Consider the following 57,671-nt stretch of genomic DNA (forward strand, 5'->3'; position numbering starts at 1 on the left):
GGCGGCCGCCCGCCGTTGCGGGCCGTTGGACCGGGCGGGGGGGTGGGGGGGGCGGGCCCCCCCCCCGGGGGGGGGGGGGGGGCCCCCCCCCCCCCCCACGGCGCCTGTCGTTCCCTATGCGGTTGTACCTGCCCGAGCCGTCTCCCCGAGTGGACGGCGCCGGGCGGCTCCGTGCGCCCTCGCCCTAGCTTTCCGCCAGGATGTGCGAGAGCTCCTGATCCAGATCGAAGTGGCGGTGCTCCGTGCCCGGGGGCACAGCGGCATCGGTTCGCTTCAGGAACGACTCCAGGGCCCGCGCCGGGGCCTCGAGCAGTGCTTCTCCCTCCGGGGAGCTCAGGGCGATGCAGACGACCCCCTGACCGTGGCTGCGCGACGGCCAGACTCGGACGTCGCCGGTTCCGGTGGGCCGGTGGAGGCCCTCCGCGAGGAGGTCGCGGGCGAAAACCCACTCAACGGTCTCCTCGGCTCCGGTGTGGAAAGTGGCGTGCACGGCGTAGGGGTCGGCCGTGTCGTACCGCAGGCCTGCGGGGACAGGCAGGGAGGACTCGCTCGACACAACGAGGCGCAGGTGCAGCTCGCAGCTGACCGTGGTGTTCATAAGCGCCAGGGCCTTTCGCTCAGTGTGCGCTCGGGGATTCGCACGTCGGCGAAATCGACATGCCACCTACGGTGCCGTTGTAAACCCCTCTGAGTGTTTTGCGTGCCTTTACGTAACTCTTCCGGCCGAGAACCCCTTGCGGAGGTACGACCATTCCGGTGACCGGTTTCTCTCCGGTAGGGTTCGGCTGTATGAATACGGGGAGTGACGAGGCGCGCGAGGTCGCCGTGGCACCTGACGGGCAGATCGGCGAGAAGTCGGACGGGGCGCAGGACGGGCAGGCGCTCGGGTCCAGGGCGCCGGAGTTCATCAAGTCGCGGCGGTTGCTGCACCTGAGCTGGCAGGTCTTGGTCTTCGTGATCGGCCTCGCGGTCGTGGTCGCCGGGATCATCATGCTGCCGCTGCCGGGACCCGGCTGGGTCGTGATCTTCGGCGGTATGGCGATCTGGGCGACCGAGTTCGTCTGGGCACAGCTCGTGCTCCGCTGGACCAAGCGGAAGGTGACCGAGGCGGCCCAGCGTGCCCTCGACCCCAAGGTGCGCCGGCGCAACATCATCCTGACCTCGGTCGGCCTGGTGATCATCGGCGCGATCCTCGGGGTCTACCTGTGGAAGTTCGGCTTCGAGATGCCCTGGAACATCAAGGACCAGTGAGCCCGGGGCAGGGTGCCGAGACTGTCGTCGCCGGGCACAGGCGCGGTGGCGCCCTGCAAGGGGTCCATGACCAAGGCGCCGGAAGCCGCAGGCGGGGTCGTTGCGGCGTCGGGGCAGGTGTCCGGCCCGCCCCGGCGGAGGCCTCGCGGGCGGTCGCATCCCGCGGTGTGACGCAGAGGTTCCGAACGTCCTGAGCTCCCGCTCGACGCCCGGAGTCCTCTCGCGGACATGGCACGGGAACCCCCTGACATGGGGTAATGTTCTTCCTGCGTCCGGGCGATTAGCTCAGTGGGAGAGCGCTTCGTTCACACCGAAGAGGTCACTGGTTCGAACCCAGTATCGCCCACCCGGACCCACGGCCCGTCCGCGATCTCGCGGACGGGCCGTCGGCATGTGTGCGGACCGGAGCGCGCGCCCCGTGCGCCGTCGGTTCCGCTTCGGATGACCTTCCGCGGGATCCCTCGCCGCCGTCCGTCCTTTTCCGGCCGTCCGCAGATCCCGTACGACCGCCGGTGGGACGTTCGATCGGTCGATCACGCGGCTCTCACCTGGGGCGTCGTCAGTTCTCCCGGGATGCGCCCCCGTTGGAGGCGCGCCGGTCTCTCACCACACTCTCGATAAATTCCTGTCCGAATCATTGACGCACCTCCGGGGCCTCCGTAGCTTGTGCCAGCAAGCGCTTACTTGAAACGATTCATGCAGGCGGCGACGCTGCGGGGAGGGGCCCGACTGTGGGAACCAACAGGAATGTCGAGAGGCGAACCATCCTGAAGGCGGCCGGGGCTACAGCGGCGACGCTGGGGCTGGCCGCGACGACCGGGTGTGGTGGTGGCAGCGGGAGTTCCGGAGACGGGACCGTGACACTCCGTTACGCGTGGTGGGGTGGCGAGCCGCGCACCATCGCCATCAAGAAGACGATCGCGCTCTTCGAGAAGAAGTACCCGAAGATCAAGATCAAGCCTGAATTCACCGACTACGAGGCGTTCTGGGAGAAGTTCCAGACCCAGGCCTCCGGTGGTAATCCGCCGGACGTTTTCCAGAATGCGGTCGGTTTCCTGCGCAAGTACGACAAGCGCGGTGTTCTGCTGGATCTCAAGCAGCAGGCGGACGCCGGGAATCTGAGCCTGGACAACTTCCGCAACGGCGTTCTGGCGAACGGTCAGGTCGACGGCAAGCAGATCGCCGTGCCGGTCGGCGCCAACACCATGTCGCTCGTCATCGACCTGAAGGCCTTCAAGAAGGCGGGCGTGGAAGCGAAGTTCGGCTGGACCTGGGACGAGTACTTCGCCGCGCTCCAGACGATCCAGGACAAGCTGAAGATCGCCGGTGACACCGGCTACTTCAGCATCATGTACCTCTACGACCTGTATCTGCGCCAGAACGGCAAGGCGTTCTTCACGGACTCCGATCTCGGCTTCACCGAGGACGATCTGACGCAGTGGTGGACGGACGGCTACAAGCGCGTCAAGTCCGGGCTCGTCGCCGACCCGAAGAAGATCGAGCAGGTCAAGCCCAAGTCCGGTCTCTCGGCGGGCCTCGCCGCCTCCGAGTTCACCTGGGACAACTTCTCCATCCGCTACGAGGGCGAGGGCGAGTCGGACTACGGGCTCGCGCCGATCCCCACCACGGACGCCAAGAACACCGGCCAGTACCTCGGTTCGCTGATGCTGAGCGCCTTCTCCGGGACCAAGCACCCCAAGGAGGCGGCGCAGTTCATCTCCTTCATGGTGCACGACCCCGAGGTCGGCAAGATCATGGGCTACGACCGCGGCATCCTCGCCACGACCGAGCAGTACGACGCGTTCAAGCCCACCGACCCCAACAACAAGGGTGTCGCGGCCTACGAGGACGAGGTCGCCAAGGCCGGGGTGCTCGGGAAGATCACCCCGCACCCGTCCGGCGCCGATGTCATCGAGGCGGCGTTCCTGCGCCTCGGCGGTGAGGTCGCCCAGGGCAAGTCCAAGCCGGCCGATGCCGCCAAGTCGCTGTTCAGCGAGGCCAAGGCCGCGTTCGCGGGCTGAGGGGACGTACCACCATGACGCTCGTCAAGGAAGCGCCCGTGCGCCCGGCCGGGAAGCGGCCCGCCGCTCCCGCCGCCGGGCGGCGCGGGCGGCGCCGCGAGAACCTCGCCGGCTATCTCTTCATGTCGCCGTGGATCGCGGGATTCCTGCTGCTCACGGCGGGGCCGATGATCGCATCGCTGTACTACGCGTTCACCCGGTACAACCTGTTCACCCCGCCCGAGTGGGTGGGCTTCGACAACTTCACGACGATGTTCCAGGACCCGCGCTGGCAGAAGTCGGTGGAGGTCACGCTCAAGTACGTCGTCGTGGCCACCCCCCTGAAGCTGCTGCTCGCGCTCGGGGTCGCCCTGCTGCTCGCGCAGAGCCGCCGCGGCCAGGGCCTGTACCGGGCCGCGTTCTACATGCCCTCGCTCATCGGCGCCAGTGTCTCCGTCGGCTTCGTGTGGCGGGCGCTGTTCTCCGACGACGCGATCGTGGACCGTACCCAGAAGATCTTCGGCGTCGACGTGGGCGGCTGGATCGGCAACCCCGACTACGTGCTCTACTCCCTGGTGGCCCTCAGCATCTGGCAGTTCGGGGCGCCGATGGTCATCTTCCTGGCCGGTCTCAAGCAGGTCCCCCGGGAGCTGTACGAGGCCGCCGAGGTGGACGGGGCAGGTCCCTTCCGCAGGTTCTGGAACATCACGCTGCCGATGATCTCCCCGGTGCTGTTCTTCAACGTGCTGCTGGAGTCCATCCACGCGTTCCAGGTGTTCGGCTCCGCCTACGTCGTCTCCGACACCCGGTGCGGGCCCGCCGACGCCACCCTCGTCTACACCTGTTACCTCTACCAGAAGGGCTTCAAGGAGGCCCAGATGGGCTTCGCGGCCGCGATGGCCTGGTCGCTGGTGGTCGCGGTGGCGCTGGTCACGGCGGTCCTGTTCTGGTCGCAGAAGAAGTGGGTGCACTACGAGGAGGCCGCCAAGTGACCACCGTGACCAGCCCAGTCGCGCGCACCGCGAACGAGCGGCGGCGCTTCGGATCGATCGCCTGGCACCTCGGCGCGCTCGTCATCCTCGCGGTCATCCTGTACCCGGTGATCTGGGTGCTCGGCGCCTCGTTCAAGCCGAGCAAGGACATCATCGCCAGTATCGACCTGCTGCCGGCCAAGCCTGTCTGGGCGAACTTCTCCGGCCTCGCCGACGGCATCTCCGGCATCTCCATCAGCAGCTTCTTCCTGAACTCGCTGACCTACGCGGGTCTCGCCGTGGCCGGCGTCGTGCTCTCCAGCTCCCTGACCGCGTACGCCTTCGCCAAGATCCGCTTCGCCGGGCGGAACCTGCTGTTCACGCTGATGATCGGCACCCTGCTGCTGCCGTACCACGTGCTGCTCATCCCGCAGTACGTGATGTTCCGCAAGCTGGAACTGGTGGACACGCTGGTGCCGCTCGTGGCCGGCAAGTTCCTGGCGACGGAGGCCTTCTTCGTCTTCCTGATGGTGCAGTTCATGCGCGGGCTGCCGCGCGAACTGGACGAGGCCGCCAAGCTCGACGGCTGCGGGCACCTGAGGACCTACTGGTCGATCGTGCTGCCGCTGTGCCGTCCCGCCCTCATCACCAGCGCGATCTTCACCTTCATCAACGCGTGGAACGACTTCATGGGCCCGTTGATCTACCTCAACACCCCCTCCAAGTACACCGTCTCGCTCGGCCTGATGATGTTCCGCGACCAGGAGGGCATCTCCAACTACGGCAGCATGATCGCGATGTCACTGGTGGCGCTGGTGCCCGTCATCGCCTTCTTCATGGCCTTCCAGCGGTATCTGATCGACGGTATGGCGACCTCCGGACTGAAGTGAGGCGGTCAGCGTGGCGCAAGCACGTGTGAAGGCCCGTAAGGCGTCCGTGTTCGGCGGCGAGCGCTTCGCCCTGTTCGCCGAGACCCTGCTGACCGGTGTGTGGATCGCGGTGGGCTGTCTCGGCGTGGTCACCTGCCCCGCGGCCTTCGCCGCCGGCGCCCGGCACGTGCGCCGGCGTATGAGCCACGAGGGCGGCGGTCTGCGGGAGTTCGTGGCGGACTTCCGTACGGCCGTGCGCCGCGGGTGGCTCGTCGGGGTCGCCGGGTGGGCCGCGGCGGCCGTGGTGTGGGTGGACGTCCAGGCCGCGCGGGCCGGGGTCCCCGGCGGTCCGCTGGCCGGGGCCGTCGGACTGTTCGCACTGATCGGTCTCGTGGTGGCCGGGCTGCGGGCGGCGGCGGTCTGGGCACCGGGCGCCTCCTGGCGCGCGCTGCTCGCCGACGCCGTACGCCGGACCCTGCGCGATCCCGCCGGGTCCTTCCTGATCGTCGCGGGCCTGGCCGTCGTCGCCCTGTCCGCGGGGTTCGTCGCGCCGCTGGCGGTCCCGGTCCTCGGGGCCGTCGCGGCGGCGGCGGTGGCCGTGGAGGAACGCCACCGGCGCCGCTGACGAGCGGTGCCCTTGTCATCACGGGGTCGGCGCCTCCGCGTCGCACCTCTCCCTGTCATGCCCCTGACCAGCCTCTTCCACGGAAAGGAATGGCCATGTCCCCCATCCCCCGCAGGTCCATCCTCAAGGCGGCCGCCGTCGCCGGTGCCGCCGCCCAGTTCAGCTGGGCGCTGGGAGCCAAGGACGCGCAGGCCGCGCCCACAGCCGCCGAGGCCGACGACTCGCCCGTGACCCTGGACTGGCTGGAGGACGGCGGTCTCGGTGCCGCACCCGGCTCCACCGTCGGTGTCCCCTGGCCCAAGGGCGTCTACCGGGAGGACCAGAAGTTCGCGGTCACGGACGCCGAGGGCAAGGCCGTGCCCGTCCAGTCCTGGCCGATCGCCTACTGGCCGGACGGCTCACTCAAGTGGACGGCTCACGCGGTCAGTTCGGGCAACGGCAAGCTGTCGCTGACCGCCGGCGAGGCCGCCGTACCCGACAAGAAGGTCACCGTCGACCAGGGAGGCGGCACGATCACCGTCTCCACCGGTGTCATCACCGCGAAGATCGGGAAATCCGGCGCCACCCTCGTCAAGTCGGTCACCCGCGGGTCGACCGAGATCGCAAGGAACGGGCGGCTCGTGCTGATCCGCCAGCCCGAGATCGAGGACGAGGACCAGGGCACGGTCAAGACCGAGCGCTTCGAGGGAGCCGTCTCCACGGTCACCGTCGAGCAGTCCGGCCCGGTCCGTGCGGTCGTCAAGATCGACGGCAAGCACCGCAAGGGCAACCGGAGCTGGCTGCCGTTCTCGATCCGCCTCTACTTCTACGCGGGTGCCGACTCCTTCCGCATGGTGCACACCATCACCTACGACGGCACCCAGGAGCCCGGCAAGGCGAGCGGCGACTTCATCCGCGGCCTCGGCGTCCGCTTCGACGTGCCGATGCGCGACCAGTCCTACGACCGCCACGTCCGCCTCGGCGGCGAGGGCACCGGCCTGCTGCGGGAGGCCGTCAAGGGCATCACCGGACTGCGCCGCGACCCCGGCATCGCCGTGCAGGAGGCCCAGTACGCGGGCCGGAAGCTGCCCGACCCGTCCACCTGGGACCAGCGGGTCACCACCCGGCTCCAGTACATCCCCGAATGGGGCGACTACACGCTCTCCCAGCTCTCCGCGGACGGCTTCACCGTGCGCAAGCGCACCAAGAAGGGGCACGGCTGGATCGGTGCCGGCGGCGGCCGGCGGGCCTCCGGCTTCGGATACGTCGGCGGCGCGAGCGGCGGATTCTCCTTCGGGCTGCGGGACTTCTGGGAGCGCCACCCCTCCCAGCTCGACATCCGCGACGCCCACACCGACGAGGCCGAGGTCACCCTCTGGCTCTGGTCGCCCGAGGCACAGCCCATGGACCTGCGCTTCTACCACGACGGCATGGGCCAGGACACCTTCGCCGAACAGCTCGAAGGTCTCAACATCACCTACGAGGACTACGAGCCGGAGTTCGGCACGCCCTACGGCATCGCCCGTACCTCGGAACTCCTCTTCTGGGCCAACGAGTCGACGCCGTCCCCGGAGACCCTGGCCCGACAGGTCGAGGCCGTGAGAGTGCTGCCGCAGCTCGCCGCCCCGCCCGGGCAGCTCATCAAGGCGAAGGTGTTCGGGCCGGGCCTCTACTCCGAGCCGGACCGCTCCACCCCGGCCAAGGCGAAGATCGAGGACCACCTCGACTTCCTGTTCACCTACTACAAGGACCAGGTGGAGCAGCGCCGTTGGTACGGCTTCTGGGACCACGGCGACATCATGCACACCTACGACACCGTCCGGCACCAGTGGCGGTACGACATCGGCGGCTACGCCTGGGACAACTCCGAGCTCTCACCCGACCTCTGGCTGTGGTTCGCGTACCTCAGGTCGGGGCGCGCGGACATCTTCCGGTTCGCCGAGTCCATGACCCGGCACACCGGCGAGGTCGACGTCTACCATCTCGGCAAGTGGGCCGGACTCGGCACCCGGCACGGTGTCCAGCACTACGCCGACAGCGCCAAGCAGCAGCGCATCGCCAACACGACGTACCGCCGCTACTACTACTTCCTCACCGCGGACGAGCGGGTCGGCGACCTCATGCACGCCAACGTCGACTCCGACGAGACGTTCCTCTTGCTCGATCCGCTGCGCAAGGTACGCACCGACCCGTACACGCCCGACCGGCACGCCCTGTCCGTCGGCTTCGGCACGGACTGGAGCGGGCTGGTCTCGGCCTGGCTGACCGAGTGGGAGCGCAAGGGCCCCAAGTGGGAGAAGGCCAGGGCACGCGTCCTGTCGACCATGGAGGGCATCGCCGCCCAGCCGAACGGGTTCGTGCAGGGCAGTGGGCTGTACGACCTCGACACGGGCAGGTTCGCCGTGGCCGCCGCTCCAGCGGTGTCGGTGTCCCACCTGTCCGCCGTCTTCGGTCTCAACGAGCTGTGCGCCGAGCTCATCGACCTCGTCGACATGCCGAAGTTCAACGAGGCGTACTTCGACTACTGCCGCTACTTCAACGCCACCAAGGCGGAGCAGGCGGCGCGCTACGGGTCCAACTTCGGTTCGCTGCTGCTGTTCCAGGGACACTCGCGGCTCGACGCGTACGCGGCCGTCAAGACCGGGGACGCGAAGCTCGCCGCCCGCGCCTGGGACAAGTTCTACAACTCCGACGGGTACAAGGAGTCGGCGCCCTGGAAGACGGAGGCGTTGAGCGGGCCCGTGGCGTTGGTGGCGGGCAGTGAGGCGGCCTGGGTGTCGACCAACGACACCGCGCTGTACGGGCTTGCCGCCATCGAGAACCTGGCGTTGCTCGGGGACAGGATGCCTTCGTAGGGGTCGAGGTGGTGGGGAACTGCGCGTCCGTCGTGGCCGGCCGCGCAGTTCCCCACGCTCCTGGGTGAGGTCAGTGCAGGCTTCCCAGGAAGTCCCGCATCCTTCGGACATCTCTGATGCGTCGCTCGTACGACGCTCCCAGCGCGAGGAGCAGGAGGCCTGCCAGCGCCAGAGGTACCCAGCGGGGGAGGGCGTCCGCCACCTGGACTATGTACGGGGCCAGTTCGTGGAGGGCGTCCAGGGTCAGGACCGAGCCGCCCAGGACCAAGGGGGCCTGGAGGCTGTGGCCGCCGCCCATCAGGGTGAGGGACAGCGCCGCCAGGCCCAGGAGCAGCGGGCGGGTCCAGTCGGGGTCGTCCCAGGCCATGACCAGGCTCGGCAGGAGAGTGGCGGCCAGACCCGGGCCGTACGCCGTCCAGGACGAGGTCTCCGGGACGCGCCGCCTGCGGAGGTGGCCGACGAGCAGGGCCGGGATCGTGACCGGGACTGTGTACGCCTCGGGGATGTCGATCTCCCAGGCCGCCAGGCGGACCCAGGTCGCCAGGACGAACAGGGCGGTTGCCGCGTAGCCGAGGAGGCGGCGGTCCTTGCGGATCGCCGTGCCCGCGGTGATCACCGCGCACAGGGCCAGGACCAGGGCGAGCGTCGGGAGGTCGGTGACGGTCAGGGCGACCGCCAGGAGCGCGGTCGTGGCTCCGGCCAGCTCGATCGGGAGGCGCGCGGGGGAGTCGGTGAGCCGCCAGGCCAGCAGGGCAGCGGCCGCCGGGACCGTCAGGACGAGCAGAGCCGTGTGCGGGGCCGACCAGTCCGCGGCGGCACCCGTCGCACAGGCGAGGGCGGCGGCGTACCCGAGGGCGGTGGGCGCCGTGACGGGGGCGGCACGCCAGGAGGCCGCGGCGAACAGCACGACCAGGGCGCACAGCACGGTGAGGGTCGCCGGCCTGGTGGCGAGCGAGACGAAGGCGAGGCTCACGGAGGCCACGAGCGCCGGGACGAGAGCGACGGGCCTGGACAGCAGGACGGCCGACGCCAGGACTCCCGCGGTCGCCGCTCCCTGGATCAACAGGCCGAGGAAGTAGGGGAGTTCCAGCACCGCCGGGACGGTGAGGAACGCCGCCCAGGCCAGGCCGAGGGCGGTGGTCAGTGCCCTCGTGCGCCAGGTCGTGTCGCGCACGGCCAGAGCGAGGACGCCCGCCAGGACCACAAGGATCAGCGGGACCGTCTCGGAGTACGGCGGCCAGGTCAGGTGGGACGTGACCGCGGCGCGGGCGTCCGGCGGGGCGCCGGTCCACGCCTGCGAGGCCCAGGAGAGCGGCCCCAGCACGACCACGCCGACGACGGGCAGCGTCCACAGGAGGGACAGCGCCTGCACCGCACCGGACGCCCACAGCAGACCCCGCCGGACCGTCTCCGGCAGCCGGGCCGGCCGCAGCGCCGCCAACAGGGCGATGCCGAGGGCCAGATGGACCGGGACCGTCCACACCCCGGGCAGCGCGGACCGGGCCACCCCGCCGAGGGCGGCCACCGCGAGCAGGCCGGCGGTGAGGGCGAGACCGCGGGACTGCTCCTCGCCGGGCGCGCGGGTCGCCTCACGGCCGCCCCGCCACCCGGCGGTCAGCGCGATCGCGCTCGCCAGGAGAAGGAGCGCCGCCGCACGGGCGGCGGCGCTCGGGCCGGAGGCCGACCAGGTCAGCCAGCCAGCGGCCAGGACGCCCCAGGCACCCGTTCCGTACGCGCCGGTCGCGGCGACCACGCACAGGGACGCGGACGTCATCCGGAGGGCCAGGAGCGTGTCCGCCCCGGCCGTCACCAGAAGCGCGGCCGTGAGCCCGTACGAGCCCGCGTCGGCCGCCACCGCCCAGAAGAACAGCGGGAGTTGGGCCGCGACCAGGGCGGCGGGGCGGGGCAGACGCAGCTCGGCGGTGCGCGGCAGGAGGCCGTACGCCGCCCAGAGCCCCGCCAGCAGGGCCGAGGCGACCGCGGTGTACGGCGCCCCCGGGGACCGCGGGAACACGGCCCCGTGCAGCGCGACCGCGTCCAGGACGGTCAGGGCCAGGCCCAGGCCCGCCACCGACTCGGCCGTCGAGCGCAGCCCGCGCCTCAGCAGCGGGAGCGGCGCGGCGAGCACGGCCGCCGTGACCGCGCCGAGCACCAGGGACCGGCCGACGATCCCCAGGTGGCCCCAGCTGACCAGCGTGAACACCATCGCCGCGACGGTGAGCAGGACACCGCCGAGGACCAGGAGGACGTTCTGCACGCTCGGTGCGCTCGCCTCCGGGCGAGGGGGCGAGGAAGGCTTGGGGCCGGACTGCTGCGGCGCCTGCCACTGCGGCTGGAGAGCGGCGACCAACCAGGCGCGGCGGGCCAGCAACTGGCTGCGGCGGGCGTCGAGTTGCCACAGCTCGGCGTCGATGAGCCGCAGCTCCTCGGCCGGGGGCGGGATGTGCGTCATGCCTGAAGTGTGGGCTGGGTCACGCGGCACGACATGAGTACACGTACTCAGAACCTACTCGGATCCGATGCCAGACTCTCCCCATGGACTGGACCCGATACCGCTTCCGCAGTCTGTGGTCCCTGCCTGCGAAGCCCGCCGTCGTCTACGACGCGCTGGAGCGCGCCGAGGAGTATCCGCGCTGGTGGCCCCAGGTGCGCGAGGTGCGGCGGCTGGACGGCACCAGCGGGGTGATCACGATTCGCGCCGTGCTGCCGTACGACCTGGTCTTCACCGCCCGCGAGGTGCGGCGGGACCCGGCGGCCGGGGTGCTGGAGATCGCGATGGACGGTGATCTCGACGGCTGGGCGCGCTGGACGATCACAGCCGACGGCGACGGCAGCCTCGCCCACTACGAGCAGTTCACCGAGGTGAACAAACCCCTGCTGAGGCGCTTCGCCGTGCCCGGACGGCCGGTCTTCCTCCTCAACCACCGGTGGATGATGCACGCCGGACGGCGCGGGCTGGCCGCCCACCTGGAAGCGGTTTGAAGGAAGGCCGCGGGGACCTGTATTGTTCAGTGCGTTCCCGGGCGATTAGCTCAGTGGGAGAGCGCTTCGTTCACACCGAAGAGGTCACTGGTTCGAACCCAGTATCGCCCACCGGGAAGCCGGTCCGTCTCAGACGGGCCGGCTTTTTTCATGCTCTCCTACGCCGCCGCCGGCAGGTCCGGACGCAGCGGCCACGCCGGGTCCACCGACTCCTCCGAGCCGCTGCGCGCGAACCATGCCTGCAGGCCCCGCGCCTGGGCCGCGTGCCACACCGCCTGGAGGCTGTGCAGCTCCGTCGGCTCCAGCCGCTCCAGCCGGGCGGCGAAACGGCGCCCGATCGCCCGTACGACATCCAGCGCTGCCTGGGCGTCGGCGGCGGCGTCGTGCGCGCCGTCCAGCGTGACGCCGTAGTGCTCGCACAGATCCGTGAGGGTGCGGCGGCCCTTGCGGTAGCGGTCCAGGTGCTTGTCGAGGACCCGCGGATCCAGCACCAGCAGCGGTGACGAGCCCAGCCAGCGGTCCAGCGACGAGGCGCGGTGGCGGCGCAACTCCCGGTCCAGGACGGTCAGATCGAACGGCGCGTTCATCACGACCAGCGGACGGCCCGCGGCCGCCTGCTCCGCCAGCGTCTCGGCTATCTCGAACATCACCGGCGCCGGCCAGCGGCCGTTGCGCTGGAGATGCTCGTCGGTCAGCCCGTGCACCGCGGTCGCCCCCGCGGGCACCGGCACACCCGGGTTGACCAGCCACCGGCTCACCCGTGGCCGGGTGCCCGCCGCGTCCTGCACGACGACAGCGGCCGACACGATCCGGTCGGTCTCGATGTCCACGCCGGTGGTCTCGGTGTCGAAAGCGGCCAGGGGCCCCTCGTACCAGCACGTCATAGCTTCAACCCCTCGTTCACCCACGGCAGTCTGACGCACCGTCTTCTGCCCGTTTGGTGATACCCGGGCTGTTTGCGACGTACGCCGGAAGGACACAACAGGAGTGCGGGTCTTTGCAGTTCAGCGGCCCGGTGTGCGATTCCTGTGGCCCGTGTGCGGGCATGTCACTTGGCTTGGAAGGCTGTTGGTCATGGCGATAGCGCAGCCCGAGCGGGGCGGGCTGCTGCCCGAACGCACGGGCCCCCTTCGCGGCACGCTCGCCACCACCGCCTGCATGGAGACACTGCAGGTGGGTTATCTGCACGCGGTCGCCGCGGCGGCCGGCTGCTCGTTGTCGCAGCCCTTCCCGGACAACGGCATCGACTGGCACGTCAGCCACGGCTCGCCCGGACACACCGTCGACGACGAGGTCACCATCAAGGTGCAGCTCAAGTGCACCTACCAGGTGGCCCCCAACCCGGCCGGGCGCTTCTTCTCCTTCACCCTCGACAACGACCACCTGCGCAAACTCGCCCGCACCCCGGTGTCCGTGCACAAGATCCTGGTGGTCATGCTCGTGCCCAGAAGCCAGGACGACTGGCTGCGCGCCGGCCACGACCGTCTGGACCTCAGACACTGCTGCTACTGGGTCAACCTGGCCGGTCACCCCGTCACCGGCCGGACCCGGACCACCGTGCGGATCCCCACCAACCGCATCTTCGACGACCGGGCCCTGTGCGAGATCATGACGCGGGTCGGGACGGGAGGCAGACCATGACCCACCGCCCGCTGGAGGAGCCGCTGCGCGCCGTGCGCCCCCACCCGGAGGCCCACTGGCACCGCCCGCCGAGCCCCGACCAGGTCGACCCCGCCGTCCTGAGCGCCCTGCTGCACCGGCACGGCTGGCAGCGGCGCGGCGGCGCCCCCGGACGCTACGGCCGCTGGACCCCGCCCGGACCGGGCGGCGGCGGCACCAGCCTGCTCGTGCCCGAGAGCCGCGCCTTCCCCGACAGCGAGGACCTGCTCGGCGACGCCCTCGTCGCCCTCTCCCGCAGCGGCACGCCGTCCGCGCGCGAGGTGCTCGTCGCCCTCGCCGTGCCCAGCGACGAGATCCGCTGGTGGCGGGACGTCCCGGCCGGCCCCGCCGACGCCACGCCGTGGACCGTCGAGGAGCAACTGCGCGCCGCGGCCCGCCACATGCTGCTCGCCGGCGCGCTCGCCACACGCGCCCGTGCCGGCTACTACGGCGCCCGCTACCGCCGTACGGCTGCCGCGTCCCTCGACACCGTCCTGGTCGGCTCCGCCGCCGGTGGCCGCCGGCTCACCGCCTTCGTGCCCGTCGGCACCGCCCGCCCGCTCGCCGTCCGCCTCCACCAGGCGCTCTGCGCCGGCCGCGAGGCCATCGACTACCAGCGGGCCACCGGCGGCATGGACGCCTTCGACGGGGCCGTGGAAGCGGGCGTCAGCCGGGAGCTCACCGAGGCGCTGATCGCCCTGGTACGCGGCACGGAGGGCGCCCGTGTCGCCGTCGAGTGGGCGCCCGCGGCCGGGGTCCCCGAAGGGTGCGCGGCCTCCACCGAGGCCGTCGAGTTCTCGCCCGGCGACCTGCCCGTGCTGCGCGAGGCCGGGGCCCGCTTCCTGCGCCAGGAGCCCTCCGTCGCCGTTCGGATCACCGGCACGGTGGTGCGGATGCGCAGGTCGGGGCCGCGCGGGGACGGGTCGGTCCGGCTGCGGGTGATCGCCGGCGCCGAGGTACCGCACCTGCGGCTCACCCTGGACGAGGAGGCGTACCGCGTCGCCGGCCACGCCCACCTGGTCGGACTGCCGGTGCGGGTGCACGGCAGGCTGGAGAGCCGCGGAGGCTTCCGCAGGCTCACGGGAGCCACGGGCGTCGTGCCCGTGCAGGTCGACGAGGCCGAGCGGGACCGGCTGACGAAGTCCCTCCAGGAGAATCCCGACTTCTTCGAGGAGACCTGCGGAGGGGACGGAGACCGGGACTGATTTCGCGGAGGTGGGGGCCGGGTCGGTACGATCCCCTATTGCGCGCGCTCCCGGTATGGCGCCGCACCCACCTTCAGTCAGGAGAGACCGGTGTCAGACGTCCGTGTGATCATCCAACGCGATTCCGAGCGGGAAGAGCGCGTGGTGACGACGGGCACTACGGCCGCCGAGCTCTTCGCCGGCGAGCGCTCGATCGTCGCCGCGCGCGTGGGAGGCGAGCTCAAGGACCTCGCGTACGTCCTGTCCGAGGGCGACGCGGTCGAGGGCGTCGAGATCTCCTCCGAGGACGGTCTCAACATCCTGCGCCACTCCACCGCGCACGTGATGGCGCAGGCCGTCCAGGAGCTCTTCCCGGAGGCCAAGCTCGGCATCGGCCCGCCGGTCAAGGACGGCTTCTACTACGACTTCGACGTCGAGAAGCCGTTCACGCCCGAGGATCTCAAGGCCATCGAGAAGAAGATGCAGGAGATCCAGAAGCGCGGGCAGAAGTTCTCCCGCCGCGTGGTGACCGACGAGGCGGCCCGTGCGGAGCTCGCCGACGAGCCGTACAAGCTCGAACTGATCGGCCTCAAGGGCTCGGCCTCCTCGGACGACGGCGCGGACGTCGAGGTCGGCTCCGGCGAGCTGACGATCTACGACAACCTCGACGCCAAGACCGGCGACCTGTGCTGGAAGGACCTCTGCCGCGGTCCGCACCTGCCGTCGACCCGCGCGATCCCGGCCTTCAAGCTGATGCGCAACGCCGCCGCCTACTGGCGCGGCAGCGAGAAGAACCCGATGCTCCAGCGCATCTACGGCACCGCCTGGCCGACCAAGGACGAGCTGAAGGCGCACCTCGACTTCCTCGCCGAGGCCGAGAAGCGCGACCACCGCAAGCTCGGCTCCGAGCTCGACCTGTTCTCCATCCCGGAGCAGATCGGCTCCGGCCTCGCCGTCTTCCACCCCAAGGGCGGCATCATCCGCCGCGTGATGGAGGACTACTCGCGCCGCCGTCACGAGGAGGAGGGCTACGAGTTCGTCTACACCCCGCACGCGACCAAGGGGAAGCTCTTCGAGCAGTCCGGGCACCTGGACTGGTACGCCGACGGCATGTACCCGCCCATGCAGCTCGACGAGGGCGTGGACTACTACCTCAAGCCCATGAACTGCCCGATGCACAACCTGATCTTCGACGCGCGCGGCCGCTCCTACCGCGAACTGCCGCTGCGCCTCTTCGAGTTCGGGACCGTGTACCGGTACGAGAAGTCGGGTGTGGTGCACGGCCTCACGCGTGCGCGTGGCTTCACGCAGGACGACGCGCACATCTACTGCACCCGTGAGCAGATGTCGGAGGAGCTCGACAAGACGCTCACCTTCGTCCTCGGCCTGCTGCGCGACTACGGCCTGACCGACTTCTACCTGGAGCTGTCCACCAAGGACCCGGAGAAGTTCGTCGGCTCCGACGAGGTCTGGGAGGAGGCCACCGAGACGCTGCGCCAGGTCGCCGAGAAGCAGGGGCTGCCCCTGGTCCCGGACCCGGGCGGCGCCGCCTTCTACGGCCCGAAGATCTCCGTCCAGACCAAGGACGCGATCGGCCGCACCTGGCAGATGTCGACGATCCAGCTCGACTTCAACCTGCCGGAGCGCTTCGAGTTGGAGTACACCTCGCCCGACGGCTCCAAGCAGCGCCCGGTCATGATCCACCGCGCGCTGTTCGGCTCGATCGAGCGGTTCTTCGCGGTGCTCCTGGAGCACTACGCGGGCGCCTTCCCGGCGTGGCTGGCCCCGGTCCAGGCCGTCGGCATCCCGATCGGCGACGCGCACGTCGAGTACCTGGAGAAGTTCGCGGCCGCGGCAAAGAAGCAGGGGCTGCGGGTCGAGGTGGACTCCTCCTCGGACCGGATGCAGAAGAAGATCCGCAACGCCCAGAAGCAGAAGGTGCCCTTCATGGTCATCGCGGGCGACGAGGACATGGCGGGCGGCTCGGTCTCCTTCCGCTACCGCGACGGCTCGCAGGAGAACGGCATCCCCTTCGACGAGGCCATCGCGAAGATCGTGAAGGTCGTGGAGGAGCGGGCGCAGGTCTGACGCCCGTACGGCGGGGCCTCCGGGAGTTCAGCTTCCCGGGGGCCCTTCGTCGTCCTCCCGGGCGAACACCTGGAGCAGCCAGGAGGCGAAGGTGCCGGTCACCGCGCCGAGCAGGGCCAGCCCGACGACCATCACAGCGACCGCGATCAGACGCCCGAGCGAGGTCACCGGGACGACATCGCCGTAGCCGACCGTGGAGAGCGTGGCGCAGGTCCACCAGACCGCGTCCCCAAAGGTGCGGATGGTCGCACCGGGTACGTCGTGTTCCTGCTGGTAGACGGCGAGGGCACCGGTGAAGCCCAGCAGGAGGGCCGACAGACCGGCGTACACGATCACACGCGCGTGCAGGACGAGCCGGGGACGGCCGTGGCGGCGCTGCACGGCCTCGTACAGCTTCACGACCCTCAGCGGGCGCAGCAGCGGCAGGAGCAGGACCACGGTGTCCAGCACATGCGTCCGTACGAAGCGCAGCCCTTGTCCGCTGAGCCGCCAGCGCACGGCGTAGTCGACGGCGAACAGCGCCCAGGCGGCCAGCGTCACCGCCAGGCAGAGGTCGAGCACGGCGTCCGGGAGCCCGCGGGCCAGGACCCGCACCGCGTAGGCGGCGAGGAAGGCCAGGGAGGCGACGGCGAGGGGGATCTCGGTGCCATGCTCCCAGCGTGCTCGGCGGGGCGGCTGCGGCACGCTGGTGCGGTGACTCCGGCGCCTTCGGTGAGCGGCTGTGCCGTGGGCCCCGGGTTCGTCCGTGCCGCCGCCGTCGTCGTCCGCGTGTCCCGCCGTGCCGTGATCCTCGCTACCCCGCGTGCCGTGATCCTCGTGACCCCCCGTGCCGTGGACCGAGCGGGCGCTGTCGCCGCCTGTTCCGTGCCCGTTGTCGGGGTGGGTGCCTCTGTCGTCGTCCACCCGCCCAGCTTGACCCGGGCCGCTTTTCGTACAACCCCGCCGACACGGCGCGAACGGGCGAAGCCATATGCTGCTTTGCATGACGAGTGAGCCGGAGCAGCAGTTGGGAGTGGGGACGCAGGACGCGTTCCAGCGTCTGTGGACACCCCACCGGATGGCCTACATCCAGGGCGAGAACAAGCCGACCGGCCCGGGTGCCGACGACGGCTGCCCCTTCTGCTCCATTCCGGCCAAGTCCGACGAGGACGGCCTGATCGTCCGGCGCGGCCGGCTGGTGTACGCGGTGCTCAACCTCTACCCGTACACCGGCGGCCACCTGATGGTGGTGCCCTACCGTCACGTGGCCGACTACACCGACCTGACCGAGCCGGAGACCGCGGAGCTCGCGGCGCTGACCAAGCAGGCGATGACGGCCCTGCGGACGGCCTCCGGGGCGCACGGCTTCAACATCGGCATGAACCAGGGGACGGTCGCCGGCGCCGGCATCGCCGCCCACCTGCACCAGCACATCGTCCCGCGCTGGGGCGGCGACACGAACTTCATGCCGGTCGTCGGCCACACGAAGGTGCTGCCGCAGCTCCTCGGCGACACCCGCAAGATGCTGGCGGATGCCTGGCCGACGGATTGATCCCGGCCGGCTCCGGCATATTTCAGCCCGTCCGGCGTTTGAGGACGAGGCCGCCAGGCCGAAGGGGGGTCTGGGGGCGCAGCCCCCAGGGCCGGCACCCAGACCCACCTGACGCGTCAACCCGGCCGAACCGCCGGAGGCCTACGCGTCGTAGACGTCCGCCTTGCGCGGCGACACGTCCTGGACCTGCGTGCTCAGGAAGCCCGCGCGCGTGCCGAACTTCTCGGTGTCCACGCCGTTCTCCTGGAGCACCCGGATCGCCGCGGAGTGCACGACCCGCAGCACCGGGGTCGCGGCGCGCAGCGCGTCGTCGGCCATGAAGCGGTGCCGCCACGGCTTGTCCGCCCAGGCGTGCCGCAGACCGAACGGCTCCGGGAGGGCGAGCGAGCCGCCGAGATAGTTGAGCAGCGGCGGGTACCAGGTCAGGGGCGCCCGGGCGGCGAGGCGGACCACCTCGTCCGCGTCGACCAGCGGGAGCTTGATCTTCTTGGTCTCCCAGAACCTGACCTGCTTGGCGACCTCCTTCTCCTTGGCCGCGGGCTTCGAGGTGAACAGTCCGTGCACCGGTCCGAGCGCGTGCCCGGTGACCTCGATGCGCAGCGTCTCGTGCAGCACGGTCACCGTGATCAGCATGGTGATGACGAGCTGCCCCTCCCACAGCGTCCACTGCACGCCCAGGTAGTGCCGGTCACCGCCGCCGAACTGCTGCTTGTTGCAGATGTCCTGTATCGCGTGCATCTTGACCTGGTACGCGTCCACGTCCGTGCCGCCGGGCCGGGAGACCTCCTTCGCGCCCTCCGCGATCGGGGTGACGACCCAGTGGCGTATGGACGGCTTCGGGAAGCCGCCGGTGTTGATCGTGTTGCGTTCCAGCATGCGCAGCTGGTCGTGGATGGAGCGGATGACGTCCCAGCTGCGGAAGGGGTGGATCTCCCGGGTGGGGTCGGCGGACACCAGGTCCTCGGCGAGCTGCCAGCTGCCCCACCGGGTGCCCATGCCGAGTATGCCCTTGGGGCCGGCGTAGAAGACCGAGTTGGACTGCTGCTCGGCGCTGAGCGTGGCCAGGGACTGGCGCAGTTGCTCGGCCGCGGTCTCGCCCGGGTTGCTCGGCACCGCCTCGGGCACCTTGGCGCCCACGCTGCTGCCGGCCAGGAGGCTGGCCCAGCGCTCCCGGAGATCCCGCGCGGTGCGCTCGCAGATCTGCTTGGCCCAGAACCAGCCGACCACGGGCAGCACCACGCACGCGCGTGCGTACCAGCCCCAGAAACCGGCGAACGGCATCTTGAGCAGGAAGAGCACGGCCAGCGCGCCCATCGCGACGAGCAGCGCGGTGGCGAACGCGCCCGCCTGCTTGTTGTCCTCGCGCCTGGCGATGTTGGTGCGCAGTGTGAAGACCAGCAACCAGACCAGGAGCCCCGGCAGGAAGAGCACCCCGCACAGCACCATGACGGCGGTCAGCCAGTTGTCCCGGTCCCGGCGGATGTTGTTCGCCGCGAGACAGTGCTCGACCACGACCTGCGGCTCGGCGCCGAAGGACTGGATGAGCGGCTTGCGGCCCGCGCCGAGCATGCGGGTGATCACCGCCGTGGAGAACGCCTCGCCCAGGTTGGGGCGGAAGATCTTCGCCCACTTGCGGCCGCCCTTGACGGCCGACTGGTGCCATTCGTTGTTGGCCTTGAGGATCTCCTCCACCGGATTGTCCCGATAGGCCGCCGAGGCCAGCGCGAACGTCGCCGTCTGCGCCTCGTCGCCCGTGCGCGGCACCTGCGGACCGAAGATGTCCGCGTAACCGCCGTCAACGGTCATTCCCGCCCCCGATCGCCGCCGGACTCACCCACTGCGGCCTTCCCGACTTCCGTGCTTCGCACACCTGTTGATCAGGTCATCAGCGTATCCGTACGCACTGACATTAATCGGCGGACGGCCGAAGCCGCCCGCCGATTCGGAAGGGAGCGTTCCATGAACGTCACCCGTGGGGCCCCGAACGCCACTTGTGCGGCACCCGAACCCAACTACGAGGCGACGCGTGCCTCTTCACGGATCCTCTCGGCGATCTGCGGCGGCATGGGTTCGTGCCGCGCGTAGGAACGGCTGAAACGCGCGGTGCCGTGCGACAGGGACCTGAGGTCGACGGCGTACCGCCCGATCTCGATCTCGGGCACCTCGGCCTTGACGAGCGTGCGCCCGCCGTTGGTCTGCTCGGTGCCGAGCACCCGGCCGCGCCGCCCGGACAGGTCGCTCATCACGACGCCCACGTAGTCGTCGCCGACCAGCACGGACACCTCGGCGACCGGCTCCAGCAGATGGATTTTCGCGTCGGCCGCGGCCTCCCTGAGGGCCAGCGCCCCGGCTGTCTGGAACGCCGCGTCCGAGGAGTCCACGGAGTGCGCCTTGCCGTCCAGCAGCGTCACCCGCACGTCGATGAGCGGGTGGCCGGTGGCGACCCCCTTGGCGGCCTGCGCCCGTACGCCCTTCTCGACGGACGGGATGAACTGCCGGGGCACCGCGCCGCCGACGACCTTGTCCACGAACTCGATGCCCGAGCCGCCGGGCAGCGGCTCCACCTCGATCTCGCAGATGGCGTACTGCCCGTGCCCGCCGGACTGCTTCACGTGCCGCCCGCGCCCGGCCGACTTGGCGGCGAAGGTCTCCCGCAGGGGCACCCGGTGCGGTACGACGTCCACCTGCACGCCGTAGCGGCTGCGCAGGCGTTCGAGGGCGACGTCGGCGTGCGCCTCGCCCAGGCACCACAGGACGACCTGGTGGGTGTCCTGGTTCTGTTCGAGCCGCATGGTGGGGTCCTCGGCGACCAGCCGGGCGAGGCCCTGGGAGAGCTTGTCCTCGTCCGCCTTGCTGTGCGCCTGGATGGCGAGCGGCAGCAGCGGGTCGGGCATCTCCCACGGCTCCATGAGCAGCGGGTCGTCCTTGGCCGAGAGGGTGTCGCCGGTCTCGGCGCGGCTCAGCTTCGCCACGCACGCGAGGTCGCCCGCGATGCAGTGCGAGAGCTGGCGCTGCTGCTTGCCGAAGGGCGCGGACAGGGCGCCGATGCGCTCGTCGACGTCGTGGTCCTCGTGCCCGCGGTCGGCGAGCCCGTGCCCGGAGACATGGACCGTCTCGTCGGGGCGCAGGGTCCCGGAGAAGACCCGTACCAGCGAGATCCGGCCGACGTACGGGTCCGACGCCGTCTTCACGACCTCCGCGACCAGCGGCCCGTCGGTGTCGCACGCCTTGATCTCACGCGGTTTGCCGTCGATGGTCGTGACGCCCGGTGTCGGGTGCTCGAACGGTGTCGGGAAGCCGCCGGTGATGAGCTCCAGCAGTTCGACCGTGCCGAGCCCCTGCCGGGCGCCCTCGGCCGCGGGGGCGGCGGCCAGGACCGGATGGAACACCCCGCGCGCGACGGCCCGCTCCAGGTCCTCCACGAGCGTCTTGAAGTCGATCTCCTCGCCGCCCAGGTAGCGGTCCATGAGGGTCTCGTCCTCGCTCTCCGAGATGATCCCCTCGATGAGCCGGTTGCGGGCCTCCTCGATCCCCGGCAGCAGGTCCTCGCCCGGCTCGGACTCCTTGCGCTCCCCGGACGAGTAGTCGAACAGCTTCTGCGACAGCAGCCCGGTCAGCCCGGTCACGGGCGCGTGCCCGTCGGGCCCCTGCGGGCCGCGCAGCGGGAGGTAGAGCGGGAGCACGGCGTCCGGGTCGTCGCCGCCGAAGGCCTCCGCGCAGATCCGTGTCATCTCCTCGAAGTCCGCCCGCGCGGCCTCCAGATGCGTGATGACGATGGCCCGGGGCATCCCGACGGCCGCGCACTCCTCCCACACCATGCGCGTGGAGCCGTCCACGCCGTCCGAGGCCGAGACGACGAAAAGGGCCGCGTCCGCCGCGCGCAGACCGGCCCTGAGTTCCCCGACGAAGTCGGCGTATCCGGGGGTGTCCAGAAGGTTGATCTTGTACCCGTCCCATTCGACGGGCACCAGGGAGAGCTGTACCGAGCGCTGCTGCCGGTGCTCGATCTCGTCGTAGTCCGAGACGGTGCCGCCGTCCTCCACGCGGCCCGCCCGGTTCACTGCCCCCGCGGTGAGCGCGAGAGCTTCCACCAGTGTCGTCTTGCCCGATCCGGAGTGGCCGACCAGCACCACATTCCGTACGGACGCGGGGTGGTCGGCCGCTGTTGCCCTGCCGGCGGCTCCGGGGTGTGCGTTCGCCTTGTCGCCCATGGCCTTGCCTCCCGTGCACGGTGAGGTCTCTGTGGGCGCGGACATGCGGACCCGCGTGCGGTGCGGCTCCGGTGACGCCCGCGGTCCTTCGAGCTTTCCACTCCCGTCACGGTGCGTCCATACGACGGACGCGATCGCGCCGTGACCAGGAAGCGGCGGGCCCGTGACACGGGCTCCGGGTGCCCGGCCGTCGCCCACGCGCGTGCGTGGCTACGATGGGCCAGCCGGTGGCCAGCAGGGGCCGAGCCGGCCACACCGACCGTCGGGAAGGCCATGCTGAACAAGTACGCGCGTGCATTCTTCACGCGTGTTCTCACTCCGTTCGCCTCGTTTCTGATCAGAAGGGGCGTCAGCCCCGACACGGTCACGCTCCTGGGCACCGCCGGAGTGGTCGCGGGCGCGCTGGTCTTCTACCCCATGGGGGAGTTCTTCTGGGGCACGGTCGTGATCACGCTGTTCGTGTTCTCCGACCTCGTCGACGGCAACATGGCCCGCCAGCTCGGCCGTTCCAGCCGCTGGGGCGCCTTCCTGGACTCCACGCTCGACCGGGTCGCCGACGGAGCGATCTTCGGCGGTTTCGCCCTCTGGTACGCCGGTGGCGGTGACGACATCGCCCTGTGCGCGGTCTCCATCTTCTGCCTGGCCAGCGGCCAGGTGGTGTCGTACACCAAGGCCCGTGGCGAGTCGATCGGACTGCCGGTCGCCGTCAACGGCCTGGTGGAGCGTGCCGAACGCCTGGTGATCTCGCTGGTCGCGGCCGGGCTCGCGGGCCTGCACAAGTTCGGTGTGCCCGGCATCCAGTACTTGCTGCCGATCGCCCTGTGGGTCGTCGCCGTCGGCAGCCTGGTCACGCTGATCCAGCGGGTCGTCACGGTCCGCCGGGAGTCGGCGGAGGCCGAGGAGGCCCCGGGGGAGCCGGGCGCCGGGGCGGGCACCGCGGCGCCCGGCGGCGCCGCGTCGGATGGGGCGGCATCGGGTGTGGCGGCATCGAACGGGACGGCGCCGGGTGGCGTCGGCTCGGACGTGACCGGCTCGGACGTGGCCGGACCGGATGCGACCGGACCGGATGTCGCCGGGGAGCAGTCCCGGCAGCAGGGGAGCGAGGCCGCGAAGTGAGCGCCCAGGAGCGGCTGACGGACTCCCTGTACGGCCTCGGCTGGGGCGTGGTCAAGAAGCTTCCCGAGCCGGTCGCCGTGCGCCTCGGCCGGAGCATCGCCGACCTGGCCTGGAAGCAGCGCGGCAAGGGCGTCCTCCGTCTGGAGAGCAACTACGCGCGCGTGGTGCCCGACGCGAGCCCGGAGCGCCTCGCCGAGCTCTCACGCGCGGGCATGCGGTCGTACCTGCGCTACTGGATGGAGTCCTTCCGGCTGCCCGCGTGGAGCAAGGACCGCATCAGGAGCGGTTTCGACCCCAAGGGCCTGCACCACCTCACCGACGGGCTCGCCGCGGGCAAGGGCGTCATCCTCGCGCTGCCCCACATGGCCAACTGGGACCTCGCCGGCGCCTGGGTCACCACCGCGCTGGAGACGCCGTTCACCACGGTCGCCGAACGGCTCAAGCCGGAGACCCTGTACGACCGCTTCGTCGCCTACCGCGAGGGCCTCGGCATGGAGGTCCTCCCGCACAGCGGCGGCACCGCCTTCGGCACCCTGGCCCGGCGGCTGCGCGACGGCGGCCTGGTCTGCCTGGTCGCCGAGCGGGACCTGTCGTCCTCCGGCGTCGAGGTGCGGTTCTTCGGTGAGGCGACCCGCATCCCCGCGGGCCCGGCCCTGCTGGCCCAGCAGACGGGCGCGCTGCTGCTGCCGGTGACACTCTGGTACGACGACTCGCCCGTCATGCAGGGCAGGGTGCACCCCCCGGTCGAGGTGCCCGAGACAGGTACGCGGGCCGAAAAGACGTCTGTCATGGCACAGGCGCTGGCCGATGCCTTCGCCACCGGGATCGCCGACCATCCGGAGGACTGGCACATGCTCCAGCGTTTGTGGCTGAAGGACCTGGAACCCCGGCCGTCGGACGGGGCCCGCCCGTGAGGATCGGCATCGTCTGCCCGTACTCCTGGGACGTGCCGGGCGGCGTCCAGTTCCACATCCGCGACCTCGCCGAGTACTTCATCCGCCTCGGCCACGAGGTGTCCGTCCTCGCCCCCGCCGACGACGACACCCCGCTGCCGCCGTACGTCGTCTCGGCCGGCCGCGCGGTCCCGGTGCCGTACAACGGCTCGGTGGCCCGCCTCAGCTTCGGCTTCCTGTCGGCGGCACGGGTGCGTCGCTGGTTGCACGACGGCGAGTTCGACGTGGTCCACATCCATGAGCCGTCCTCGCCGTCGCTCGGACTGCTGACCTGCTGGATCGCGCAGGGCCCGATCGTCGCCACCTTCCACACCTCGAACCCGCGCTCCCGGGTCATGGTCGCCGCGTACTCCATCCTCCAGGCCGCCCTGGAGAAGATCAGCGCCCGGATCGCCGTCAGCGAGTACGCCCGCCGTACGCTCGTCGAACATCTCGGCGGGGACGCGGTGGTGATCCCCAACGGCGTCGACGTCGACTTCTTCGCCAAGGCCGAGCCGAAGCCCGAGTGGCAGGGCGACACGATCGGCTTCATGGGCCGCATCGACGAGCCCCGCAAGGGTCTGCCGGTCCTGATGAGAGCCCTGCCGAAGATCCTCGCCGAGCGCCCGCAGACCCGGTTGCTGGTCGCCGGGCGCGGTGACGAGGAGGAGGCGGTGGAGTCGCTCCCCGAGGAGCTGCGCGCGCGCGTGGAGTTCCTCGGCATGGTCAGCGACGAGGACAAGGCCCGCTTCCTGCGCAGCGTCGACCTGTACGTCGCCCCCAACACCGGCGGCGAGAGCTTCGGGATCATCCTCGTCGAGGCCATGTCGGCGGGCGCCCCGGTGCTGGCGTCGGACCTGGACGCCTTCGCCCAGGTCCTGGACCAGGGCGCGGCGGGCGAACTCTTTGCCAACGAGGACGCCGACGCGCTGGCGGAGGCCGCGGTACGGCTGCTCGGCGACCCGAAGAGGCTGGCCGAACTGCGGGATCGTGGCAGCTCGCACGTCCGCCGGTTCGACTGGTCGACCGTCGGGGCGGACATCCTGTCGGTCTACGAGACCGTGACGGCGGGAGCGGCGGCGGTGGCCGCTGCGGACGACGAGCGGGGGCCGGGACTGCGGGCGCGGTTGGGGTTGGCTCGGGACTGATCTCCGGCGCGGGTGCGAATCGCGGGCGGTGTCTGCACGCCGGGCCGCCCGGCCCCCTACGGCGAACCGCCGGCCCTGCTGACCGGTGCCGGCGGCACCCGGTACCGGCTGCCAGCCCACGCACCGGCTGACCCGCCCGTGCTCCCGGATGCCGGACGGGGCTGCCGACGGGGGCCTCGTGGCTCGCCGGTGCGCAGCCGGTGCGACCGCCGTGGTGTCCGAACCCCCGAGCGCGTCGGCCGCGCACGACCACTCTCGTGCCTGCCCCGTAGCGCACCGAACCGCCCCGATAGCCTTGCTGCCCGTGACTCCCACCCTCATCTGGATTCTCGTCGCGCTCGTCGCGATCGGCCTTTACCTGAGCTGGACCGCGGGCCGTCTCGACCGGCTGCACGCCAGGATCGACGCCACGCGCGCGGGCCTGGACGCACAGCTGCTCCGCCGGGCCTCCGTCGCCCAGGAACTGGCCACCTCGGGCGTGCTCGACCCGGCCGCGTCGATCGTGCTGTACGAGGCCGCGCACGCCGCCCGGCAGGCCGAGGAGGAGCAGCGGGAGGTCGCGGAGAGCGAGCTGAGCCAGGCGCTGAGGGCGGTGTTCGCGGAACCGGCCCAGGTGGAGGCGGTGCGCGAGGCGCCCGGGGGAGAGGCTGCCGCCCACGAGCTCACCGAGGCGGTGCGCCGGGTGCCGATGGCCCGCCGCTTCCACAACGACGCCGTCGGCGCCGCCCGCCGACTCCGCCAGCACCGCAAGGTCCGCTGGTTCCGCCTGGCCGGCCACGCCCCGTTCCCGATGGCCTTCGAGATGGACGACGAACCGCCTGCGGCCCTGGTGGACCGGGCCGCGTAGGACAGCGACGAGCCGGGGGCACCTGACTTCATGGCCCGGGGTCCGCGCGAGATGGTGGTGGCCCGGGTCGCCCGGACCGCGTAGGACCGTGACGGAGGTCCGCTCGGGGGACCGGAACGGGACGCTCAGCGGGGAGTGCCGCAGTCCCGCGGGATCGCGGGCCATGGCCGGCACACGTCGCGCCCCCCGCCCTCTGGATGGTGGACGAGACCGGCACTCGGACGAGGGCCGGCCGCCGCGCCACCCTCCCGCCGCTTCGCGAAGCAGCAAGCGCCGCCCTCCCGCCCCATCGCCAAGCGGCACGCGCCGCCCGCAGTCCACCCTCGTGGGTCCCACCGCCGTGTCTCCCGTGCCGCGGGGCCGCCCCAGCCTCACGGTCCCGCACACCGCCCGCGCCCCAAGTGGCCCGTGCCGCGCGGACCATGGCCGCCGTCAGCCCGAGGACATCGACAAACGGGCCACCGTCCGAGCCGCGCCGTCGCGCCCGGGCCCGCCCGGCCTCCTCACCCGTCGTGAGCCATCCCCGGCCACCCGAGCAGCAAAAACGATCCACCGCCTCCCCATTGGCCCTTGCTGTGGCCTGCTTCGGTGACGTTTCCTCGGTGCTGCAGTAATCCCCTTTCACTTCAGCGAGGTCAACCCGTGTCCAGCACCGAGAACCAGGCTCCCGAGACCGGCACCGCGCGCGTGAAGCGCGGCATGGCTGAGCAGCTCAAGGGCGGCGTGATCATGGACGTCGTCACGCCGGAGCAGGCGAAGATCGCGGAGGACGCGGGCGCCGTCGCCGTCATGGCGCTGGAGCGGGTCCCGGCCGACATCCGCAAGGACGGCGGCGTGGCCCGCATGTCCGACCCGGACATGATCGAGGGCATCATCGAGGCCGTGTCCATCCCGGTCATGGCGAAGTCCCGTATCGGCCACTTCGTCGAGGCCCAGGTCCTCCAGTCCCTCGGCGTCGACTACATCGACGAGTCCGAGGTCCTCACCCCGGCGGACGAGGTCAACCACTCCGACAAGTGGTCCTTCACCACCCCCTTCGTCTGCGGTGCCACCAACCTGGGCGAGGCCCTGCGCCGCATCGCCGAGGGCGCTGCCATGATCCGCTCCAAGGGCGAGGCCGGCACCGGTAACGTCGTCGAGGCCGTCCGCCACCTGCGCCAGATCAAGAACGAGATCGCCAGGCTGCGCGGCTACGACAACCACGAGCTGTACGCCGCCGCCAAGGAGCTGCGCGCCCCGTACGAGCTCGTCAAGGAGGTCGCCGAGCTCGGCAAGCTCCCGGTCGTGCTGTTCTCCGCCGGTGGTGTCGCCACCCCCGCCGACGCCGCGCTCATGCGTCAGCTCGGTGCCGAGGGCGTCTTCGTCGGCTCCGGCATCTTCAAGTCCGGCGACCCGGCCAAGCGCGCCGCCGCGATCGTGAAGGCCACCACCTTCTACGACGACCCGAAGATCATCGCGGACGCGTCCCGCAACCTCGGCGAGGCCATGGTCGGCATCAACTGCGACACCCTCCCCGAGACCGAGCGCTACGCCAACCGCGGCTGGTAACCACTCATGAGCACTCCTGTCATAGGCGTCCTGGCCCTCCAGGGCGACGTCCGGGAGCACCTCGTCGCCCTGGCCGCGGCCGACGCCGTGGCCAGGCCGGTGCGGCGCCCCGACGAACTCGCCGAGGTGGACGGCCTCGTCATCCCCGGCGGCGAGTCCACCACCATCTCCAAGCTGGCCGTCCTGTTCGGCGTGATGGAGCCCCTACGCGCGCGCGTGCGCGACGGCATGCCCGTCTACGGCACCTGCGCGGGCCTGATCATGCTCGCCGACAAGATCCTCGACCCGCGCTCGGGCCAGGAGACGATCGGCGGCATCGACATGATCGTGCGCCGCAACGCCTTCGGACGCCAGAACGAGTCCTTCGAGGCAGCCGTGGACGTCAAGGGCGTTCCGGGCGATCCTGTGGAGGGCGTCTTCATCCGCGCCCCCTGGGTGGAGTCCGTCGGCGCCGAGGCCGAGGTGCTCGCCGAGCACGACGGCCACATCGTCGCGGTCCGTCAGGGCAACGCGCTCGCCACGTCGTTCCACCCGGAACTGACCGGCGACCACCGCGTGCACTCTCTCTTTGTCGACATGGTGCGCGCGTACCGGACGCGGGAGTCCTTGTAGGATCTCAGGCGTTGGTTGCAGAGATGGGTTACGCGAAGGAGACAGGCAGATGTCCGGCCACTCTAAATGGGCCACGACGAAGCACAAGAAGGCCGTGATCGATGCCAAGCGCGGCAAGCTCTTCGCGAAGCTGATCAAGAACATCGAGGTCGCGGCGCGCATGGGCGGCGTCGACCTGGACGGCAATCCGACGCTGTACGACGCCGTGCAGAAGGCGAAGAAGTCGTCCGTTCCGAACAAGAACATCGACTCCGCGATCAAGCGTGGCGGCGGTCTCGAGGCCGGCGGCGCCGACTACGAGACGATCATGTACGAGGGTTACGGCCCGAACGGCGTCGCGGTGCTCATCGAGTGCCTCACCGACAACCGCAACCGCGCCGCCTCCGACGTCCGCGTCGCCATGACGCGCAACGGCGGCTCCATGGCCGACCCGGGCTCGGTGTCGTACCTCTTCAACCGCAAGGGCGTCGTCATCGTCCCCAAGGGCGAGCTGACCGAGGACGACGTCCTCGCCGCCGTCCTGGACGCGGGCGCCGAGGAGGTCAACGACCTGGGCGAGTCCTTCGAGGTGCTCAGCGAGGCCACCGACCTGGTCGCGGTCCGCACCGCCCTCCAGGACGCCGGGATCGACTACGACTCCGCCGACGCCAACTTCGTCCCGACCATGCAGGTCGAGCTGGACGAGGAGGGCGCCAAGAAGATCTTCAAGCTGATCGACGCTCTCGAGGACAGCGACGACGTGCAGAACGTCTTCGCCAACTTCGACGTGAGCGACGAGGTCATGGAGAAGGTCGACGCGTAACGCTGTCGCGAACTGAGCGGCTCCGGCGGGCCGGTGGGACACACCCCACCGGCCCGCCGCCGTTGTCGGTGCCAGCAGATAGCCTGCACAAACAGGCGAGCGAGAGGGAGGGGGCACGGTGCGCGTACTCGGGGTGGACCCCGGTCTCACGCGATGCGGAGTCGGCGTGGTCGAGGGGGTCGCCGGCCGGCCGCTCACCATGATCGGCGTCGGGGTCGTCCGCACGCCCGTGGACGCCGAGTTGGGGCAGCGGCTCGTCGCCGTGGAGCAGGGCATCGAACAGTGGCTGGACGAGCACCGGCCCGAATTCGTCGCCGTGGAGCGGGTGTTCAGCCAGCACAACGTCCGTACGGTGATGGGCACCGCCCAGGCGAGCGCCGTCGCCATGCTGTGCGCCGCCCGCCGAGGCATCCCCGTCGCCCTGCACACCCCGAGCGAGGTGAAGGCCGCCGTCACCGGCAGCGGCCGCGCCGACAAGGCCCAGGTCGGCGCCATGGTCACGCGTCTGCTGCGACTCGACGCACCGCCCAAGCCGGCCGACGCCGCAGACGCCCTCGCACTCGCCATCTGCCACATCTGGCGCGCCCCCGCCCAGAACCGGCTCCAGCAGGCCGTCGCCCTGCACACAGCGACAGCACGGACCACAGCACGGAAAGGCCGTACGGCATGATCGCCTTCGTGAGCGGCACAGTCGCCGCACTCGCTCCCGACACCGCGGTGCTCGAGGTCGGCGGTGTCGGCATGGCGGTGCAGTGCACGCCGAACACGCTGTCGACGCTCCGCCTCGGCCAGCCCGCCAAGCTCGCCACCTCCCTCGTCGTCCGCGAGGACTCCCTCACCCTCTACGGCTTCGTCGACGACGACGAGCGCCAGGTGTTCGAGCTGCTCCAGACCGCCAGCGGGGTCGGCCCGCGCCTCGCCCAGGCCATGCTGGCCGTGCACGCGCCGGACGCCCTGCGCCGGGCGGTGGCCACCGGTGACGAGAAGGCGCTCATCGCGGTGCCCGGCATCGGCAAGAAGGGCGCCCAGAAGCTGCTCCTGGAGCTGAAGGACCGGCTCGGCGAGCCCATCGGGGCCCCCGCGATCGGCGCCCCGGTCACCCAGGGCTGGCGCGACCAGCTGCACGCCGCCCTGATCGGCCTGGGATACGCCACGCGCGAGGCCGACGAGGCCGTCACCGCCGTGACCCCGCAGGCGGAGGCGGCCGAGGGCACGCCCCAGGTCGGCCAGCTGCTGAAGGCGGCCCTCCAGACCCTGAACCGCGCCCGCTGATCCACCCGACACAGAGGCACACCACATGAACTGGGACGACACCACCGACGACACCGCCGCCGAGCGGCTCGTCGGTGCGTCCGCCGACCGTGAGGACCAGGCCGTCGAGGCCGCGCTGCGCCCCAAGGACCTGGACGAGTTCATCGGCCAGGAGAAGGTCCGCGAACAGCTCGACCTGGTCCTGCGGGCCGCACGCGCGCGCGGAGCCACCGCCGACCACGTCCTGCTCTCCGGCGCCCCCGGCCTCGGCAAGACCACCCTGTCGATGATCATCGCGGCAGAGATGGGCGCCCCCATCCGCATCACCTCCGGCCCCGCCATCCAGCACGCCGGCGACCTCGCCGCGATCCTCTCCTCCCTCCAGGAGGGCGAGGTCCTCTTCCTCGACGAGATCCACCGCATGTCGCGGCCCGCCGAGGAGATGCTGTACATGGCGATGGAGGACTTCCGCGTCGACGTCATCGTCGGCAAGGGGCCCGGCGCCACCGCGATCCCGCTGGAGCTGCCCCCGTTCACCCTGGTCGGCGCCACCACGCGCGCGGGCCTGCTGCCGCCCCCCTTGCGCGACCGCTTCGGCTTCACCGCGCACATGGAGTTCTACGAACCCGCCGAGCTGGAGCGCGTCATCCACCGCTCGGCCAACCTGCTCGACGTCGAGATCGGCTCCGACGGCGCCGCCGAGATCGCGGGACGCTCCCGCGGCACACCCCGCATCGCCAACCGCCTGCTCCGCCGGGTGCGCGACTACGCCCAGGTCAAGGCCGACGGGATCATCACCCGCGACATCGCCGCGGCGGCCCTCAAGGTCTACGAGGTCGACGCCCGCGGCCTCGACCGCCTCGACCGCGGAGTCCTGGAGGCCCTGCTCAAGCTGTTCGGCGGCGGCCCGGTCGGCCTGTCCACGCTCGCCGTGGCGGTGGGGGAGGAGCGCGAGACCGTCGAGGAGGTGGCCGAACCCTTCCTCGTACGGGAGGGTCTGCTCGCCCGCACCCCGCGCGGACGGGTCGCCACTCCCGCCGCATGGGCGCATCTCGGTCTCACCCCGCCCCGCTCGGCGTCCACGGGAAACGGACAACAGGACCTGTTCGGGACGTGATGCCTTTGTGACGGCGAAGCATTGGCCCGGTCCGGAACCCAGGTGCGATGCTGAGCGTTGTTCCCTGCGCGCGGACTCGCTTAGACTCCGCCGATGCCGCCCTTGTCGGCGGTGCACACACCCCCAACCATCAGGCCGCTCACCATCGCGGTCGCGTGAAGGAAGTTCCGACCCGTGAGTCTCGTGACCCTCCTCCCGTTCATCGTGCTCATCGGGGCCATGTTCCTGATGACCCGGTCGGCCAAGAAGAAGCAGCAGCAGGCCGCCAACATGCGGAACGAAATGCAGCCCGGCAGCGGCGTCCGCACGATCGGGGGTATGTACGCGACGGTCAAGGAGGTCAACGACGACACCGTCCTCCTCGACGCGGGCCCGGGCGTGGAACTCCTCTTCGCGAAGAACGCCATCGGTGCCGTACTGACGGACGACGAGTACAACCGCATCGTCCACGGCATCGAGCACGACCTGAAGTCCGACGCCGACGTCGTCCCGGACGACGCCTCCTCCCTCACCGAGACCGACGAGTCCGCCGACGAAGCTGCCGCCGCCTCCGACGAGAAGTCCGTCGACCTCGGTAAGAAGGACACGGCCGAGCAGCCCGCCGACGACGCGCCCGCCGCGGCCGCCGAGGCGAAGTCGGACGACGAGCCGAAGAAGACCGACGGCGACACCGGCGCGAAGTAGTCGCACTCCGGGGCGCGCGGCGGACCAGCTCCGCGCGCCCCGGACCTGCGCGTCTCGCACGGGGATCCCGACACCAGTCATGGCCGCCCGCCCGCCGACCCGGCGCGAGAGCGGCCCGAGAGGGAGTACGAGAAGGTGGCAGCACCCAAAAGGGGCCGGAGCGCGAGTGCCCAGAGCAAGCCAGGGCGCACGCTGGCCCTGATCCTGATCGCCATCGTGGCGCTCACCGGTGGAATGTTCCTGTCCGGACACACCACCCCGCGCCTCGGCATCGACCTCGCCGGAGGCACCAGCATCACGCTGGAGGCCAAGGCCGAACAGGGGTCCGCGATCAACAAGGCCAACATGGACACCGCGGTCGACATCATGAACCGCCGGGTCAACGGCCTGGGCGTCTCCGAGGCGGAGGTGCAGACCCAGGGTGATCGCAACATCATCGTGAACATCCCCAAGGGCACCAACTCGAAGGAGGCCCGCGAGCAGGTCGGCACCACCGCCAAGCTGTACTTCCGCCCGGTCCTGGCCCAGGAGGCCACCGGCAGCGCCGCGGCCACCTCGCCGAGCCCGTCGGCCAGCGGCTCCTCGAAGGCCTCGCCGAGCCCCTCCGCGAGCAAGTCCGGTTCCACGGGCGAGAAGGCGACCTCGTCGTCCTCCCCGTCGGCGTCCGCCACCTCGCAGGGCCGCGCCGTCACCGACGCGCTGAAGGCCGACTCCACGCCGTCGGCGTCCGCGAGCGCGTCGAGCTCCGCCTCCCCGTCGGCCTCCGCGAGCGGCGGCACCGGCACCTCGGGCGACGCCAAGATCCAGGCCCAGTACGCCGCCCTGGACTGCTCCAAGAAGGCCCAGCGCACCACCGCGGGCGAGGGCGCCAAGCCGGGCGAGACCACCGTGGGCTGCGGCGAGATCTCCGGCGTCTGGTACAAGTACCTGCTCGGCCCGGCCGCCGTCGACGGCACCGAGGTCAAGAAGGCCCAGGCGGTCTTCGACACGCAGACCGCCGCCGGCTGGCAGGTCACCATGACCTTCAACAGCAAGGGCGCCAAGAAGTTCGCGGACATCACGGGCCAGCTCGCCAAGAACGCCCAGCCGCAGAACGAGTTCGGCATCGTCCTGGACGGCGAGGTCGTCTCCAGCCCCTACGTCAGCTCCTCGATCACCGGCGGCAACGCCCAGATCTCCGGCAGCTTCACGCAGGAAGAGGCCCAGAACCTCGCCAACATGCTGTCGTACGGCGCCCTCCCGCTCTCCTTCAAGGAGGCCACCGTCACCACGGTCACCGCCGCGCTCGGCGGTGACCAGCTGCACGCCGGCCTCCTCGCCGGTGCCATCGGCCTCCTGCTGGTCGTGGTCTACCTGGTGGCGTACTACCGGGGCCTGTCGCTCGTCGCGATGGCCTCGCTCCTCGTCTCCGGCATCCTCACCTACGTGATCATGTCGCTGCTCGGCCCGACGATCGGCTTCGCGCTGAACCTGCCGGCCGTGTGCGGTGCCATCGTCGCGATCGGTATCACCGCGGACTCGTTCATCGTGTACTTCGAACGCATAAGGGACGAGATCCGCGAGGGCCGCTCGCTGCGTCCCGCCGTCGAGCGGGCCTGGCCGCGTGCCCGGCGCACCATCCTGGTCTCCGACTTCGTGTCGTTCCTCGCCGCCGCGGTGCTGTTCGTCGTGACGGTCGGCAAGGTCCAGGGCTTCGCGTTCACGCTCGGTCTGACCACCGTGCTCGACGTCGTGGTGGTCTTCTTCTTCACCAAGCCGCTCATGACGCTGCTGGCCCGCCGCAAGTTCTTCGCGAGCGGCAGCAAGTGGTCCGGCCTCGACCCGAAGAGCCTGGGTGCCAAGCCGCCGCTGCGCCGCACCCGCCGTCCCGCCCCCGCCCAGACGAAGGAGGCGTGAGCATGTCGAAACTCGGCAACATCGGCGCCCGGCTGCACCGTGGCGAGATCAGCTACGACTTCATCGGTCACCGCAAGCTCTGGTACGGCATCTCGATCCTGATCACCATCACGGCGATCGTGGGCCTCGCGGTGCGCGGCCTCAACATGGGCATCGACTTCCAGGGCGGCGCGGTCTTCACCACCGAGAAGACCAGCGTCTCGGTCTCCCAGGCCGAGGAGTACGCCAAGGAGGCCTCCGGCCACGACGCCGTGGTGCAGAAGCTCGGCAACGGCACGCTGCGCATCCAGATCGCCGGCATGGACACCCAGCAGTCCGACGAGATCAAGACCGACCTGGCCAAGGACTTCAAGGTCGACCCGGAGACCATCGCCGCCGACCTGGTCGGACCGAGCTGGGGCGACCAGATCGCCAACAAGGCCTGGCAGGGCCTGGCGATCTTCATGGTCCTCGTCGTGATCTACCTGGCGATCGCCTTCGAGTGGCGCATGGCCATCGCGGCGCTCGTCGCCCTGATCCACGACATCACCATCACCGTCGGCATCTACGCCCTCGTCGGCTTCGAGGTCACGCCGGGCACGGTGATCGGTCTGCTGACCATCCTCGGTTACTCGCTCTACGACACGGTGGTCGTCTTCGACTCCCTCAAGGAGCAGACGAAGGACATCACCAAGCAGAACCGCTGGACCTACAGCGACATCGCCAACCGCTCCATCAACAGCACCCTGGTCCGCTCGATCAACACCACGGTGGTCGCGCTGCTTCCGGTGGCGGGCCTGCTGTTCATCGGCGGCGGCTTCCTCGGCGCGGGCACGCTCAACGACATCTCGCTGTCGCTGTTCGTGGGTCTCGCCGCCGGCGCGTACTCCTCGATCTTCATCGCCACCCCGCTCGTCGCCGACCTCAAGGAGCGCGAGCCGGCGATGAAGGCCCTCAAGAAGCGGGTCCTGGCCAAGCGCGCCCAGGCGTCCGTCGAGGAGGAAGTCGCCGAGAGCCGGGGCGAGTACCTGGACGACGGTGAGCCGGAGGACGACACCGCCCACGCGGTCGTCGGTCCGCGCACCCAGCCCGCGTCCCGCGGCCGGGGCCGTGGCCGTCCCTCGGGGAAGCGCCGATGACCGACGTCAAGGAGCTGCTGCTCAGCCGTATCCGCGATGTGGCCGACTACCCGGAGCCGGGCGTGATGTTCAAGGACATCACCCCGCTCCTGGCGGACCCGGCGGCGTTCACGGCGCTCACCGACGCCCTGGCCGCGGTCGCCGCGAGCACCGGCGCCACCAAGGTCGTCGGTCTTGAGGCCCGGGGCTTCATCCTCGGCGCCCCGGTCGCCGTCCGCGCGGGACTGGGCTTCATCCCCGTGCGCAAGGCGGGCAAGCTCCCCGGGGCGACCCTCAGCCAGGCGTACGACCTGGAGTACGGCTCGGCGGAGATCGAGGTGCACGCGGAGGACCTGTCCGCGGGCGACCGCGTCCTGATCGTCGACGACGTCCTGGCCACGGGAGGCACGGCCGAGGCGTCCATCGAGCTGATCCGCCGCGCGGGCGCGGAGGTCGCGGGCCTCGCGGTCCTGATGGAACTGGGCTTCCTGAACGGCCGGCCCCGCCTGGAGCCGGCACTGGCGGGGGCTCCGCTGGAAGCGCTGCTGGTGGTCTGACCGCCGACGTCATCGCTCTCGAAACGGCCGTTCCGGAACACCGGGACGGCCGTTTCCCATGAGCGGGCAGGGCGCTGCACCCTCCGGAATGCCGGTGGTCACCCCTCGTGTTCCACAGGTAGACGTCCCTCACATCGGCCTGCGGGCGATCCCGGGGCGCAGGATCGCTACCATGGGTTCTCCGGAGCCTGACCGGGGGACCCGGATCGCGCACGAGGAGTCCTCTTGCCAGACGAGGCCCAGCCACTGACCGCCGCCAAGCCCGAGCCCGCCTCGGCGCCCGCGGCGAAGCCCGCGCCGGACGCGAAGACCGTGACGAACGACGCCCGCGGGCCGGTCGAGCACGCCCAGTCCGCCCCCGTCGACAAGCCGGCCGAACCGCCCCGGCCCAAACCGGCCTCACCCGAGCCCGCCACCCCGGCGACCCGCACCAACGCGGGCCAGCCCGCCCGCACCGGCTCCTCCAACCGCGTCCGCGCCCGTCTGGCCCGTCTCGGCGTCCAGCGCTCCAACCCGTACAACCCGGTCCTGGAGCCGCTGCTGCGGATAGTGCGCAGCAACGACCCGAAGATCGAGACGGCGACCCTGCGCCAGATCGAGAAGGCGTACCAGGTCGCCGAGCGCTGGCACCGCGGTCAGAAGCGCAAGAGCGGCGACCCGTACATCACCCACCCCCTCGCCGTGACCACGATCCTCGCCGAGCTCGGCATGGACCCGGCGACCCTGATGGCGGGCCTGCTGCACGACACCGTCGAGGACACCGAGTACGGCCTCGACCAGCTCCGCCGCGACTTCGGCGACTCGGTCGCCCTGCTCGTCGACGGCGTCACCAAGCTGGACAAGGTCAAGTTCGGCGAGGCCGCGCAGGCCGAGACCGTGCGCAAGATGGTCGTCGCCATGGCCAAGGACCCGCGCGTCCTGGTCATCAAGCTCGCCGACCGCCTGCACAACATGCGCACCATGCGCTACCTCAAGCGCGAGAAGCAGGAGAAGAAGGCGCGCGAGACGCTGGAGATCTACGCTCCGCTCGCCCACCGTCTCGGCATGAACACCATCAAGTGGGAGCTGGAGGACCTCGCCTTCGCGATCCTCTACCCCAAGATGTACGACGAGATCGTACGGCTGGTGGCCGAGCGGGCGCCCAAGCGCGACGAGTACCTGGCCATAGTGACCGACGAGGTGCAGTCCGACCTGCGCGCGGCCCGGATCAAGGCCACCGTCACCGGCCGCCCGAAGCACTACTACAGCGTCTACCAGAAGATGATCGTCCGCGGCCGTGACTTCGCGGAGATCTACGATCTGGTCGGCATCCGCGTCCTGGTGGACACGGTCCGCGACTGCTACGCGGCGCTGGGCACGGTCCACGCCCGCTGGAACCCGGTTCCGGGGCGGTTCAAGGACTACATCGCGATGCCCAAGTTCAACATGTACCAGTCGCTGCACACGACGGTCATCGGGCCCAACGGCAAGCCGGTCGAACTCCAGATCCGCACCTTCGACATGCACCGCCGCGCCGAGTACGGCATCGCCGCGCACTGGAAGTACAAGCAGGAGGCCGTCGCCGGCACCTCCAAGGTCCGCTCGGACCAGCCGAGGACCACCGGCAAGGACGACCACCTCAACGACATGGCGTGGCTGCGCCAGCTCCTGGACTGGCAGAAGGAGACCGAGGACCCCGGTGAGTTCCTGGAGTCCCTGCGCTTCGACCTCTCCCGCAACGAGGTCTTCGTCTTCACGCCCAAGGGCGACGTCATAGCGCTGCCGGCCGGGGCCACCCCGGTGGACTTCTCGTACGCGGTGCACACCGAGGTGGGCCACCGCACGATAGGAGCCCGCGTCAACGGCCGCCTCGTGCCGCTGGAGTCGACGCTCGACAACGGCGACCTCGTCGAGGTCTTCACGTCCAAGGCGCCCGGGGCCGGACCGTCCCGGGACTGGCTGAACTTCGTCAAGTCGCCGCGGGCCCGCAACAAGATCCGTGCCTGGTTCTCCAAGGAGCGCCGCGACGAGGCGATCGAGCAGGGCAAGGACGCCATCGTCCGCGCGATGCGCAAGCAGAACCTGCCGATCCAGCGCATCCTCACCGGCGACTCCCTCGTGACGCTCGCGCACGAGATGCGGTACTCCGACATCTCCGCGCTGTACGCGGCGATCGGCGAGGGCCATGTCTCCGCGCAGAACATCGTGCAGAAGCTGGTCCAGGCGCTCGGCGGCGAGGAGGCGGCCACCGAGGAGATCGACGAGTCGGTCCCGCCGACCCGCGGTCGCGGACGCAAGCGGCGCTCCAGCGCCGACCCGGGCGTGATCGTCAAGGGCGTCGAGGACGTGTGGGTCAAGCTGGCCCGTTGCTGCACCCCCGTCCCCGGCGACCCGATCATCGGTTTCGTCACGCGCGGTAGTGGCGTATCGGTTCACCGCAGCGACTGCGTCAACGTCGAGTCACTGTCCCGTGAGCCGGAGCGCATCCTCGAGGTGGAGTGGGCGCCCACGCAGTCCTCGGTCTTCCTGGTCGCCATCCAGGTCGAGGCCCTGGACCGCTCCCGGCTCCTGTCCGACGTCACCCGCGTCCTGTCCGACCAGCACGTCAACATCCTCTCCGCGGCCGTCCAGACCTCCCGCGACCGGGTCGCCACCTCCCGGTTCACCTTCGAGATGGGCGACCCCAAGCACCTGGGCCACGTCCTGAAGGCGGTCAGGGGCGTGGAGGGCGTGTACGACGTCTACCGCGTGACATCGGCGCGGAACCGGTCGTAGCCGACATGCGAAAAGGGCCCCGGGAGACCGGGGCCCTTTCGTGTGTACGGCCTTGTCAGCCGCCGAACTCCTGGAGCCCCTTGAGCGCCTGGTCCAGGAGCGCCTGGCGGCCCTCCAGCTCACGCTCCAGCTTGTCGGCCTTGGCGTTGTTGCCCTGGGCGCGCGCCTGCTCGATCTGGCCCTTGAGCTTGTCCACGGCGGCCTGGAGCTGGCCGGTCAGACCCGCGGCACGCGCGCGTGCCTCCGGGTTGGTCCGGCGCCACTCGGTCTCCTCGGCCTCCTGGAGAGCGCGCTCGACGGCGTGCATCCGGCCCTCGACCTTCGGCCGGGCGTCCCGCGGGACGTGGCCGATGGCCTCCCAGCGCTCGTTGATCGCGCGGAAGGCGGCGCGGGCGCTCTTGAGGTCGCCGATCGGCAGGAGCTTCTCGGCCTCCTCGGCCAGCTCCTCCTTCAGCTTGAGGTTCTCGGTCTGCTCGGCGTCCCGCTCGGCGAAGACCGAGCTGCGGGCGGCGAAGAACACGTCCTGGGCGCCGCGGAAGCGGTTCCACAGGTCGTCCTCGTGCTCGCGCTGGGCGCGGCCCGCGGCCTTCCACTCGGCCATCAGCTCGCGGTAGCGGGCGGCCGTCGGGCCCCAGTCCGTCGACCCGGACAGCGCCTCGGCCTCGCCGACCAGCCGCTCCTTGGTCCTGCGGGCCTCCTCGCGCTGCGCGTCCAGCGACGCGAAGTGGGCCTTGCGGCGCTTGGAGAACGCCGAGCGGGCGTGCGAGAAGCGGTGCCACAGCTCGTCGTCCGACTTGCGGTCCAGGCGCGGCAGACCCTTCCAGGTGTCCACCAGTGCGCGCAGCCGCTCACCGGCGGCCCGCCACTGGTCGGACTGGGCCAGCTCCTCCGCCTCGGCGACCAGCGCCTCCTTGGCGTGCCGGGCCTCGTCGGACTGCTTGGCGCGCTGCTGCTTGCGCTCCTCGCGACGCTTGTCGACGGTCTCCACGAGCTTGTCCAACCGGACCTTGAGCGCGTCCAGGTCGCCGACCGCGTGATGCGCGTCGACCTGCTCGCGGATGTGGTCGATGGCCGCCTGGGCGTCCTTCGCCGACAGGTCGGTGGTCTTGACTCGCTTCTCGAGGAGGCCGATCTCGACAACCAGGCCCTCGTACTTGCGCTCGAAGTAGGCCAGGGCTTCCTCGGGGGAGCCGGCCTGCCAGGAACCGACGACCTGCTCGCCGTCGGCCGTACGCACGTACACGGTCCCCGTCTCGTCGACGCGGCCCCACGGGTCGCTGCTCACAGCGCCTCCTCCACATGATGCCTGCGAGGGGCTGGTGTTCCCCCGGGCATCGTCCACAGTTTCGTCACGGCCAACATAGGCGACCGGCGGGTGGCCTGTCCGCATCCCGCGCGACCGAAATTTCGCACTTGACGGTCAGGATTTGGTGACGGTCGCCTTGTTGATCACGACGGTCGCGTTCGGCGCGCCGTCGCCCGCTCCGGTGCTCTCACCGGCCGCGGCGATCTTCTTCAGCACCTTCATACCGGATTCCGAGATGGTCCCGAACGGGGTGTAGCTCGGGGGCAGCTGGCTGTCCTGGTAGACCAGGAAGAACTGGCTTCCTCCAGTGTGCGCCTGACCGGTGTTCGCCATCGCGACGGTGCCCGCCGGGTAGACGTTGGACTTGAGGCTCTTGTCCTTAAGGTTCTCGTCCGGGATGGTGTAGCCCGGTCCGCCGCTGCCGGAGCCCGTCGGGTCGCCGCACTGCAGGACGTAGATGCCGTTGGTGGTGAGCCGGTGGCACTTGGTGTGGTCGAAGTAGCCCTTGCCCGCCAGGAAGTCGAACGAGTTCACGGTGTGCGGGGCCGCCGACGCCTTCAGGGCTATGCCGATCTCACCGCAGGTGGTCGCGAGGTTCAGGGTGTACTTGGCCGACTTGTCGATGGACATCGCCGGCTCCTTCTTCCAGGTCTCCGTCTTGACCTTGCCGGGGGCCGCCTTCTCGCACGGGTCCGGCGCCTTGCTGGTGGCCTCCGCGCTCGGGGTCGCCTCCGCGCTCGCGTTGGCCTTGTCGTCGTCCTTCATGACCCCGGAGGTGTAGAGCGCCAGGCTGCCCACCAGGACCACGCCGAGCACCGACGCGATCACAGAGTTGCGTACACGGGCCTTGCGGCGCGCGGCCGTACGCCGCTGCTGCTGCCGCAAGAACTTCTCCCGCGCGAGCTGCCGCTTCCGCTGTTCCTGGGTGACCACGGGGTTTTCTCCTCATGCGTCTCGTCCGCCGACCGGTACGCATGCGTCCTGTGAAGCGACCGCCTGCGTGTGCCCCGTACCGTATATGGGTTCGCTGAGGAATCGGCAGCGCCGGTAGGCTCTGACCACTGGGTCAGCCGCCCGGAAGACCGCCCGTACCGACACAAACCGAGGACGATCGTGCTCATTGCCGGGTTCCCCGCCGGGGCCTGGGGGACGAACTGTTATCTCGTCGCCCCCGCCGCCGGTGAGGAGTGCGTGATCATCGACCCCGGCCACCAGGCCGCCGAAGGCGTCGAGGAAGCACTGAGGAAGCATCGGCTCAAGCCCGTCGCCGTCGTCCTCACGCACGGCCACATCGATCATGTGGCCTCGGTCGTCCCGGTGTGCGGGGCGCACGGGGTACCGGCGTGGATCCACCCCGAGGACCGCTACATGATGAAGGACCCGTCGATGGGCCTCGGGCGTTCCGTCGGGATGCCGCTCATGGGTGAGATCACCGTGGGGGAGCCGGACGACGTCAAGGAGCTGTCCGACGGCGCGAAGCTGGAGCTCGCGGGCCTGGAGCTGTCCGTCGCGCACGCACCGGGCCATACCAAGGGGTCGGTGACCTTCCGGATGCCCGAGACCGCGGAGATCCCTTCCGTGTTCTTCTCCGGGGATCTGCTCTTCGCCGGCTCCATCGGACGCACCGACCTGCCCGGCGGTGACATGGCCGAGATGCTCGACTCGCTGGCCCGCGTGTGCCTGCCGCTCGACGACTCGACCGTGGTGCTGTCCGGCCACGGCCCCCAGACGACCATCGGCCAGGAGCGCGCCACCAACCCGTACCTGCGGGAAGTGGCCGCCGGCCAGGGAGAGGGTTCACAGACCCCTCCCCGACGAGGAATGTGACGAGAGACTTCGTGAGCACCTTTCAGGCCCCCAAGGGCACGTACGACCTGATCCCGCCGGACAGCGCCAAGTACCTGGCCGTCCGCGAGGCGATCGCCGCACCGCTGCGCACCTCCGGCTACGGCTACATCGAGACGCCCGGCTTCGAGAACGTCGAGCTGTTCGCGCGCGGGGTCGGCGAGTCCACCGACATCGTCACCAAGGAGATGTACGCCTTCGAGACCAAGGGCGGCACCAAGCTCGCCCTGCGCCCCGAGGGCACCGCCTCCGTGCTGCGCGCGGCGCTGGAGGCCAACCTGCACAAGGCGGGCAACCTGCCCGTCAAGCTCTGGTACTCCGGCTCGTACTACCGCTACGAGCGCCCCCAGAAGGGCCGTTACCGCCACTTCTCGCAGGTCGGCGCCGAGGCGATCGGCGCGGAGGACCCGGCCCTCGACGCCGAGCTGATCATCCTGGCCGACCAGGCGTACCGCTCGCTGGGCCTCAGGAACTTCCGCATCCTGCTCAACAGCCTGGGCGACAAGGAGTGCCGGCCGGTGTACCGGGCCGCGCTCCAGGAGTTCCTGCGCGGCCTGGACCTCGACGAGGACACCCTGCGCCGGGCGGACATCAACCCGCTGCGCGTCCTCGACGACAAGCGCGAGTCGGTCCAGAAGCAGCTCGGGGACGCGCCCCTGCTGCGCGACTACCTCTGCGACGCCTGCAAGGCGTACCACGAGGAGGTCCGTGAGCTGATCACCGCGGCGGGCGTCGCCTTCGAGGACGACCCGAAGCTGGTGCGCGGCCTCGACTACTACACCCGTACGACCTTCGAGTTCGTCCACGACGGTCTGGGCTCCCAGTCCGCGGTGGGCGGCGGCGGCCGCTACGACGGTCTGTCCGAGATGATCGGCGGCCCCGCGCTGCCGTCCGTCGGCTGGGCCCTCGGCGTCGACCGCACGGTCCTCGCCCTGGAGGCGGAGGGAGTCGAGCTCGAACTCCCCTCCACGACCAGCGTGTTCGCGGTGCCGCTGGGCGAGGAGGCCCGGCGGATCCTCTTCACGAAGGTCACCGAACTGCGCAAGGTCGGCATCGCGGCGGACTTCTCCTACGGCGGCAAGGGCCTCAAGGGCGCCATGAAGAACGCCAACCGCAGCGGCGCCCGCTACACGATCGTGGCCGGTGAACGCGACCTCGCCGAGGGTGTCGTCCAGCTCAAGGACATGGAGTCCGGGGAGCAGTCGGCGATCGGGGTCAACGAGATCGTGGCGGAGCTGGAGTCGAGGCTGGGCTGAGGCCGGTCGAGCAGGTCGTACCGCACGGCACTGGCGACAGCTGCCGTGCGGTCGGCCGCGCCCAGCGGGACCTCGTACAGCGTGGTGCCCGTCATGCCGGTGACGAGAACCAGCCAGATCCTGCCCAGGACATACGCCGCCCTGGTCGGGGTCTCTGTGCATCACATACGGGCCGTCGTCCGGGCCGGCCCTCGGCTCCCGGAACTGCCGCCCGGCCGCTGCCCGCCCGACAGGGCCTTGATCCGGCCGCCCGATCGTCAACCCGGCGGGCGCGGATTCGTCCTGCCGGACGATTCCCACACGGGATCGCCACACGGGACCACCACGCGCGCGTGCCGTGCGCCGGGTCCGCCCCTTCCGGAACCCGGTCGCCCCGGAGGATCTCCACCGCGGTGCTCTGCCCGCGCTATCGGCTCCGAGCAGGCCGAAGACCTCGCCCCCGGCGGATGCCGAGGTCCATCCCGTCGACCGCGGTCACGTCCCCGTACCGCTTGCGCAGCCCTCGAACGTCCACCGCCGGTTCGTTCGGGTGTGTGGCCGTGCCCCCGAGCCCCGGCCGGAACCGAACGCTCGGGGACGACCGTGCGTACTTCCTTATGTCCGCCGAACGGTGGGCAAGCCCCCGCGTGCGGCACAATGGCCCCTGCCCGAAGAAGGTCCAACTCTCAAGCAGACGGATCGGCGTGATGAGCAAGACCACAGTGAAAGACGTCTCCACGGAGCCCGAGCCCTCGCCGGCGAGCGCCGGCGCCGCGCCCCGGACGGTGGGCGGCAGCCGTGCCTTCGCGCTGCTGCTGGTGATCACCGGCGCCGCCGGACTGCTCGCCGCGTGGGTCATCACGATCGACAAGTTCAAGATCCTCGAGGGGAAGGTCAGCGGGAAGACGTTCACGCCGAGCTGCTCCCTGAACCCGATCGTCTCCTGCGGCAGCGTCATGGAGAGCAAGCAGGCCGCCGCCTTCGGGTTCCCCAACCCGATGCTCGGCCTGGTCGCCTACGGCATCGTGATCTGCGTCGGCATGAGCCTGCTGGCCCGCGCCACCTTCCCGCGCTGGTACTGGCTCACCTTCAACTTCGGCACGCTCTTCGGCGTGCTCTTCGTCACCTGGCTCCAGTTCCAGTCGCTGTACCGGATCAACGCGCTGTGCCTGTGGTGCTCGCTGGCCTGGGTCGCCACGATCACGATGTTCTGGTACGTCACCTCGTTCAACGTCCGCAACGCCTTCCTGCCGTCCCCGGGCTGGCTCAAGCGCTTCCTCGCCGAGTTCACCTGGGTCCTGCCGGTCACGCACTGCGGCATCATCGCGATGATGATCCTGACCCGCTGGGGCTCCAGCCTCTGGGCCTGAGGCCCCGGCGCGTTGTCAGTGCGGTGACATAGGGTTTCGAACGTGGAGCCCGATCTGTTCACCGCGGCGGCGGAAGAGCGCCAGGAGAAGGACCCGGCCGGCAGCCCCCTGGCGGTCCGGATGCGCCCGCGCACCCTCGACGAGGTGGTGGGCCAGCAGCACCTGCTCAAGCCGGGCTCACCGCTGCGCCGGCTGGTCGGCGAGGGCAGCGGCGGTCCCGCCGGCCCCTCCTCGGTGATCCTCTGGGGCCCGCCCGGCACCGGCAAGACGACCCTGGCGTACGTCGTCTCCAAGGCCACCAACAAGCGTTTCGTGGAGCTCTCCGCGATCACCGCCGGCGTCAAGGAGGTCCGCGCGGTCATCGACGGCGCCCGCCGCGCCACCGGCGGCTTCGGCAAGGAGACCGTCCTCTTCCTCGACGAGATCCACCGCTTCAGCAAGGCCCAGCAGGACAGCCTGCTCCCCGCGGTCGAGAACCGCTGGGTGACTCTCATCGCGGCGACCACCGAGAACCCCTACTTCTCGGTCATCTCCCCGCTCCTGTCCCGCTCCCTCCTGCTGACCCTCGAACCCCTCACGGACGACGACCTCAGAGGGCTCCTCAAGCGGGCGCTGAGCGACGAGCGGGGCCTGAAGGCCGCCGTCGCCCTACCCGAGGACACCGAGGACCACCTCCTGCGGATCGCCGGCGGCGACGCCCGCCGCGCCCTGACCGCTCTGGAGGCCGCCGCCGGGGCCGCCCTCGACAAGGGCGAGCCGGAGATCTCCCTCACCACACTGGAGGAGACGGTCGACCGCGCGGCCGTGAAGTACGACCGCGACGGCGACCAGCACTACGACGTGGCCAGCGCCCTCATCAAGTCCATCAGGGGCTCCGACGTGGACGCGGCCCTGCACTACCTGGCCCGCATGATCGAGGCCGGCGAGGACCCCCGCTTCATCGCCCGCCGCCTGATGATCTCCGCCAGCGAGGACATCGGCCTCGCCGACCCCAACGCCCTGCCCATCGCCGTCGCCGCCGCCCAGGCCGTCGCCATGATCGGCTTCCCCGAGGCCGCGCTGACGCTGAGCCACGCCACCATCGCCCTCGCGCTCGCCCCGAAGTCCAACGCGGCGACCCTGGCGATCGGCGCCGCCATGGAGGACGTACGCAAGGGACTGGCAGGCCCGGTGCCGCCGCACCTGCGCGACGGGCACTACAAGGGCGCCGTCAAACTCGGCCATGCGCAGGGGTACGTCTACCCCCACGACCTGCCCGAGGGCATCGCCGAGCAGCAGTACGCCCCGGACGCCATCAAGGACCGCGAGTACTACGAACCCACCCGGCACGGCGCCGAGGCCCGGTACGCGGACGCCGTGGAGTGGACCCGCAAGCACCTCGGTCGCAAGCGGTCCTGAGCACCCTGTAGAATCCCCCGAAGTGCTGTGTCCCGTGCAGTCAGAACGGGACGGTCAGCCGGAACCCCCAGTGGGTTCCAGGAGCGTCGCGCACCGTTCGAATGGTGTCGCGGGCAGCCCACCACCCCTCGTCGTACGACGAAGACGGTCGGTGGGCCACTCGCGTGCTGCACGTATGTGCCCAGACCAGGGGAGCGGCTGCCCAACGGGTCCGATCCAGGACCTTGCGGGTTTCCCCGGCTGCGGATGCGACCTCCCATAACTCTGACGAGCCGAACACCAAGAGATGAGAGATCGTGGCGAACCAGTCCCGCCCCAAGGTCAAGAAGTCGCGTGCCCTCGGCATCGCGCTGACCCCGAAGGCCGTCAAGTACTTCGAGGCCCGTCCCTACCCCCCGGGTGAGCACGGCCGTGGCCGCAAGCAGAACTCGGACTACAAGGTCCGTCTGCTGGAGAAGCAGCGTCTGCGCGCGCAGTACGACGTGTCCGAGCGCCAGCTCGTCCGCGCCTACGAGCGTGCCTCCAAGGTTCAGGGCAAGACCGGTGAGGCCCTGATCATCGAGCTCGAGCGTCGTCTCGACGCGCTGGTCCTGCGTTCGGGCATCGCCCGCACGATCTACCAGGCCCGCCAGATGGTCGTCCACGGCCACATCGAGGTCAACGGTCAGAAGGTCGACAAGCCGTCCTTCCGCGTCCGTCCCGACGACGTCGTGATGGTCCGCGAGCGCAGCCGCGAGAAGACCCTCTTCTCGATCGCCCGTGAGGGCGGCTTCGCCCCCGAGGGCGAGACCCCGCGCTACCTCCAGGTGAACCTCAAGGCCCTGGCGTTCCGCCTGGACCGTGAGCCGAACCGCAAGGAGATCCCGGTGATCTGCGACGAGCAGCTCGTCGTCGAGTACTACGCCCGCTGATCACCGGCAGGCCGTAGCACCCGCACCACCTCAGCCCGCCGTCTCCCCGCCCTTCCGGGTGGGCGAGGCGGCGGGCCGTTGCATCTCGCGGGACACGTCTGCGGGCCGCACGGACTCCCGCGGCGCCGGCAACCCGTCGAGCGGACGGGCGCGGCCCAGCGCCCGGGCCACCGCGGCCTCCCGCCCGAGCGCCCGGCCCTGCCGTACGCACTCCTCGTACCGCTCGTCGCCCAGCCGCTCCCGGACCGTCGCCTCGCACAGCTCGTGCGGGGCGTTGTAGTAGGCGGAGCCGAACAGGGGCAGGCCCACCGACGGCCACAGCGAGCCCGCCGCGCCCTGGAGCACCGCAGCCTCGGCCGGGTCGCCCCGGGACACCGTGACCAGGGCGAGGAGCTCGATGGACAGCACCGAGCCCAGCAGGTCGTGGAAGGCGTGCGCGCAGGTCAGGGCGTCGGTGAGCAGGTCACGCGCGCGTGCCGTGTCCCCCTCGCTCCAGGCCGCGTACGCCAGGACGTACAGCGCGTACGACCGCGCCCACCGCTCGCCGTGGTCCTCGCACACCCGGCGCACGTCCTCGCACAGCCCCACCGCCTCCGGCAGATCGCCCAGGAAGGCGCGGGCCATCGCCAGCTCGACCTGGCCCATCAGCACGTTGCTGTTGAGCTCGCCGATCTCCTGGTAGCGCTCCAGCGCCGAGCGCAGCAGCCGCTCCGCGCGGGGCATGTCGTCCGAGACGAGCGCCAGGCAGCCGGTGCGGTGCTCGGCGTACGCCACCGCCGTCGCGTTCGCGGACCGCTCCGCCTCCTTGCGGCACTCGTGCAGCGCCGACAGCGCCGCCACGGTGTCGCCCTGGAGGACCGCCACATAACCGAGGACCCACAGGGCCTTCAGACGGGCGTCCTCGTGACCCGGCTCCAGTTCGACGCTGCGCTCCAGCCAGTGCCGCCCCTCCGAGAGCCGGCCGCAGCCGACCCAGCAGAACCAGAGGGAGCCCGCGAGATGGCGGGCCAGCTCCGCCCCGTCCGGCTCGGTCAGGCAGTACTCCATGGCGCAGCGCAGGTTCGGCAGCTCGGCCTCGATCCGCGCGGCCACCTCGTTCTGGCGCGGCGAGAACCAGTCCAGCTCGCACCAGGTGGCCAGGCCCACGTACCAGTCGCGGTGCCGCCTGCGCAGCCTGACCGCGTCGCCCGTCGCCTCCAGCCACTCGGCGCCGTACGCCCGGACCGTGTCCAGCATCCGGTAGCGCACACCGGTCGCGGTCTCCTCGCGGGCCACCACCGACTGGGCGAGCAGCGCGGACAGGACGTCGAGGACGTCGTCGGAGTGCAGCCCGCCGCCGCTGCACACGTACTCCGCGGCCTCCAGGTCGAACCGCCCGGCGAACACCGACAGCCGTGACCACAGCAACCGCTCCTCGGGCGTGCACAGTTCGTGGCTCCAGCCGATCGCCGTGCGCAGTGTCCGATGGCGGGCGAGCGTGTCCCGGCCGCCGCCCGTCAGCAGCCGGAACCGGTCGTCGAGCCGCTCCAGCAACTGCCCGGGGGACAGGGCCCCCAGCCGGCCCGCGGCCAGCTCGATCGCCAGCGGGATGCCGTCCAGGCGCCGGCACAGCTCCCGTACGTGCGGATCGTCGCCGACCGTCACCCCCAGCCGCCCGGCCCGCTCCGCGAACAGCTCGACGGCCTCGTCCTCCTCCAGCGGGCCCAGCGCGAGGACCTGCTCCCCGGCGACGGCCAGCGGCCGGCGCCCCACGGCGAGGACGGCCAGCCCCGGCAGCCGCCCCAGCAGGTCGACGACCAGGGACGCGCACGCTTCCACCAGATGCTCGAACCCGTCGAGTACCAGCAGGAGTTGACGTCCCGTCAGGTGGGCCAGGAGCGTCTCGCGCGGCGGCCGGGTGGTGTGGTCCGTCAGACCCAGCGCCTCCACGACGGCGTGGTCCACGAACTCCGGGTCGCGTACGGCGGCCAGCTCGACGCGCCACACCCCGTCGGCCGGGGTGCGCCGACCCCCCGCCGCCCGTGCCGCGAGCCGTGACTTCCCGATGCCGCCGGGGCCCGTCACCGTCACCAGCCGCGCGGTGCCGAGCGCCCGTGCCAGTGCCGGGAGTTCCGCGCGCCGGCCCACGAAGCCGTCGAGCTCCAGCGGAAGATTGCCGTGCACCTCGGTGCCGTCGGGCTGATGACTGCGCATGGAACACGGAGCGTACTGAACCGTATGCACTCCGTACAATCGTCATGGGCAACTCGGGTGCGGGCGAGGGGTGATCCGGTGCGGACCGCCGTTCCCGGCGCGATAGGCTCGGCGGAGACTTTTTCCATAGACAGCACGTATTCAGGGAGCGGGTGCACACAGTGTCCGGTGGAGAGGTTGCCGGGATCCTGGTGGCCGTCTTCTGGGCGATCCTGGTCTCCTTCCTCGCCGTCGCGCTGGCGAGGCTGGCCCAGACGCTCAAGGCGACCACCAAGCTCGTGGCGGACGTGACCGACCAGGCCGTCCCGCTGCTGGCCGACGCCTCCACCGCGGTGCGCTCCGCGCAGACCCAGATCGAGCGGGTCGACGCGATCGCCTCGGACGTCCAGGAGGTCACGTCGAACGCCTCCGCGCTGTCGACCACCGTCGCCTCCACCTTCGGCGGGCCCCTGGTCAAGGTCGCGGCCTTCGGCTACGGGGTGCGCCGCGCGATCAGCGGCCGCAAGGACGACGTGCCCGCGAAACCCTCCCGGCGTACCGTGATCGTGGGGCGGACGGTTTCCCGGGGCCGAGGCAAGAAGGACTGAGGCTCAGAGATGTTCCGCCGTACTTTCTGGTTCTCCACGGGCGTGGCCGCGGGTGTCTGGGCCACCACCAAGGTGAACCGCAAGCTGAAGCAGCTCACCCCCGAGAACCTCGCCGTCACGGCGGCCAACAAGGCGATCGAGACGGGGGGCCGCCTCAAGGACCGAGCGGTCGGCTTCGCGCTCGAAGTCCGCGACAACATGGCCCAGCGGGAGGCCGAGCTGACGGACGCCCTGGGCATCCGCGAGGATCCCGAGCTTCCCGCCCCCCGGCGCATCGCCGCCATCGAGAACACGACGTACACGACGAAGCCGTACAAGACGCATTCGTACAACCGGAATGAGGACCACTGATGGAGTCGGCTGAGATTCGCCGCCGCTGGCTGAGCTTCTTCGAGGAGCGCGGGCACACCGTCGTCCCTTCGGCGTCGCTCATCGCGGACGACCCGACTCTGCTCCTCGTCCCCGCCGGCATGGTGCCCTTCAAGCCGTACTTCCTGGGTGAGGTCAAGCCGCCCTTCGACCGTGCCACCAGCGTCCAGAAGTGCGTGCGCACGCCGGACATCGAAGAGGTCGGCAAGACCACCCGGCACGGCACGTTCTTCCAGATGTGCGGCAACTTCTCCTTCGGCGACTACTTCAAGGAAGGCGCCATCAAGTACGCCTGGGAGCTGCTCACCAGCCCCCAGGACAAGGGTGGTTACGGCCTGGAGGCCGACCGTCTGTGGATCACCGTCTACAAGGACGACGACGAGGCCGAGCGCATCTGGCACGAGGTCGTCGGTGTGCCGAAGGAGCGCATCCAGCGCCTCGGCATGAAGGACAACTACTGGTCCATGGGCGTCCCCGGACCCTGCGGCCCCTGTTCCGAGATCAACTACGACCGCGGCCCCGAGTTCGGCGTCGAGGGCGGCCCGGCCGTCAACGACGAGCGGTACGTGGAGATCTGGAACCTCGTCTTCATGCAGTACGAGCGCGGCGAGGGCATCGGCAAGGACAACTTCGAGATCCTCGGCGAGCTCCCCAGCAAGAACATCGACACCGGCCTCGGACTCGAGCGCCTCGCGATGATCCTGCAGGGCGTGCAGAACATGTACGAGATCGACACCTCGATGGCCGTCATCAAGAAGGCCACCGAGCTGACCGGTGTCGCGTACGGCGACGCCCACGACTCGGACGTCTCCCTGCGCGTGGTGACCGACCACATGCGCACCTCCGTCATGCTCATCGGCGACGGCGTCACCCCGGGCAACGAGGGGCGCGGTTACGTCCTGCGCCGCATCATGCGCCGTGCCATCCGCAACATGCGCCTGCTCGGCGCCACCGGCCCGGTCGTGCTCGATCTGATCGACACCGTGATCGCCATGATGGGCCAGCAGTACCCCGAGCTGGTCACCGACCGCGAGCGCATCGAGAAGGTCGCCGTCGCCGAGGAGAACGCCTTCCTCAAGACGCTCAAGGCCGGCACCAACATCCTCGACACCGCCGTCACCGAGACCAAGGCCGCCGGCGGCAAGGTCCTCGCCGGCGACAAGGCGTTCCTGCTCCACGACACCTGGGGCTTCCCGATCGACCTCACCCTGGAGATGGCCGCCGAACAGGGCCTGTCCGTGGACGAGGACGGCTTCCGGCGCCTGATGAAGGAGCAGCGGGAGCGCGCCAAGGCCGACGCCCAGGCCAAGAAGACCGGCCACGCCGGTGCCGGTGCCTACCGGGAGATCGCCGACAAGACCGGCGAGACCGAGTTCATCGGCTACACGGACACCGAGGGCGAGTCCACGATCGTCGGCATCCTCGTCGACGGCGCCTCCTCGCCGGCCGCCACCGAGGGCGACGAGGTCGAGATCGTCCTGGACCGCACCCCGTTCTACGCCGAGGGCGGCGGCCAGATCGGCGACACCGGCCGGATCAAGGTCGACTCCGGTGCCGTCATCGAGATCCGCGACTGCCAGAAGCCGGTCCCGGGCGTCTACGTCCACAAGGGCGTCGTCCAGTTCGGCGAGGTGACCGTCGGGGCCAAGGCGCACGCCTCCATCGACAGCCGCCGTCGTACCGCCATCGCCCGCGCCCACTCGGCCACCCACCTCACCCACCAGGCGCTGCGGGACGCGCTCGGCCCGACGGCCGCCCAGGCCGGTTCCGAGAACCAGCCCGGCCGCTTCCGCTTCGACTTCGGCTCCCCGTCCGCCGTGCCCACGGCCGTCATGACCGACGTCGAGCAGAAGATCAACGAGGTGCTCGCCCGCGACCTCGACGTCCGCGCCGACGTCATGGGCATCGACGAGGCCAAGAAGCAGGGCGCCATCGCCGAGTTCGGCGAGAAGTACGGCGAGCGGGTCCGCGTGGTGACCATCGGCGACTTCTCCAAGGAGCTGTGCGGCGGCACCCACGTGCACAACACCTCGCAGCTCGGCCTGGTCAAGCTGCTCGGCGAGTCGTCCATCGGCTCCGGCGTCCGCCGTATCGAGGCGCTCGTCGGTGTCGACGCGTACAACTTCCTCGCCCGCGAGCACACGGTCGTCGCCCAGCTCCAGGAGCTGATCAAGGGCCGTCCGGAGGAGCTTCCGGAGAAGGTCTCCGCCATGCTCGGCAAGCTGAAGGACGCCGAGAAGGAGATCGAGAAGTTCCGCGCGGAGAAGGTCCTCCAGGCCGCCGCCGGTCTCGCCGAGTCCGCCAAGGACGTCCGCGGGATCGCCGTCGTCACCGGTCAGGTCCCGGACGGCACCACCCCGGACGACCTGCGCAAGCTCGTCCTCGACGTGCGCGGCCGCATCCAGGGCGGCCGGGCCGCCGTGGTGGCCCTGTTCACCGTCAACAACGGCAAGCCGCTCACGGTCATCGCCACCAACGAGCCCGCCCGCGAGCGCGGCCTCAAGGCCGGTGACCTGGTCCGTACGGCCGCCAAGACCCTCGGCGGCGGCGGTGGCGGCAAGCCGGACGTCGCCCAGGGCGGCGGCCAGAACCCGGCCGCGATCGGTGAGGCCGTGGCCGCCGTGGAGCGCACGGTCGGGGAGACGGCGAAGTAATGCGCAGAGGCCGCAGGCTCGCGATCGACGTCGGGGACGCCCGCATCGGGGTCGCCTCGTGCGACCCCGACGGGATCCTCGCCACCCCGGTGGAGACGGTCCCGGGCCGGGACGTCCCGGCGGCCAGGCGCCGGCTGAAGCAGCTGGTCGAGGAGTACGAACCGATCGAGGTCGTCGTCGGTCTCCCTCGCTCCCTCAAGGGGGGCGAGGGGCCGGCCGCGGCCAAGGTCCGCGGCTTCGCGCAGGAACTCGCCAAGGCCGTCGCGCCCGTGCCGGTCCGGCTGGTCGACGAGCGGATGACGACCGTGACGGCCAGTCAGGGACTGCGCGCGTCCGGGGTGAAATCCAAAAAGGGCAGATCGGTCATCGACCAGGCAGCCGCCGTGATCATCCTCCAGCAGGCGCTGGAATCCGAACGGGTGTCAGGTAAAGCACCCGGCGAGGGCGTCGAAGTGGTCATCTGATCGCGATACGGTAACGTTCCGCGCGACTGCGACACTGTTCGAACAGGTGCCGCACAGAGAGAGGCGGATCGGATGCCGGGTCACCAGCCGCGCGACCGCCGCCTCGCGGCTCTAGGGGATCGATGACTGAGTATGGCCGGGGCCAGGAAGGCTCCGAACCGTGGCATCCGCAGGACCCGTACTACGGGGACGGCGGATGGGAAGGGCAGCAGGCTCACACCGGCCAGCAAGCTGCCTACGGCGGCCAGCCGCAGCAGCATCCGCAAGCGCAGCAGCAGTACGGCGACTGGGGCACCGGCCAGCAGGGCGACTACGGCCAGGCGCCGCAGCAGTACGACCCGAACCAGGGCTACGGCCAGCAGCAGTACCCCGAGCAGCAGTACCCCGAGCAGCAGTACCCGGAGCAGCAACAACAGCAGTACCAGCAGTACGACAACAACGGCTGGGGCACCGGCACGCACGTCCCGTACCCGGACCCCTCGGACCCGTACGGTCAGCAGGCCGCGGCCTACGGCACGGGGGAGCAGCCCGACTACTACGGCACCCCTGACGCGTATCCGCCGCCGGAGGCGCCGAGCCGTCGCCGGGCCGAGCCGGAACCGCAGCAGACCGACTGGGATCCCGGGCCCGACCAGGGCGAACACGCCTTCTTCGCGGACGACGAGGACGGGGTCGACGACGAGGGCGGCCGGGGCGACCGCCGGGGCCGTGGCGGCAAGAAACCGAAGAAGCGGCGCAGCGGATGCGCCTGCCTGGTGGTCCTGGTGGTGCTCGGCGGCGGTGTCGGCACGGTCGGATATTTCGGTTACCAGTTCTACCAAAATCGTTTCGTCTCGGCGCCGGACTACACGGGGGACGGCACCGGCGAGAAGGTGGCCATCACCGTCCCCTCGGGCGCCAACGGAGCGGAGATGGGGCGGCTGCTCAAGGCGGCCGGTGTCGTCAAGAGCGTCGACGCGTTCGTGGCCGCGTTCGCCCGCAACGGTGAATCGGGCAAGATCCAGGCCGGCTCGTACCTCCTGAACAAGGAGATGTCCGCCGAGAGCGCCGTGGCGCTGATGCTCGACCCCAAGAGCCAGAACAACCTGATCATCCGCGAGGGCGAGCGCAACGCGGATGTCTACGAGGAGGTCGACGAGCGCCTGAAGGTGTCGAAGGGCACCACGGCGAAGGTCGCCAAGCAGAAGTACAAGGACCTCGGGCTGCCCGAGTGGGCGCTCGGTCACTCCGATCTGAAGGACCCGCTCGAAGGGTTCCTGTACCCCTCCGCCTACGCGGTCAGCAAGGGGGACAAGCCGGAGGCCGTGCTCAAGGACATGGTCAGCCGCGCCAAGGACAAGTACGAGGCCATGGGCCTTGAGGAGAAGGCCGAGGGGCTGGGCCTGGACGGTCCCTGGCAGCTGCTCACCGTCGCGAGCCTCGCGCAGGCCGAGGGCACGAGCCACGACGACTTCCGCAAGATGGCCGAGGTCGTCTACAACCGCCTGAAGCCGGGCAACCCCCAGACGTACGGCTCCCTGGAGTTCGACTCCACGTACAACTACGTCAAGAACCAGAGCAAGATCGATCTGACGATCGCCGAGCTCAAGCAGTACGACAACCCCTACAACACGTACTACGTGAAGGGGCTGCCGCCCGGGCCGATCGACAACCCGGGCGAGGAGGCCATCAAGGGGGCGCTCAACCCGACGCACGACGGCTGGTACTACTTCATCTCGCTGGACGGCAAGACCAGCAGGTTCACGAAGACGCTCGCCGAGCACGACCGGCTCGTGCAGGAGTTCAACGCGTCACGGAAGAAGGACTGAGGACCGGACGCCCTAGCCGGGCCGTGGTCCTCGCGTGACAACGGATCAAGGAACGATTCCATGACAGCTCGGGCCACCGACGCCCGCCGGGCCGCCGTTCTCGGCAAGCCCATCGCCCACTCCCTCTCGCCGGTCCTGCACCGGGCCGCCTACCGGGAGCTGGGGCTCACGGGCTGGTCGTACGACCGGTTCGAGCTCGACGAGGCCGCCCTGCCCGGGTTCGTCGAGCAGCTCGGTCCGGAGTGGGCCGGACTGTCGGTGACCATGCCGCTCAAGCGGGCGGTCATCCCGCTGCTCGACGGGATCAGCGACACCGCCGCCTCCGTGGAGGCGGTCAACACCGTCGTGTTCGCCGAGGACGGCCGCCGCCTCGGCGACAACACCGACATCCCGGGGATGGTCGCCGCCCTCCGCGAGCGCGGCATCGAGCAGGTGGACTCGGCGGCGATCCTCGGCGCCGGCGCCACCGCCTCCTCCGCGCTCGCCGCGCTCGCCCGGATCTGCACCGGCGAGGTCGTCGCCTATGTGCGCAGCGACGCCCGGGCCGCCGAGATGCGGCAGTGGGGCGAGCGCCTCGACGTCGAGGTGCGCACGGCGGACTGGGCGGACGCGGCCGAGGCCCTGCGCGCCCCGCTGGTGATCGCGACCACCCCCGCCGGGGCGACGGACGCCCTCGCCCACGCCGTACCGGAGCGGCCCGCCGCCCTCTTCGACGTGCTCTACGACCCCTGGCCGACGGAGCTCGCGGCCCGCTGGTCGATGACCGGCGGAGCCGTGGTCAGCGGCCTCGACCTGCTCGTGCACCAGGCGGTGCTCCAGGTCGAGCAGATGACGGGCCGGACTCCCGCGCCCGTGGAGGCCATGCGCACGGCCGGCGAGCACGCGCTGGCGGCCCGCTGACGGGCGGCGGCCGAGCGGAACGGCTGCCGTCGGCCGGGCGGATCACGGCCGCCGTGGCCCTGCCGAGGCGCACGGGCGACCCCCGCGGACGCCGACGCCGACGAACCCCTGACGTCCGTCTGCTGGACCTGTGACCGGCGGTCGCCGCCGGACGTGGGAGGATCGGAGACGGCGGGCCGGGGCCGCGCACCTGGTCGCGCCGTTGCCGTACGCGAGGACGCGCGTAAGCAGGGCAGTACCAGGGCGCGAGCACTGAGGAGCACCGTTGAGCAGGTTGCGCTGGCTGACCGCGGGGGAGTCCCACGGTCCCGCACTCGTCGCGACGCTGGAGGGCCTTCCCGCCGGCGTGCCCATCACCACGGAGATGGTGGCGGACCACCTGGCGAGGCGGCGGCTGGGCTATGGCCGCGGTGCCCGGATGAAGTTCGAGCAGGACCAGGTCACCTTCCTCGGCGGCGTCCGGCACGGTCTGTCCCTCGGTTCCCCGGTCGCGATCATGGTGGGCAACACCGAGTGGCCGAAGTGGGAGCAGGTCATGTCGGCCGACCCCGTCGACCCGGAGATCCTGGCGGGCCTCGCGCGCAACGCCCCGCTGACCCGCCCGCGTCCCGGCCACGCCGACCTCGCGGGCATGCAGAAGTACGGCTTCGACGAGGCCCGGCCGATCCTGGAGCGCGCCTCCGCGCGGGAGACGGCGGCCCGGGTGGCGCTGGGCGCGGTGGCCCGGTCGTACCTGAAGGAGACGACCGGCGTCGAGATCGTCAGCCATGTCGTCGAGCTGTGCTCGGTGAAGGCCCCCGCCGGGGTGTACCCCACCCCGGCCGACGTCGGGCGGCTCGACGCCGACCCGCTGCGCTGCCTGGACGCGGACACGTCGAAGGCGATGGTGGCCGAGGTCGACCAGGCCCACAAGGACGGCGACACCCTCGGCGGGGTGGTGGAGATCCTGGCGTACGGCGTGCCCGTGGGCCTGGGCTCGCACGTCCACTGGGACCGCAAGCTGGACGCCCGCCTCGCGGGGGCGCTGATGGGCATCCAGGCGATCAAGGGCGTCGAGCTCGGTGACGGGTTCGAGCTGGCGCGGGTGCCGGGCTCGAAGGCGCACGACGAGATCGTGAACTCCCCCGAGGGCATCCGGCGCGTCTCCGGCCGCTCCGGCGGCACCGAGGGCGGCCTGAGCACGGGTGAGCTGCTGCGGGTGCGGGCCGCGATGAAGCCGATCGCGACCGTGCCGCGGGCCCTGCAGACCGTGGACGTGACCACCGGCGAGGCCGCCCAGGCCCACCACCAGCGCTCCGACGTGTCCGCGGTCCCGGCCGCCGGCATCGTCGCCGAGGCGATGGTCGCGCTCGTCCTGGCGGACGCGGTGGCGGAGAAGTTCGGCGGCGACAGCGTGCCCGAGACCCGCCGCAACGTGCAGTCGTACCTCGAGAACCTGGCCATCCGATGAGCCCTGTGGTCGTCCTCGTCGGGCCGATGGGCGTGGGCAAGTCCACCGTCGGGCGGCTGCTGGCCGAGCGGCTCGCGGTGGGGTACCGGGACACCGACGACGACATCGTCGCCGAGCAGGGCCGCGCCATCGCGGAGATCTTCGTCGACGAGGGCGAGCCGGCCTTCCGGGCGATCGAGAAGACCGCCGTGCGGCGGGCCCTCGCCGAGCACGACGGCGTCCTCGCCCTCGGCGGCGGCTCGGTCCTCGACGAGGACACCCGCGCCCTGCTGGCCGGGCAGCGGGTGCTGTACCTGTCGATGGACGTCGAGGAAGCCGTCAAGCGCACCGGCCTGAACGCCGCGCGTCCGCTGCTCGCGGTCAACCCCCGCAAGCAGTGGCGCGAGCTGATGGAGGCCCGCCGCCATCTGTACGAGTCGATCGCCACGGCGGTCGTGGCCACCGACGGCCGCACTCCCGAAGAAGTCACCGACATCGCGCTGGACGCACTGGAGTTGAAGGAAGCATGAGCGAGGCAGTGACGCGCATCCAGGTCGGCGGCACCGCGGGCAGCGAACCGTACGAGGTCCTGGTGGGCCGTCAACTCCTGGGTGAACTCGGTGCGTTGGTGGGGGA

48 protein-coding genes, 2 tRNA genes and 2 pseudogenes (1 of these 52 running past the window's edge) are annotated in these 57,671 nt (G+C 70.7%); 42 read left to right on the plus strand and 10 right to left on the minus strand.

Annotation, left to right across the window (positions count from 1 at the left end; genetic code table 11):
- Nucleotides 1-184: 184 nt before the first annotated feature.
- The gene (locus ACIQJT_RS36715) at nt 185-598 is read right to left on the minus strand and encodes an SsgA family sporulation/cell division regulator (protein ID WP_004002642.1); all 414 of its coding nucleotides are present in this window, start codon (nt 596-598) and stop codon (nt 185-187) included.
- 191 nt (nt 599-789) lie between these two features.
- Between ACIQJT_RS36715 and ACIQJT_RS36720 the strand changes: the two genes are divergently transcribed.
- From ACIQJT_RS36720 to ACIQJT_RS36750, 7 genes are all read left to right on the plus strand, one after another.
- Nucleotides 790-1,251, plus strand: a complete 462-nt coding sequence (locus tag ACIQJT_RS36720; RefSeq protein WP_402650025.1) for a TIGR02611 family protein — start codon at nt 790-792, stop codon at nt 1,249-1,251.
- A gap of 274 nt (nt 1,252-1,525) precedes the next feature.
- Nucleotides 1,526-1,597, plus strand: a tRNA-Val gene (locus ACIQJT_RS36725).
- 385 nt (nt 1,598-1,982) lie between these two features.
- Nucleotides 1,983-3,272 carry an extracellular solute-binding protein gene (locus tag ACIQJT_RS36730; protein ID WP_402650026.1) on the plus strand — a complete coding sequence of 430 codons (1,290 nt, stop codon included), beginning with the start codon at nt 1,983-1,985 and terminating at the stop codon, nt 3,270-3,272.
- A 14-nt stretch (nt 3,273-3,286) separates the two neighbouring features.
- The gene (locus tag ACIQJT_RS36735; RefSeq protein ID WP_402650027.1) at nt 3,287-4,243 is read left to right on the plus strand and encodes a carbohydrate ABC transporter permease; all 957 of its coding nucleotides are present in this window, start codon (nt 3,287-3,289) and stop codon (nt 4,241-4,243) included.
- On the plus strand, nt 4,240-5,112 hold the full coding sequence (locus ACIQJT_RS36740) for a carbohydrate ABC transporter permease (RefSeq protein WP_365461675.1): 873 nt from the start codon (nt 4,240-4,242) through the stop codon (nt 5,110-5,112). The genes ACIQJT_RS36735 and ACIQJT_RS36740 overlap by 4 nt, the downstream gene beginning before the upstream one ends.
- Before the next feature lie 10 nt (nt 5,113-5,122).
- Nucleotides 5,123-5,716 carry a hypothetical protein gene (locus ACIQJT_RS36745; RefSeq protein ID WP_402650028.1) on the plus strand — a complete coding sequence of 198 codons (594 nt, stop codon included), beginning with the start codon at nt 5,123-5,125 and terminating at the stop codon, nt 5,714-5,716.
- A gap of 95 nt (nt 5,717-5,811) precedes the next feature.
- Nucleotides 5,812-8,550, plus strand: a complete 2,739-nt coding sequence (locus ACIQJT_RS36750) for a Tat pathway signal sequence domain protein (RefSeq protein WP_402650029.1) — start codon at nt 5,812-5,814, stop codon at nt 8,548-8,550.
- A 70-nt stretch (nt 8,551-8,620) separates the two neighbouring features.
- On the opposite strand, the gene ACIQJT_RS36755 is transcribed toward ACIQJT_RS36750, so the two are convergent.
- Nucleotides 8,621-11,002 (minus strand): SCO7613 C-terminal domain-containing membrane protein, encoded by a 2,382-nt coding sequence (locus ACIQJT_RS36755; RefSeq protein WP_402650030.1) that lies wholly within the window; start codon nt 11,000-11,002, stop codon nt 8,621-8,623.
- An 83-nt stretch (nt 11,003-11,085) separates the two neighbouring features.
- Here ACIQJT_RS36755 and ACIQJT_RS36760 point away from each other — a divergent pair, with 83 nt between their 5' ends.
- Both ACIQJT_RS36760 and ACIQJT_RS36765 read left to right on the plus strand, forming a co-directional pair.
- Nucleotides 11,086-11,532, plus strand: coding sequence for an SRPBCC family protein (locus ACIQJT_RS36760; protein ID WP_402650031.1), 447 nt, complete (start codon nt 11,086-11,088; stop codon nt 11,530-11,532).
- A gap of 39 nt (nt 11,533-11,571) precedes the next feature.
- Nucleotides 11,572-11,643 (plus strand) — tRNA-Val (locus ACIQJT_RS36765).
- A gap of 47 nt (nt 11,644-11,690) precedes the next feature.
- Here ACIQJT_RS36765 and ACIQJT_RS36770 read toward each other — a convergent pair.
- Entirely contained in the window at nt 11,691-12,416 is a 726-nt protein-coding gene (locus ACIQJT_RS36770) for a 3'-5' exonuclease (RefSeq protein ID WP_365461665.1), read from the minus strand.
- Between the two features lie 190 nt (nt 12,417-12,606).
- Between ACIQJT_RS36770 and ACIQJT_RS36775 the strand changes: the two genes are divergently transcribed.
- From ACIQJT_RS36775 to thrS, 3 genes are all read left to right on the plus strand, one after another.
- Complete coding sequence (locus ACIQJT_RS36775; protein ID WP_402650032.1) at nt 12,607-13,173, plus strand: DUF4365 domain-containing protein; 567 nt, start codon at nt 12,607-12,609, stop codon at nt 13,171-13,173.
- On the plus strand, nt 13,170-14,396 hold the full coding sequence (locus ACIQJT_RS36780) for a hypothetical protein (protein ID WP_402650033.1): 1,227 nt from the start codon (nt 13,170-13,172) through the stop codon (nt 14,394-14,396). The genes ACIQJT_RS36775 and ACIQJT_RS36780 overlap by 4 nt, the downstream gene beginning before the upstream one ends.
- A gap of 90 nt (nt 14,397-14,486) precedes the next feature.
- Nucleotides 14,487-16,463 carry a threonine--tRNA ligase gene (gene thrS / locus ACIQJT_RS36785; RefSeq protein ID WP_402650034.1) on the plus strand — a complete coding sequence of 659 codons (1,977 nt, stop codon included), beginning with the start codon at nt 14,487-14,489 and terminating at the stop codon, nt 16,461-16,463.
- Nucleotides 16,464-16,490: 27 nt separating this feature from the next.
- On the opposite strand, the gene ACIQJT_RS36790 is transcribed toward thrS, so the two are convergent.
- Complete coding sequence (locus tag ACIQJT_RS36790; RefSeq protein WP_402650096.1) at nt 16,491-17,147, minus strand: potassium channel family protein; 657 nt, start codon at nt 17,145-17,147, stop codon at nt 16,491-16,493.
- A 286-nt stretch (nt 17,148-17,433) separates the two neighbouring features.
- Here ACIQJT_RS36790 and ACIQJT_RS36795 point away from each other — a divergent pair, with 286 nt between their 5' ends.
- Nucleotides 17,434-17,994, plus strand: a complete 561-nt coding sequence (locus tag ACIQJT_RS36795) for an HIT family protein (protein WP_402650035.1) — start codon at nt 17,434-17,436, stop codon at nt 17,992-17,994.
- Nucleotides 17,995-18,135: 141 nt separating this feature from the next.
- Here the strand turns inward: ACIQJT_RS36795 and ACIQJT_RS36800 are convergent, their stop codons facing one another.
- Both ACIQJT_RS36800 and ACIQJT_RS36805 read right to left on the minus strand, forming a co-directional pair.
- Nucleotides 18,136-19,800: a hypothetical protein gene (locus tag ACIQJT_RS36800; protein WP_365461655.1), complete on the minus strand. Its 1,665-nt coding sequence runs from the start codon at nt 19,798-19,800 to the stop codon at nt 18,136-18,138.
- Between the two features lie 206 nt (nt 19,801-20,006).
- Nucleotides 20,007-22,205 carry an elongation factor G-like protein EF-G2 gene (locus ACIQJT_RS36805; RefSeq protein ID WP_402650097.1) on the minus strand — a complete coding sequence of 733 codons (2,199 nt, stop codon included), beginning with the start codon at nt 22,203-22,205 and terminating at the stop codon, nt 20,007-20,009.
- Nucleotides 22,206-22,420: 215 nt separating this feature from the next.
- Between ACIQJT_RS36805 and pgsA the strand changes: the two are divergent.
- From pgsA to ACIQJT_RS36880, 15 genes and pseudogenes are all read left to right on the plus strand, one after another.
- A pseudogene (gene pgsA, locus ACIQJT_RS36810) lies at nt 22,421-23,111 on the plus strand (phosphatidylinositol phosphate synthase); the annotation flags it as partial.
- Between the two features lie 206 nt (nt 23,112-23,317).
- Nucleotides 23,318-24,235 carry a phosphatidylinositol mannoside acyltransferase gene (locus ACIQJT_RS36815; RefSeq protein WP_402650036.1) on the plus strand — a complete coding sequence of 306 codons (918 nt, stop codon included), beginning with the start codon at nt 23,318-23,320 and terminating at the stop codon, nt 24,233-24,235.
- A complete protein-coding gene (locus tag ACIQJT_RS36820; RefSeq protein ID WP_365461651.1) occupies nt 24,232-25,401 on the plus strand; it encodes a glycosyltransferase family 4 protein in 1,170 nt (389 codons plus the stop codon). Before ACIQJT_RS36815 ends, ACIQJT_RS36820 begins: the two co-directional genes overlap by 4 nt.
- A gap of 304 nt (nt 25,402-25,705) precedes the next feature.
- Entirely contained in the window at nt 25,706-26,248 is a 543-nt protein-coding gene (locus tag ACIQJT_RS36825) for a hypothetical protein (protein ID WP_053851779.1), read from the plus strand.
- Between the two features lie 642 nt (nt 26,249-26,890).
- Complete coding sequence (gene pdxS / locus ACIQJT_RS36830) at nt 26,891-27,796, plus strand: pyridoxal 5'-phosphate synthase lyase subunit PdxS (protein ID WP_123759535.1); 906 nt, start codon at nt 26,891-26,893, stop codon at nt 27,794-27,796.
- 6 nt (nt 27,797-27,802) lie between these two features.
- Nucleotides 27,803-28,408 carry a pyridoxal 5'-phosphate synthase glutaminase subunit PdxT gene (gene pdxT / locus ACIQJT_RS36835; protein WP_123987962.1) on the plus strand — a complete coding sequence of 202 codons (606 nt, stop codon included), beginning with the start codon at nt 27,803-27,805 and terminating at the stop codon, nt 28,406-28,408.
- 49 nt (nt 28,409-28,457) lie between these two features.
- Nucleotides 28,458-29,210 (plus strand): YebC/PmpR family DNA-binding transcriptional regulator, encoded by a 753-nt coding sequence (locus ACIQJT_RS36840; RefSeq protein WP_053849910.1) that lies wholly within the window; start codon nt 28,458-28,460, stop codon nt 29,208-29,210.
- A 118-nt stretch (nt 29,211-29,328) separates the two neighbouring features.
- Nucleotides 29,329-29,880 (plus strand): crossover junction endodeoxyribonuclease RuvC, encoded by a 552-nt coding sequence (ruvC, locus tag ACIQJT_RS36845; RefSeq protein ID WP_037714968.1) that lies wholly within the window; start codon nt 29,329-29,331, stop codon nt 29,878-29,880.
- Nucleotides 29,877-30,482 (plus strand): Holliday junction branch migration protein RuvA, encoded by a 606-nt coding sequence (gene ruvA / locus ACIQJT_RS36850; RefSeq protein ID WP_053849912.1) that lies wholly within the window; start codon nt 29,877-29,879, stop codon nt 30,480-30,482. The genes ruvC and ruvA overlap by 4 nt, the downstream gene beginning before the upstream one ends.
- Before the next feature lie 25 nt (nt 30,483-30,507).
- Nucleotides 30,508-31,578 carry a Holliday junction branch migration DNA helicase RuvB gene (gene ruvB, locus ACIQJT_RS36855; protein ID WP_365461646.1) on the plus strand — a complete coding sequence of 357 codons (1,071 nt, stop codon included), beginning with the start codon at nt 30,508-30,510 and terminating at the stop codon, nt 31,576-31,578.
- A 174-nt stretch (nt 31,579-31,752) separates the two neighbouring features.
- Entirely contained in the window at nt 31,753-32,262 is a 510-nt protein-coding gene (gene yajC / locus ACIQJT_RS36860; RefSeq protein WP_053849914.1) for a preprotein translocase subunit YajC, read from the plus strand.
- Nucleotides 32,263-32,397: 135 nt separating this feature from the next.
- Complete coding sequence (gene secD, locus ACIQJT_RS36865) at nt 32,398-34,158, plus strand: protein translocase subunit SecD (RefSeq protein WP_365461643.1); 1,761 nt, start codon at nt 32,398-32,400, stop codon at nt 34,156-34,158.
- Between the two features lie 2 nt (nt 34,159-34,160).
- The gene (gene secF, locus ACIQJT_RS36870) at nt 34,161-35,276 is read left to right on the plus strand and encodes a protein translocase subunit SecF (RefSeq protein WP_365461641.1); all 1,116 of its coding nucleotides are present in this window, start codon (nt 34,161-34,163) and stop codon (nt 35,274-35,276) included.
- The gene (locus ACIQJT_RS36875; RefSeq protein ID WP_365461639.1) at nt 35,273-35,812 is read left to right on the plus strand and encodes an adenine phosphoribosyltransferase; all 540 of its coding nucleotides are present in this window, start codon (nt 35,273-35,275) and stop codon (nt 35,810-35,812) included. Before secF ends, ACIQJT_RS36875 begins: the two co-directional genes overlap by 4 nt.
- Before the next feature lie 225 nt (nt 35,813-36,037).
- Entirely contained in the window at nt 36,038-38,566 is a 2,529-nt protein-coding gene (locus tag ACIQJT_RS36880) for a bifunctional (p)ppGpp synthetase/guanosine-3',5'-bis(diphosphate) 3'-pyrophosphohydrolase (protein WP_053852272.1), read from the plus strand.
- A gap of 55 nt (nt 38,567-38,621) precedes the next feature.
- Here the strand turns inward: ACIQJT_RS36880 and ACIQJT_RS36885 are convergent, their stop codons facing one another.
- The gene (locus ACIQJT_RS36885) at nt 38,622-39,851 is read right to left on the minus strand and encodes a DUF349 domain-containing protein (RefSeq protein ID WP_053852273.1); all 1,230 of its coding nucleotides are present in this window, start codon (nt 39,849-39,851) and stop codon (nt 38,622-38,624) included.
- Between the two features lie 135 nt (nt 39,852-39,986).
- Entirely contained in the window at nt 39,987-40,805 is an 819-nt protein-coding gene (locus tag ACIQJT_RS36890; protein WP_053852274.1) for a peptidylprolyl isomerase, read from the minus strand.
- A 180-nt stretch (nt 40,806-40,985) separates the two neighbouring features.
- Between ACIQJT_RS36890 and ACIQJT_RS36895 the strand changes: the two genes are divergently transcribed.
- Both ACIQJT_RS36895 and hisS read left to right on the plus strand, forming a co-directional pair.
- Entirely contained in the window at nt 40,986-41,699 is a 714-nt protein-coding gene (locus ACIQJT_RS36895) for an MBL fold metallo-hydrolase (RefSeq protein WP_365461636.1), read from the plus strand.
- An 11-nt stretch (nt 41,700-41,710) separates the two neighbouring features.
- A complete protein-coding gene (gene hisS / locus ACIQJT_RS36900) occupies nt 41,711-42,973 on the plus strand; it encodes a histidine--tRNA ligase (protein ID WP_365461634.1) in 1,263 nt (420 codons plus the stop codon).
- 249 nt (nt 42,974-43,222) lie between these two features.
- Here the strand turns inward: hisS and ACIQJT_RS36905 are convergent.
- Nucleotides 43,223-43,487, minus strand: a pseudogene (locus ACIQJT_RS36905) (ABC transporter ATP-binding protein); the annotation flags it as partial.
- 172 nt (nt 43,488-43,659) lie between these two features.
- On the opposite strand from ACIQJT_RS36905, the gene ACIQJT_RS36910 reads away from it, so the two are divergent.
- The 3 genes from ACIQJT_RS36910 (at nt 43,660) to rpsD (ending at nt 46,631) form a co-directional block, all read left to right on the plus strand.
- Complete coding sequence (locus tag ACIQJT_RS36910; RefSeq protein WP_402650037.1) at nt 43,660-44,322, plus strand: vitamin K epoxide reductase family protein; 663 nt, start codon at nt 43,660-43,662, stop codon at nt 44,320-44,322.
- Between the two features lie 42 nt (nt 44,323-44,364).
- Complete coding sequence (locus tag ACIQJT_RS36915; protein WP_402650038.1) at nt 44,365-45,720, plus strand: replication-associated recombination protein A; 1,356 nt, start codon at nt 44,365-44,367, stop codon at nt 45,718-45,720.
- Nucleotides 45,721-46,016: 296 nt separating this feature from the next.
- On the plus strand, nt 46,017-46,631 hold the full coding sequence (rpsD, locus tag ACIQJT_RS36920) for a 30S ribosomal protein S4 (RefSeq protein WP_015661793.1): 615 nt from the start codon (nt 46,017-46,019) through the stop codon (nt 46,629-46,631).
- A gap of 30 nt (nt 46,632-46,661) precedes the next feature.
- Here rpsD and ACIQJT_RS36925 read toward each other — a convergent pair whose 3' ends face one another.
- Nucleotides 46,662-48,824 carry an ATP-binding protein gene (locus ACIQJT_RS36925; protein WP_402650039.1) on the minus strand — a complete coding sequence of 721 codons (2,163 nt, stop codon included), beginning with the start codon at nt 48,822-48,824 and terminating at the stop codon, nt 46,662-46,664.
- A 152-nt stretch (nt 48,825-48,976) separates the two neighbouring features.
- Here ACIQJT_RS36925 and ACIQJT_RS36930 point away from each other — a divergent pair, with 152 nt between their 5' ends.
- The 9 genes from ACIQJT_RS36930 to aroB all read left to right on the plus strand — a co-directional run.
- A complete protein-coding gene (locus ACIQJT_RS36930; RefSeq protein ID WP_365461626.1) occupies nt 48,977-49,411 on the plus strand; it encodes a DUF948 domain-containing protein in 435 nt (144 codons plus the stop codon).
- 9 nt (nt 49,412-49,420) lie between these two features.
- Nucleotides 49,421-49,762 carry a hypothetical protein gene (locus ACIQJT_RS36935; RefSeq protein WP_280852655.1) on the plus strand — a complete coding sequence of 114 codons (342 nt, stop codon included), beginning with the start codon at nt 49,421-49,423 and terminating at the stop codon, nt 49,760-49,762.
- Nucleotides 49,762-52,434 carry an alanine--tRNA ligase gene (gene alaS / locus ACIQJT_RS36940; protein WP_365461624.1) on the plus strand — a complete coding sequence of 891 codons (2,673 nt, stop codon included), beginning with the start codon at nt 49,762-49,764 and terminating at the stop codon, nt 52,432-52,434. The genes ACIQJT_RS36935 and alaS overlap by 1 nt, the downstream gene beginning before the upstream one ends.
- Entirely contained in the window at nt 52,434-52,898 is a 465-nt protein-coding gene (gene ruvX, locus ACIQJT_RS36945) for a Holliday junction resolvase RuvX (protein ID WP_365461622.1), read from the plus strand. Before alaS ends, ruvX begins: the two co-directional genes overlap by 1 nt.
- A 122-nt stretch (nt 52,899-53,020) precedes the next feature.
- Nucleotides 53,021-54,706: an endolytic transglycosylase MltG gene (gene mltG / locus ACIQJT_RS36950; protein ID WP_402650040.1), complete on the plus strand. Its 1,686-nt coding sequence runs from the start codon at nt 53,021-53,023 to the stop codon at nt 54,704-54,706.
- Nucleotides 54,707-54,766: 60 nt separating this feature from the next.
- On the plus strand, nt 54,767-55,606 hold the full coding sequence (locus ACIQJT_RS36955; RefSeq protein WP_402650041.1) for a shikimate dehydrogenase: 840 nt from the start codon (nt 54,767-54,769) through the stop codon (nt 55,604-55,606).
- Nucleotides 55,607-55,871: 265 nt separating this feature from the next.
- Nucleotides 55,872-57,056 carry a chorismate synthase gene (aroC, locus tag ACIQJT_RS36960; RefSeq protein WP_402650042.1) on the plus strand — a complete coding sequence of 395 codons (1,185 nt, stop codon included), beginning with the start codon at nt 55,872-55,874 and terminating at the stop codon, nt 57,054-57,056.
- A complete protein-coding gene (locus ACIQJT_RS36965; RefSeq protein ID WP_365461616.1) occupies nt 57,053-57,565 on the plus strand; it encodes a shikimate kinase in 513 nt (170 codons plus the stop codon). The genes aroC and ACIQJT_RS36965 overlap by 4 nt, the downstream gene beginning before the upstream one ends.
- A protein-coding gene (aroB, locus tag ACIQJT_RS36970) for a 3-dehydroquinate synthase (protein WP_053852286.1) crosses the window boundary here: on the plus strand, nt 57,562-57,671 show its beginning. 982 nt of this gene lie beyond the right edge of the window; only the first 110 of its 1,092 coding nucleotides appear in the window; its start codon is at nt 57,562-57,564; the stop codon falls past the right edge of the window. Before ACIQJT_RS36965 ends, aroB begins: the two co-directional genes overlap by 4 nt.

This window comes from Streptomyces sp. NPDC091972 (genome assembly GCF_044756385.1).
Taxonomy (GTDB): Bacteria; Actinomycetota; Actinomycetes; order Streptomycetales; family Streptomycetaceae; genus Streptomyces.

Coding starts and splice junctions, on each gene's coding strand:
- ruvB (WP_365461646.1), top strand. CDS start 30,508: ATGAACTGGGACGACACCACCGACGACACCGCCGCCGAGCGGCTCGTC.
- pdxT (WP_123987962.1), top strand. CDS start 27,803: ATGAGCACTCCTGTCATAGGCGTCCTGGCCCTCCAGGGCGACGTCCGG.
- ACIQJT_RS36760 (WP_402650031.1), top strand. CDS start 11,086: ATGGACTGGACCCGATACCGCTTCCGCAGTCTGTGGTCCCTGCCTGCG.
- ACIQJT_RS36955 (WP_402650041.1), top strand. CDS start 54,767: ATGACAGCTCGGGCCACCGACGCCCGCCGGGCCGCCGTTCTCGGCAAG.
- ACIQJT_RS36800 (WP_365461655.1), bottom strand. CDS start 19,800: ATGACCGTTGACGGCGGTTACGCGGACATCTTCGGTCCGCAGGTGCCG.
- ACIQJT_RS36715 (WP_004002642.1), bottom strand. CDS start 598: ATGAACACCACGGTCAGCTGCGAGCTGCACCTGCGCCTCGTTGTGTCG.
- ruvA (WP_053849912.1), top strand. CDS start 29,877: ATGATCGCCTTCGTGAGCGGCACAGTCGCCGCACTCGCTCCCGACACC.
- ACIQJT_RS36910 (WP_402650037.1), top strand. CDS start 43,660: ATGAGCAAGACCACAGTGAAAGACGTCTCCACGGAGCCCGAGCCCTCG.
- ACIQJT_RS36720 (WP_402650025.1), top strand. CDS start 790: ATGAATACGGGGAGTGACGAGGCGCGCGAGGTCGCCGTGGCACCTGAC.
- ACIQJT_RS36805 (WP_402650097.1), bottom strand. CDS start 22,205: ATGGGCGACAAGGCGAACGCACACCCCGGAGCCGCCGGCAGGGCAACA.
- alaS (WP_365461624.1), top strand. CDS start 49,762: ATGGAGTCGGCTGAGATTCGCCGCCGCTGGCTGAGCTTCTTCGAGGAG.
- ACIQJT_RS36925 (WP_402650039.1), bottom strand. CDS start 48,824: ATGCGCAGTCATCAGCCCGACGGCACCGAGGTGCACGGCAATCTTCCG.
- ACIQJT_RS36875 (WP_365461639.1), top strand. CDS start 35,273: ATGACCGACGTCAAGGAGCTGCTGCTCAGCCGTATCCGCGATGTGGCC.
- ruvX (WP_365461622.1), top strand. CDS start 52,434: ATGCGCAGAGGCCGCAGGCTCGCGATCGACGTCGGGGACGCCCGCATC.
- secF (WP_365461641.1), top strand. CDS start 34,161: ATGTCGAAACTCGGCAACATCGGCGCCCGGCTGCACCGTGGCGAGATC.
- ACIQJT_RS36935 (WP_280852655.1), top strand. CDS start 49,421: ATGTTCCGCCGTACTTTCTGGTTCTCCACGGGCGTGGCCGCGGGTGTC.
- ACIQJT_RS36795 (WP_402650035.1), top strand. CDS start 17,434: ATGCTGCTTTGCATGACGAGTGAGCCGGAGCAGCAGTTGGGAGTGGGG.
- ACIQJT_RS36775 (WP_402650032.1), top strand. CDS start 12,607: ATGGCGATAGCGCAGCCCGAGCGGGGCGGGCTGCTGCCCGAACGCACG.
- ACIQJT_RS36840 (WP_053849910.1), top strand. CDS start 28,458: ATGTCCGGCCACTCTAAATGGGCCACGACGAAGCACAAGAAGGCCGTG.
- ACIQJT_RS36735 (WP_402650027.1), top strand. CDS start 3,287: ATGACGCTCGTCAAGGAAGCGCCCGTGCGCCCGGCCGGGAAGCGGCCC.
- ACIQJT_RS36750 (WP_402650029.1), top strand. CDS start 5,812: ATGTCCCCCATCCCCCGCAGGTCCATCCTCAAGGCGGCCGCCGTCGCC.
- ACIQJT_RS36965 (WP_365461616.1), top strand. CDS start 57,053: ATGAGCCCTGTGGTCGTCCTCGTCGGGCCGATGGGCGTGGGCAAGTCC.
- mltG (WP_402650040.1), top strand. CDS start 53,021: ATGACTGAGTATGGCCGGGGCCAGGAAGGCTCCGAACCGTGGCATCCG.
- ACIQJT_RS36755 (WP_402650030.1), bottom strand. CDS start 11,002: ATGACGCACATCCCGCCCCCGGCCGAGGAGCTGCGGCTCATCGACGCC.
- ACIQJT_RS36770 (WP_365461665.1), bottom strand. CDS start 12,416: ATGACGTGCTGGTACGAGGGGCCCCTGGCCGCTTTCGACACCGAGACC.
- ACIQJT_RS36780 (WP_402650033.1), top strand. CDS start 13,170: ATGACCCACCGCCCGCTGGAGGAGCCGCTGCGCGCCGTGCGCCCCCAC.